General features: G+C 38.0%; 41 protein-coding genes, 2 pseudogenes, 1 riboswitch and 1 other annotated feature. Of the genes and pseudogenes, 11 read left to right on the forward strand and 32 right to left on the reverse strand.

Going from position 1 to position 49,811, the window contains the following annotated elements; translation table 11 throughout:
- Nucleotides 1–277: 277 nt before the first annotated feature.
- The 9 genes from galU to RG571_RS05280 form a co-directional block, all read right to left on the reverse strand.
- Complete coding sequence (gene galU, locus RG571_RS05240; RefSeq protein ID WP_002287122.1) at nucleotides 278–1,159, reverse strand: UTP--glucose-1-phosphate uridylyltransferase GalU; 882 nt, start codon at nucleotides 1,157–1,159, stop codon at nucleotides 278–280.
- Between the two features lie 42 nt (nucleotides 1,160–1,201).
- Entirely contained in the window at nucleotides 1,202–2,221 is a 1,020-nt protein-coding gene (locus RG571_RS05245) for an NAD(P)H-dependent glycerol-3-phosphate dehydrogenase (protein ID WP_002287121.1), read from the reverse strand.
- A 632-nt stretch (nucleotides 2,222–2,853) separates the two neighbouring features.
- Nucleotides 2,854–3,858, reverse strand: a complete 1,005-nt coding sequence (locus RG571_RS05250; protein WP_002287119.1) for an SIS domain-containing protein — start codon at nucleotides 3,856–3,858, stop codon at nucleotides 2,854–2,856.
- A gap of 12 nt (nucleotides 3,859–3,870) precedes the next feature.
- A complete protein-coding gene (locus RG571_RS05255) occupies nucleotides 3,871–4,920 on the reverse strand; it encodes an SIS domain-containing protein (protein ID WP_002339756.1) in 1,050 nt (349 codons plus the stop codon).
- A gap of 16 nt (nucleotides 4,921–4,936) precedes the next feature.
- Entirely contained in the window at nucleotides 4,937–5,758 is an 822-nt protein-coding gene (locus RG571_RS05260) for a PTS system mannose/fructose/sorbose family transporter subunit IID (protein WP_002339755.1), read from the reverse strand.
- Nucleotides 5,745–6,524, reverse strand: coding sequence for a PTS sugar transporter subunit IIC (locus RG571_RS05265; protein ID WP_002299096.1), 780 nt, complete (start codon nucleotides 6,522–6,524; stop codon nucleotides 5,745–5,747). The genes RG571_RS05260 and RG571_RS05265 overlap by 14 nt, the downstream gene beginning before the upstream one ends.
- A 16-nt stretch (nucleotides 6,525–6,540) precedes the next feature.
- Nucleotides 6,541–7,011: a PTS sugar transporter subunit IIB gene (locus RG571_RS05270; RefSeq protein ID WP_002287114.1), complete on the reverse strand. Its 471-nt coding sequence runs from the start codon at nucleotides 7,009–7,011 to the stop codon at nucleotides 6,541–6,543.
- Nucleotides 7,012–7,022: 11 nt separating this feature from the next.
- Nucleotides 7,023–7,442 carry a PTS sugar transporter subunit IIA gene (locus tag RG571_RS05275; protein ID WP_002319018.1) on the reverse strand — a complete coding sequence of 140 codons (420 nt, stop codon included), beginning with the start codon at nucleotides 7,440–7,442 and terminating at the stop codon, nucleotides 7,023–7,025.
- Between the two features lie 80 nt (nucleotides 7,443–7,522).
- On the reverse strand, nucleotides 7,523–10,300 hold the full coding sequence (locus tag RG571_RS05280; RefSeq protein ID WP_179189817.1) for a sigma 54-interacting transcriptional regulator: 2,778 nt from the start codon (nucleotides 10,298–10,300) through the stop codon (nucleotides 7,523–7,525).
- A gap of 190 nt (nucleotides 10,301–10,490) precedes the next feature.
- Here RG571_RS05280 and RG571_RS05285 point away from each other — a divergent pair, with 190 nt between their 5' ends.
- From RG571_RS05285 to RG571_RS05295, 3 genes are all read left to right on the forward strand, one after another.
- Nucleotides 10,491–10,715 (forward strand): hypothetical protein, encoded by a 225-nt coding sequence (locus RG571_RS05285; RefSeq protein WP_002294014.1) that lies wholly within the window; start codon nucleotides 10,491–10,493, stop codon nucleotides 10,713–10,715.
- Between the two features lie 778 nt (nucleotides 10,716–11,493).
- A complete protein-coding gene (locus tag RG571_RS05290; RefSeq protein WP_002319016.1) occupies nucleotides 11,494–13,209 on the forward strand; it encodes an ABC transporter ATP-binding protein in 1,716 nt (571 codons plus the stop codon).
- Nucleotides 13,210–13,211: 2 nt separating this feature from the next.
- The gene (locus RG571_RS05295; RefSeq protein ID WP_010723747.1) at nucleotides 13,212–14,975 is read left to right on the forward strand and encodes an ABC transporter ATP-binding protein; all 1,764 of its coding nucleotides are present in this window, start codon (nucleotides 13,212–13,214) and stop codon (nucleotides 14,973–14,975) included.
- Nucleotides 14,976–15,014: 39 nt separating this feature from the next.
- Here the strand turns inward: RG571_RS05295 and RG571_RS05300 are convergent, their stop codons facing one another.
- Together RG571_RS05300 and mgsA are read right to left on the reverse strand one after the other, a co-directional pair.
- A complete protein-coding gene (locus RG571_RS05300; RefSeq protein WP_002289509.1) occupies nucleotides 15,015–15,551 on the reverse strand; it encodes a folate family ECF transporter S component in 537 nt (178 codons plus the stop codon).
- A gap of 37 nt (nucleotides 15,552–15,588) precedes the next feature.
- Nucleotides 15,589–15,687: riboswitch (THF riboswitch) on the reverse strand.
- Between the two features lie 186 nt (nucleotides 15,688–15,873).
- Complete coding sequence (mgsA, locus tag RG571_RS05305) at nucleotides 15,874–16,296, reverse strand: methylglyoxal synthase (protein ID WP_002319014.1); 423 nt, start codon at nucleotides 16,294–16,296, stop codon at nucleotides 15,874–15,876.
- Between the two features lie 208 nt (nucleotides 16,297–16,504).
- On the opposite strand from mgsA, the gene RG571_RS05310 reads away from it, so the two are divergent.
- Entirely contained in the window at nucleotides 16,505–17,614 is a 1,110-nt protein-coding gene (locus tag RG571_RS05310; RefSeq protein WP_002289507.1) for an ABC transporter ATP-binding protein, read from the forward strand.
- A 122-nt stretch (nucleotides 17,615–17,736) separates the two neighbouring features.
- Here the strand turns inward: RG571_RS05310 and RG571_RS05315 are convergent, their stop codons facing one another.
- The 5 genes from RG571_RS05315 to RG571_RS05335 form a co-directional block, all read right to left on the reverse strand.
- Entirely contained in the window at nucleotides 17,737–18,366 is a 630-nt protein-coding gene (locus tag RG571_RS05315) for a hypothetical protein (protein WP_002319013.1), read from the reverse strand.
- 450 nt (nucleotides 18,367–18,816) lie between these two features.
- Nucleotides 18,817–19,701, reverse strand: coding sequence for a 16S rRNA (adenine(1518)-N(6)/adenine(1519)-N(6))-dimethyltransferase RsmA (gene rsmA / locus RG571_RS05320; protein WP_002339752.1), 885 nt, complete (start codon nucleotides 19,699–19,701; stop codon nucleotides 18,817–18,819).
- Nucleotides 19,694–20,263, reverse strand: coding sequence for a ribonuclease M5 (gene rnmV, locus RG571_RS05325; RefSeq protein WP_002339751.1), 570 nt, complete (start codon nucleotides 20,261–20,263; stop codon nucleotides 19,694–19,696). Before rnmV ends, rsmA begins: the two co-directional genes overlap by 8 nt.
- Complete coding sequence (locus RG571_RS05330; protein ID WP_308947783.1) at nucleotides 20,256–21,032, reverse strand: TatD family hydrolase; 777 nt, start codon at nucleotides 21,030–21,032, stop codon at nucleotides 20,256–20,258. The genes rnmV and RG571_RS05330 overlap by 8 nt, the downstream gene beginning before the upstream one ends.
- A 154-nt stretch (nucleotides 21,033–21,186) precedes the next feature.
- A complete protein-coding gene (locus RG571_RS05335) occupies nucleotides 21,187–22,509 on the reverse strand; it encodes an APC family permease (RefSeq protein WP_131774282.1) in 1,323 nt (440 codons plus the stop codon).
- A gap of 174 nt (nucleotides 22,510–22,683) precedes the next feature.
- Between RG571_RS05335 and RG571_RS05340 the strand changes: the two genes are divergently transcribed.
- Nucleotides 22,684–23,271, forward strand: coding sequence for a hypothetical protein (locus RG571_RS05340; protein WP_002307249.1), 588 nt, complete (start codon nucleotides 22,684–22,686; stop codon nucleotides 23,269–23,271).
- A 483-nt stretch (nucleotides 23,272–23,754) separates the two neighbouring features.
- On the opposite strand, the gene metG is transcribed toward RG571_RS05340, so the two are convergent.
- A complete protein-coding gene (metG, locus tag RG571_RS05345; protein WP_002289325.1) occupies nucleotides 23,755–25,764 on the reverse strand; it encodes a methionine--tRNA ligase in 2,010 nt (669 codons plus the stop codon).
- Nucleotides 25,765–26,031: 267 nt separating this feature from the next.
- Between metG and RG571_RS05350 the strand changes: the two genes are divergently transcribed.
- Both RG571_RS05350 and RG571_RS05355 read left to right on the forward strand, forming a co-directional pair.
- Entirely contained in the window at nucleotides 26,032–26,310 is a 279-nt protein-coding gene (locus RG571_RS05350; RefSeq protein WP_002289337.1) for a hypothetical protein, read from the forward strand.
- Nucleotides 26,311–26,406: 96 nt separating this feature from the next.
- The gene (locus RG571_RS05355) at nucleotides 26,407–27,228 is read left to right on the forward strand and encodes an NUDIX hydrolase (protein WP_002293995.1); all 822 of its coding nucleotides are present in this window, start codon (nucleotides 26,407–26,409) and stop codon (nucleotides 27,226–27,228) included.
- A 284-nt stretch (nucleotides 27,229–27,512) separates the two neighbouring features.
- Here the strand turns inward: RG571_RS05355 and RG571_RS05360 are convergent, their stop codons facing one another.
- From RG571_RS05360 to opp3b, 5 genes are read right to left on the reverse strand one after another with little or no spacing between them, the layout of a single operon-like run.
- Nucleotides 27,513–28,523, reverse strand: a complete 1,011-nt coding sequence (locus tag RG571_RS05360; RefSeq protein WP_002319647.1) for an RNA-guided endonuclease TnpB family protein — start codon at nucleotides 28,521–28,523, stop codon at nucleotides 27,513–27,515.
- Between the two features lie 11 nt (nucleotides 28,524–28,534).
- Nucleotides 28,535–29,488 (reverse strand): ABC transporter ATP-binding protein, encoded by a 954-nt coding sequence (locus tag RG571_RS05365; RefSeq protein ID WP_002289330.1) that lies wholly within the window; start codon nucleotides 29,486–29,488, stop codon nucleotides 28,535–28,537.
- Entirely contained in the window at nucleotides 29,478–30,548 is a 1,071-nt protein-coding gene (locus tag RG571_RS05370) for an ABC transporter ATP-binding protein (RefSeq protein ID WP_002289332.1), read from the reverse strand. Before RG571_RS05370 ends, RG571_RS05365 begins: the two co-directional genes overlap by 11 nt.
- A 5-nt stretch (nucleotides 30,549–30,553) precedes the next feature.
- Nucleotides 30,554–31,597, reverse strand: a complete 1,044-nt coding sequence (locus tag RG571_RS05375; RefSeq protein WP_002293994.1) for an ABC transporter permease — start codon at nucleotides 31,595–31,597, stop codon at nucleotides 30,554–30,556.
- Complete coding sequence (gene opp3b, locus RG571_RS05380; protein WP_002293573.1) at nucleotides 31,598–32,539, reverse strand: oligopeptide ABC transporter permease; 942 nt, start codon at nucleotides 32,537–32,539, stop codon at nucleotides 31,598–31,600. It lies immediately after the preceding gene.
- Nucleotides 32,540–32,622: 83 nt separating this feature from the next.
- Here opp3b and RG571_RS05385 point away from each other — a divergent pair, with 83 nt between their 5' ends.
- On the forward strand, nucleotides 32,623–32,970 hold the full coding sequence (locus RG571_RS05385; RefSeq protein ID WP_002293992.1) for a DUF3899 domain-containing protein: 348 nt from the start codon (nucleotides 32,623–32,625) through the stop codon (nucleotides 32,968–32,970).
- A 69-nt stretch (nucleotides 32,971–33,039) separates the two neighbouring features.
- On the opposite strand, the gene RG571_RS05390 is transcribed toward RG571_RS05385, so the two are convergent.
- Nucleotides 33,040–34,704: a peptide ABC transporter substrate-binding protein gene (locus RG571_RS05390; RefSeq protein WP_002339749.1), complete on the reverse strand. Its 1,665-nt coding sequence runs from the start codon at nucleotides 34,702–34,704 to the stop codon at nucleotides 33,040–33,042.
- Nucleotides 34,705–34,882: 178 nt separating this feature from the next.
- Between RG571_RS05390 and RG571_RS05395 the strand changes: the two are divergent.
- Nucleotides 34,883–34,957, forward strand: a pseudogene (locus RG571_RS05395) (ribonuclease P); the annotation flags it as partial.
- A 294-nt stretch (nucleotides 34,958–35,251) separates the two neighbouring features.
- Here RG571_RS05395 and aac(6') read toward each other — a convergent pair.
- Nucleotides 35,252–35,800 carry an aminoglycoside N-acetyltransferase AAC(6')-Ii gene (gene aac(6') / locus RG571_RS05400; protein ID WP_002293989.1) on the reverse strand — a complete coding sequence of 183 codons (549 nt, stop codon included), beginning with the start codon at nucleotides 35,798–35,800 and terminating at the stop codon, nucleotides 35,252–35,254.
- Between the two features lie 552 nt (nucleotides 35,801–36,352).
- Between aac(6') and RG571_RS05405 the strand changes: the two genes are divergently transcribed.
- Nucleotides 36,353–37,456 carry an iron-containing alcohol dehydrogenase family protein gene (locus RG571_RS05405; protein WP_002339745.1) on the forward strand — a complete coding sequence of 368 codons (1,104 nt, stop codon included), beginning with the start codon at nucleotides 36,353–36,355 and terminating at the stop codon, nucleotides 37,454–37,456.
- Here RG571_RS05405 and RG571_RS05410 read toward each other — a convergent pair.
- The 7 genes from RG571_RS05410 to RG571_RS05440 form a co-directional block, all read right to left on the reverse strand.
- Nucleotides 37,453–37,659 carry a hypothetical protein gene (locus RG571_RS05410; RefSeq protein WP_002307236.1) on the reverse strand — a complete coding sequence of 69 codons (207 nt, stop codon included), beginning with the start codon at nucleotides 37,657–37,659 and terminating at the stop codon, nucleotides 37,453–37,455. The genes RG571_RS05405 and RG571_RS05410 overlap by 4 nt on opposite strands.
- On the reverse strand, nucleotides 37,649–38,716 hold the full coding sequence (rlmN, locus tag RG571_RS05415; protein WP_002293986.1) for a 23S rRNA (adenine(2503)-C(2))-methyltransferase RlmN: 1,068 nt from the start codon (nucleotides 38,714–38,716) through the stop codon (nucleotides 37,649–37,651). The genes RG571_RS05410 and rlmN overlap by 11 nt, the downstream gene beginning before the upstream one ends.
- Before the next feature lie 229 nt (nucleotides 38,717–38,945).
- A complete protein-coding gene (locus RG571_RS05420; protein ID WP_002377145.1) occupies nucleotides 38,946–41,393 on the reverse strand; it encodes a DNA translocase FtsK in 2,448 nt (815 codons plus the stop codon).
- Nucleotides 41,394–41,581: 188 nt separating this feature from the next.
- Nucleotides 41,582–43,018: a glycoside hydrolase family 1 protein gene (locus RG571_RS05425; protein WP_002289243.1), complete on the reverse strand. Its 1,437-nt coding sequence runs from the start codon at nucleotides 43,016–43,018 to the stop codon at nucleotides 41,582–41,584.
- Nucleotides 43,019–43,459: 441 nt separating this feature from the next.
- Nucleotides 43,460–44,275: an amino acid ABC transporter substrate-binding protein gene (locus RG571_RS05430; RefSeq protein ID WP_002318672.1), complete on the reverse strand. Its 816-nt coding sequence runs from the start codon at nucleotides 44,273–44,275 to the stop codon at nucleotides 43,460–43,462.
- A gap of 17 nt (nucleotides 44,276–44,292) precedes the next feature.
- Complete coding sequence (locus RG571_RS05435; protein WP_002339743.1) at nucleotides 44,293–44,928, reverse strand: amino acid ABC transporter ATP-binding protein; 636 nt, start codon at nucleotides 44,926–44,928, stop codon at nucleotides 44,293–44,295.
- Nucleotides 44,929–44,946: 18 nt separating this feature from the next.
- Nucleotides 44,947–45,588 carry an amino acid ABC transporter permease gene (locus RG571_RS05440; RefSeq protein WP_002289240.1) on the reverse strand — a complete coding sequence of 214 codons (642 nt, stop codon included), beginning with the start codon at nucleotides 45,586–45,588 and terminating at the stop codon, nucleotides 44,947–44,949.
- A gap of 44 nt (nucleotides 45,589–45,632) precedes the next feature.
- Nucleotides 45,633–45,978 (reverse strand) — a binding site (T-box leader).
- 89 nt (nucleotides 45,979–46,067) lie between these two features.
- On the opposite strand from RG571_RS05440, the gene RG571_RS05445 reads away from it, so the two are divergent.
- A complete protein-coding gene (locus tag RG571_RS05445; RefSeq protein WP_002318671.1) occupies nucleotides 46,068–46,553 on the forward strand; it encodes a prolyl-tRNA synthetase associated domain-containing protein in 486 nt (161 codons plus the stop codon).
- A gap of 271 nt (nucleotides 46,554–46,824) precedes the next feature.
- Here RG571_RS05445 and RG571_RS05450 read toward each other — a convergent pair.
- Nucleotides 46,825–49,552, reverse strand: a pseudogene (locus RG571_RS05450) (Cna B-type domain-containing protein).
- Between the last annotated feature and the right edge of the window lie 259 nt (nucleotides 49,553–49,811).

Genomic DNA, 49,811 nt, shown 5'->3' on the forward strand with positions numbered 1-49,811 from the left:
TAATTAAAAAATTCGCCTTTTTATTCTACTATGAATCTTCTGGCTTGGCTTTCATTTCTCTTATGTAATCATTTTCTTTTATACAACTTAAAAAAAAATTAAACCATTAGCAGAATATTTTCTGAATCTATTCACGAAAGTCTTTTTCTATCTTTCGTTTTCCACGACTCAACTGATCTAGAGTCAAAAAACTAAAACGACAGTTGCGCAAATGACGCACAAGCTGCCGCTTTAATAACAAATAGCCTTTCATTCTCAGCAGGCCACTTATTTCCAGTTAACTTTCTGTTCTTAGCTTTTTACTCAACTGGATAATATATGCACTTAATGAAGTCCCAATTTCCGAATGTTGAAGTCCATATTCAATATTTGTCTTCATATATCCTAACTTATCGCCTACGTCGTATCTTTTTCCTTTAAACTCTCTCGCATAGACCGCCTCTGTCTGGTTAAGAGTCTGAAGTGCATCCGTTAGCTGTATCTCGTTTCCTGCTCCTGGTTCTTGAGTTTCTAATATCTCAAATATTTTAGGAGTCAGTAGATAACGTCCGATAATGGCTAAATTACTTGGTGCTTTTCCCATTTCAGGTTTTTCTACAAACCCTTTTACTCTGCAACGACCCTTTTCGCTATCTGTTTTAGGATCAATAATTCCGTATTTAGATGTTTCATTTTCTGGTACACGCATGACGGCAACAGCGGAAGCTTGTGTTTCTTCATAATCCATCATCAATTGTTGAGTCAATGGGATATCATCTTTCATCAAATCATCCCCCAGCATGACGACAAACGGTTCATTTCCTATAAATGCTTTTGCTTGAAGCACGGCATCCCCCAGTCCTCTTGGATGAGATTGACGGATGAAGTGAAGATTGACTTGAGTCGTTTCTTCAACTAAAGCGAGTAATTCTGTTTTTTCCTTTTCCCGCAAATTGTTTTCCAATTCGATATTTGCATCAAAGTGATCTTCAATGGGTCTTTTTTCTTTTCCCGTTACGATCAAGATATCTTCGATTCCCGAATCCAATGCTTCTTCCACAATAAACTGGATCGTTGGTTTATCCACGATTGGAAGCATTTCTTTTGCCATGGCTTTTGTTGCCGGCAAAAAACGTGTTCCTAGCCCAGCGGCAGGAATGACTGCTTTTTTGACCTTCACTTACTGTTCCTCCTAAACGACGATTAACTATTGCTCATCTATTTAACGAAGAGAAAATTCATTCTCCATTTTTCCGTCACGTAACATGATTTCTTTTGCTGCTTTTTTGATATCTTCTCCATTATACAAAACATTATAGATTGTTTGAGTAATTGGCATCTCAACACCTAGCTGTTGAGCTAGCTCTACTGCTGCTTTTGTCGTTGCCACACCCTCAACGACCATTCCCATGTTTTCTAGAACTTCTTCCAGCTTATGTCCCTGTCCTAACAAGTTACCGGCACGCCAATTGCGAGAATGAACACTTGTACAAGTAACGATCAAGTCCCCCACACCACTCAAACCGATAAATGTCAGAGGATTGGCACCCATCGCGACACCAAGACGGCTGATTTCTGCCAATCCTCGAGTCATGATTGCTGCTTTTGCATCATCTCCGAATCCTAATCCATGGATAGCGCCGGCACCAATTGCAATGATATTTTTCAATGCTGCACCAGTTTCTACGCCAATCACATCATTATTTGTATAAATCCTGAAATAATCATTCATGAACAGTTTTTGTACATAGGCTGCTGCTTTTTGATCAATACTTGCAGCTGTAATTGTTGTGATATCATGTACTGCCACTTCCTCAGCATGGCTAGGACCAGATAATACAACAATTGCCTGTCTTTTTTCTTCTGGAATTTCTTCAGCCAAAACTTCTGAGATTCGTTTATGCGTATCTTGTTCTAGTCCTTTACTTGCATGTATAATGATTGGCTTAGTATTCATTTTACCAATAAGTTCCTGTGCGACTGAACGAATCGCTTTTGTTGGAACAACAAATAAAATAGCATCTGCGTTATCCACTGCTTCTGCCAATTCTTTATATCCGATAATCGATTCTGGGATCGTCAAATCAGGTAAAAAATGCTGATTTGTATGATACTTATTGATTTCATCAATCTGTTCAGGTACATTTCCCCAAATACGGACATCATGCCCGTTTTCTGCCAATGTTTGTGCTAAAGCAGTGCCCCAAGATCCAGGACCAAGAACTGCGATTTTTTGTTTCATGGATATTCCTCCAAATAAATAATTGATAATTTCCATTATAGTATACATTTCTTAAAGTTGGGACTAATTTCCATTGTTTTTAAGTGTTTGTTTACTTCTTTTATCGTTTTTACTTGAAATAATCAATGATATGTTACAATAGTCTACATTTTATTTTTACACTCGTTATGCTTTGCTTGTTCCTAAGAGGAAGCAGTTTTGACAATGTTACTACCAGCATTACTATTAGGAGGTTAGGAAACTTCTCCTAGTGAGTATTGATTTAAAATACATAAGAGACAGATTGAACATTTCTAAATCTGTCAGGTCCTGCAACGGACAGATTGTCTCTGTTTACGGTTGACATAGGAACTTTTGTTTTAGTCAACATTCTGGATACAAAACGCTATGTAAACTGGCGCAACTCGTTGTACTTGGACTTTTACTACGGATCCATGCAACAACAAAATAGTACTATTGCATAACAAAAAATGGTTGGCACCCACATGTCCCATTAAACAGATTATAAGTTGAACTGTAGATAATGCAAAAAATGTGTTTTATAACGTAATTGATGCCAATATTTTAAAAAAATAAAGGGAGCAGTTATCGCTGCTCTCTTTATTTTTTATATTCTTTTTATCCAGTCTATCCTAATAATCAAACTGACGATAGTAGCGGCGTATCTCTAATGGATGGCAGTTCAACTGCTCCACATGAGCATCGATGCGTTGTGTCACTACATGCATCAATAAGAAAGACAAAACACGTCCGCGATATTTTTCACTGATACCTTCTACTGGATAGTCTTTTGTGTCTATCAATGTATAATTGCTGCAAATTTTTGGCAAAAGTTTAGCCACACGTTCAGATAACACTCTCTGTTCATCTTCGCCTAAAAATAATGTGACTGGGGTTGTTTCTTCTACGATCTCTAACGTCCCGTGAAGAAACTCGGCAGCATGGATAGATTTCGATGGAAGCCAGCTTTGTTCTTCCCAGTAACACATGGCATATGAATAAACAGCTCCCCATTGATTCCCTGCTCCAATAAAATAATGCATACTATCACGTCGATGTTTTTCTGCAAATGATAAGCCAAATGCATCTGCTTTTTTCTCTGCTTCCACTAACCCTGTTGGTAAATAACGTTCGAGCTGTTCATAGTATTCTGAATAAGCTTCGAATTCTCCATTCAAATACATCAATCGATCTGCTGCCATAAAAAATTTGATTTGTTCTGTTCCAGGAGCTGGATAAGTGACCACAAAATCGCATAGCTGAGACAACTTACTGTTCGCTTTATCGATAAATCCAATCAGTGTCGCTCCTACTTTCTTGATTTGTTCTACTGCTTTCACTACTTCTTGAGTTGTACCGGTAACAGAGGACAAAATAACGATAGAATCTTTTGTTAATCTTTTGTTTCCAGTAGTGTAATATTCTGCAGCATGCTGTACAAAGACAGGCAAGTTGCTTTTCCCATTCATATAAGTGACAGCTTGCATCGAGGAAGCATACGTTCCACCGATTCCTAGATAATAGACAGCGTCAAATTTTTCCGCATAAAGTTTATCGATGATTTCTTCTACTTGCGGACGTAAAGCTAGTGCGCCTTTTATTGCTTTGATTTGTTCTTCTTCATTGAATTTCAGCATGATTTCCACCTCTTATAATTTACTTTTCAAGACTGTATCAAAGTCTTCAAAAATCTTTTTGTTCAAGTCAATACCTTTAGCTACTGCGGTTTTATAAGCGAATAGTTGAAACGGAACGACAAGCGCTAATACAGACAGATATTCATCACATTCTATTGCTAATCCAAGTGTTTTCTCGTTTCTTGCTTTTTTTGTGGTAATGGTGAGAGTCTCTCCAACGTACCGACTCATATATCTTTGCAACTTTTGCGAACGTTCCTTATTTACACTTTCCCCTTCAATAAAGAATAGCAAATGCGAAGCATCTGCCTCCAGGTATGGGCCGTGCATATAAGCTTCTAACTCAAATCCTTGTGACGGAACGCGGATTGTTTCAGTCAATTTCGTCTCTGCTTCTTTAGCTGTTCCCCAGTTTGGACCATATCCAATGGTGACGAAACGCTGTGCTAAACGAAATAAACTTTGATATCCATCAAAAAATTCTTCCGTTTTTTGAATAATCGCTGGTAAATGGTTGATTATTTTGCGCAAATGTTGCATGTAGTCTTGTTCTATTTTTTTGCTGATTTTATTTTTACTTATTCCAATTCCTATCCCTAAGAGTAGTAACTGTAAAACAGTCGCAGAATAGCCTTTTGTAACGAAGCCTACTGATTCTACCCCGGCACCTAAATCAATAATTTGTGCAGCTTCTAAAGCAAGTGGACTTTGCACGTCATTTGTGATAGCAACAACAGGTAACCCTTGTTTTTGTATCATTTTTACTGCTTCAACAGTAGAAGCACTTTTCCCGCTTTGTGACACAGCAATCACAGTATCGATTGAAGGAGAAAGTTTTCCATAATGGGAAAAATAAAAAGGTTCTTGAATATCGACAGTAAGATCACCATAAGATTCCAATGCTGGCTTCGCTGCTAAACAAGCGTTATAAGATGAACCCGTTGCTAAGATCAGTAAATTCACTGTTTTTTTCATATGTTCTCTTGTCGAAAAATCATTCTTTTTCAAGATCGTACTTAGTACTTCCTTTTCTTCATAGATATAATCTTGCATCGTAAACATTTTCTCTGCTCCTTTTTTAAAAAATCCCTATCCACGAACCAAAAATTCCAAAGAAAGCTAGTCCGATCAAGATCGTTAATGGTTTCACTTCTTTCTTCAATAGATAAAACACTATGCCAAATGCTCCAAGACATAAGATATTTGGAACGATATCATCAAAAATACTTTGAACAGTCACAGCATTTTCTCCTGAACCGATTTTTAAAGGAATATTGATGGTGATCATCGTGGCAGTCATTGCTCCAACGACCATCAGTCCAATAATAGACGCGCCTAATGTCAAACTTTCCATCATACCGTTTGCCTGGATCTTTTTCAAAAAACCCGTTCCTAAGCGATATCCCCAACCTGTTGCTAGATAGCGAAACAGAATGTGCGGAATATTGAAAATCAAAATGAACAAGATAGGGCCTAAAATATTTTCTTGCATGGCTAAAGAGGTACCCACACCTGTGGCAATCAATCGCAAAGTTCCCCAAAAGAAAGAATCTCCTAACCCTGCAAGAGGCCCCATCAAAGATGTTTTGATACTATCGATCGCAGTCACATCAAATTCAGGATCATCCTTATTTTCTTCCTCCATTGCAGCCGTGATTCCTAAAATCAGTGTAACGATATGTGGGGTCGTGTTAAAAAACTCTAGATGCCGTTTCAAAGCTGCTGCCATTTCTTCTTTCGACTGATATAACTTTTTCAAAATCGGAATCATTGCATAAACATAAGCCATATTCATCTGACGTTCATAATTCCAAGAAAACTCCATTTGAAAAGAACGCCAAAATACGTGATTTAGCTCTTTTTTCGTTATTTTGCTGTTTTTGATCTCAGAATTCTTCATCTTCTTCTACCTCCCCTGCAGTTGTTTGAAGTGGTAGTTGACGGACATTCATAATATTGACTACCACAACTGCTAAAATCGCACCAAAAATAGCTACTCCGGTCACAGGAATCTCTAAGTAAGAAGCTATAGCAAAACCTAAGAAAAAATATGGTGCAACTTGTTTGTTGATCAGCAAACGAGCAAGCATCGCAAAACCAAGAGCTGGAATCAACCCTGTAGCTACTGACAACCCCTTTTGAACGAAGTCAGGAATCATATTTAATAGATTTCCGATCGTATTGCTTCCCACCATATAAGAAACCATTACCACAACACCAAGCATCAAGGAAAGACCGATACCGGCAAGCAAGTGCATATGCTCGACTCCTTTATAATTTCCTTCTTCTGCATAACTGTCTGCTTTATGGTTCATAATTGGAATCAAAAGCCCTAAGTAAATATTTTTCAATATCAATGTCAACGTAGCAATCGGCAAACCTAGTAAAAGCGCGGTTTCTGTACCGGCTCCAGCTGTAATAGCAAAAGCCGTCCCTAAAATCCCACCGGTCACAACATCAGGTGGAATCGAAGCACCTACTGAGAACGATCCGATAAATGCTAACTCTAAAGTTGCGCCCATAATGATCCCAGTTTTTACATCACCTAACACGATTCCTGTAAACAGCCCCGTCACAATCGGACGAGAAAGCAACGATGTCCCTAGTGCATATTCTGATTGTGCGACAAATGCAACAATTCCTAATAAGACTGCTTGTACAATCATTGAGGTTCTTCCTTTCTTACAAAACTTCTCTTACATCCACTTTTTTATCTGCTGGTACTTGACGGATTTCTACTTCTATTTGTTTGTCAATTAATCGTTTCAAGCGTTCCTCCTCTTCTGGTAAAATATTTACCGCTTTTCCGATGCTGCGAGTACCAGGTTTTGCCTTGATCCCTCCTAAGTTGATGGTTTTGATTTCTGGATACGCTTCTGCCAGCTTATATGCATCCTCGATCGATTCCACTACGATGAATAACTTATATTTATCTGTCACCCCGCTTTTCAACGCGGCAATCGAGTCATCAATTGATTTGATCACTAGTTTGACTCCTTGTGGCTTGGCTAATTTGATCGTTGTCTTTCGTATCTCATTCGTAGGTACATCATCATTAGCAATCAAAATACAGTCTGCACCTATTGTTTGTGTCCATGAAAAAGCTACTTGTCCGTGTAATAACCGATGGTCGACTCTTGTCAATACAATCATTTTTCTTCCTCCTAAAATTCGTCTTCTTCTATTTTCTGATTGAGCCGCTCGTTACAAAACTGGATCATTTTTTTTGAATCAGTTAGCACCTGCTGGATCAAAACAGTTGTCTCTACTTCAGCGTCCAACTGAGATACTAGCTCAATCAAGAGTGGCAAATTCAATCCGGCAACGAGATAGACATGATCCTGATTGATATATTGTAAGAATTCGTTGTTGACACTTCCGCCAAAAAGATCCGTCAGAACAATGATTTCTTTATCTTTGTACCTCATAAAAAGCTGCCTTACTGTTTCCGCTAAATCAAAATTCTCATCAGTATAGCAATCCAATACAGTAATAGAATGATTTTTCCCATAGATCAGCTCTAATGAATCTAATATCCCTGAAGCAAATTTTCCATGGGAAGCTAAGATAATTTCTCTATCCACTTTTTCATCTCCTCTTTTCACTTACACATACTAAAAAAGCAAGTTGCATGCCAAAATTAGTGGCAACAACTTGCTTATGTTCAAAATTCTTCTTCTATCGAGAGAAACTCTGTATCTTCACTCAAAATATCATAGATATAGGCAATCTCAGAATTGGGGATCATGACACTATAATGCTCTTCAATGACACTAAACGCAGATTTAATAGCAGATAACCCTTCTTTTTGACACTGCTTCCATTTCTCTAATCCTTGATAGGTTTCGATTGGCATTTGTCGGATCAATCGTTCAATGAGACAGCTCACATGGACATACAACGCTAATTTTTTGGGATTGCTGATGCTTCGATTCAACTGCACCTCTAATTCTCTCATAAAATGATCGATTTCTCCCATCACCTTCTCTGTATCTAGAATAGTCACGGAATCCAGTACTTTTTCCAATGAAAAATTACGAATGATGCGCTGATTGAATATTTCCTTCTCTGAAGCATTCATAGTAGTGTCCAACCATTCAGCTAGTACAGACATCTTTTCCCCCGAGATGAGGTCTTCTAATGAAAGATATTCGATATTGGTGATATCAGGATCTGTGGTGCCAATCATTCCTACGACTTCGTATATGGAAAATAATGGGTCACTGTTTTTCTTATCTTTTAATTGCTGATATTCATATGGGATGATTTTCAACTGACAAGCCGTAGGTAAGCTTTTTTCTAGCAGTTCACTTAAGTGGACCGCCGTACCGATTCCAGTGAAGCAAGTAGTAATGAGTGCTTTGGGTTTGTTTTCCTCTGGATAGAGCAGTCGCCATTCTGGCTGGATCTGTCGAACAGTCTCTTCTGCTATCTCTTCTAATGATACATTTTTTTGCAGGCATTCCCCTACTGTGATTGCTAAAGGTGTCGTCACATTATTCAAAATCAAAAGCGGTACGGATAACTGTTTTTTAAAAAACTGATGGATTTCTTTCAGAGATCCCATGTCTACTAATATGATCAATCCATTTGAAACATCGCTGTTTTCGCAATAATCAAGGATTTCTGAAGCAATCTGCTGTGGTGTGACATCTAGTGGCATATCAAATGATTCAAATAGATCCTCTTGTAATAAACGATTTACTACATTTGCCATACTGCTAGCAGTTGCATAACCGTGAGCAGCAATCATCGCTTTTGGCAGTCGTTTTTCTTTTGACCATTTCGCTTTTTTTAGATAGATCGTCAGTAAAATCCGATCCATACTTGTGTCTTCAATATCTAATTTGATCTTACTTAATTCCAGAATTCGTTGGACATAGTGATAACTAGATGGATAAGACTGAGAAACTTGTTGTTCTAATTCTTTGATTAGTTGGATAATATCATGTTCTTCCGGTAACCATTTGATAGTGCTTCGCTGATAGAGATAGTAACTCAAGGCATAGACACTGTTTCCATCGAATTTGATTTGATAGGCAGTTTCCATTTGTCGAAAGGTCTCTCGGATAGATTGTGTCCAATAAACCAGCAGCTCGTGTTTTTCTTGTCTACTGGTCTCAAACAGCAAAAAATCAAATAATTGAATCACTTCTTGCTTTAATTTTCCTTCGCAAGAATATAGCAGACAGTTATTTTTCTTGAAATCAAGTAGGATTTGCTCAAAACTTTTAACGATTCGCTGCTGTTCGGGCTGTTGCTTCTCCATTAATTGCTCTAAGGTCTGGTCTTGCGTAATATAGATTCCTTGCTGTGCTGTATTTTTAGTAATAGGCTGCGCAAGTAGTTCTTTTTGCAAATGATGGATCGTGACATGGATTTCAGGCTGTTCACGCTGTTCAGCATATGCTTTTGCTGCTGAAACTTTGACGATATTTTTCAGCTCTCCTATGTTTCCGGATAATTTCTGACTTGTTAAAAGTGACAAAGCTGGTCCACTGACTGACAAAGGGCTCCCCATTTTTCTTTGTTCTTCGAGAAAAAAAGAGTAAATCAGTTCTAGCCGTTCATTACGACTACGCTGATTAAGTGCAGGTAGTTCGATTCGGATAGGTATTCTTCGAATGAAAGTTGTTAAGAAATGACTAGTAATCTCTTCAGTCGTAGCAAAAAAGAGACGTGTTTTGATCCGGCGTGACAAATTAGGTTCTCCCATACGATAAATCACACCTTGATCAAGATAGGTGAACAGTTTTTCCTGACCTTCTGGTGTTAAGCGATGTACCTCGTCTAAAAACAAGATCCCACCATCTGCTGCTTCAAAAGCCCCTTTTTTATTTTCTTCTGCACCAGTGTACGCTCCCTTAACATGTCCAAACAAATTGCTAGTCAAAAGTTCAGGATTATCTGCATATTGTGCACAATTAAAAGTGATGAATGGTGCAGAATCTTCTAGCAGATCATGAAGCAGACAATACTGATAGACCAAATTAACTAAATAACTTTTACCTGTGCCACTTTCGCCTGTAATCAAAAGTGGTAATCCGCCATCTGGATAGTAAAGAGCTGTTTTGATTTGTTCGATACTTTCTTTCAAACTGGCGTCGTATCCGATCATAAAAGAGAATAAGTCTTTTGGTTGCGCGAAAAAAGGCTGTTCCTCTTTGAGATCATCGATAGAAAAATAAAAATTCGTGCGTAACTTAAAAAATTGTTTTTCAAAAGCTTCTTTGTGGAAATAAATCACTGGTCGAGAATTGATTTTGACTAGTAGTTGCTCATCATTTAACTGGTTCAAATAATGACTGACTGTGTTTCTTTTTACCCCAAAATGATCAGCTAACCTTTGTGCTGTAAAGACCTCGTTCATATGTTCTAAATCGAAAAAGGCTGTCTGGTTCTCTAAGTAACATAAAATTTCCTTCTTCAACAACTTATTCACCCCTCCTCCATCATAGAAAACGGATTCATTTTGTCAATAAAATCTTTAATAAAGAATTGAAAAATATATCTTATTATAGACAGCAGCCTACTTATCCCTTATAATTTTTATTCTAAAAAACGTACAGTTCCTTCCAGTTTTTATACTGGAATTTCAACATATGAAAGAATAAGGAGGCTATGACTATTCAATGAAATCGGATAAATATAAAAACAGGAAACATACTTCCTGGAAAACTTTTCGAGAAATCATCGGATCTTATCTCGCTGTAGTTGTATTTTTGCCTTTGCTTTATATGGCTATGACAGAACAAACTCGTTTTATTGGCGTAGATACGCAATATATAGCCGAAACAGGATTTTTATTCATCTTTATCTTGATTTTTGCGTTCTATAAATCCTTCCATACAAAATAAGATTCACAGATTTCAACTTTCCTGTCTGTTTTTAGCTATTGCAAATCCTTATATGTGGTATAACAACAATTTATTGGCATAATGAGGAAAAACGAGTTATGATGCTTTCAGAGAGTAAAGAGGTACTGTTGTCACCATCCTTTTTATTGATTACGTACACCACTCTTAGTTTTTTCCCATTGATTACGAAAACAAGGTAGAAACATTGATGTTCCTACCTTGTTTTCTTTTTTTATTTTCAGATCAAAATCTCAAGTAGCTTTTGACTTGATGTCGGGAGGTTGTCTTCGTTCCATCAAACCTGATAGAATCTGCGCCAAACCATAGTTTTCTCCACTATTATTTATTCCTCTAAGATAGTACCCACAATAAACGAATAAATATTTTTCTCATTTTCATACTCCTTCTTTGAAAATCAATTAGATTTCTCTCAACCCACTTTTTTACAAAAATTACGTAGCAAAAAAGATTGCAAGAACAAATTAAAAAAAAAGTAAATAGAGTTTCGTCTATAAACATTTACTTGATATATTTTTTATGCAGAATTCATTTATAGAAAAATTAAGTAAAATAGACGTTCCTATGAATGAAGAGACTGGCATGTTTTCTCATTTTCTTTTTTTTAAAAAAAATAGTCTATTCAATTTCTAAAGCTTCTTCATAATAAAACTTTCATTTATGAAAAGGCTTGTTCTCTTTTCATTCTAAATTTCCTAAGCTACAATGTGGTAGTACTTGTTTTTTCAATTGTGGACAAATAAATAATAGGAGGAATCATATGATTCAGTTATTACGTTATGCAAAAGACTATCGTAAGCAAATCATTTTGGGCCCGTTCTTCAAATTTCTTGAAGCTGTCTTCGAACTTGTCCTGCCTTTAATGATGGCTTCCTTGATCGATAATGGACTAAAAATGAATGACCGAGGAAAAATCATTGAAATGGGCTTATGGATGGTCGCTATGTCTGTGATTGGTCTGATTTGTGCTATCATTTGCCAATACTATGCTTCAGTAGCTTCACAAGGATTTGGTACAGAGTTACGTAATCAGCTAATCAAAAAAATCAATACTTTCTCTCACAACGAGTTGAATCATTTTGGAACAGATACCTTGATCACCCGAATGACAAACGACATCAATCAGCTTCAGCTAGCTTTAGCAATGGTCATTCGTTTATTGATCAGAGCACCGTTTTTAAGTATCGGGTCAGTGGTCATGGCTTTTGTGATCGACTGGGAAGTAGGTCTGTTTTTCTTAGCATTATTGCCTATTTTCTCAATCATTTTATTTTTTATCATCAAAAAAACCGTTCCTCTCTACCAAAAAGTGCAAGAAAAACTAGATCAGCTCAATGAACACGTTAGTCAGAATCTTAGCGGTGTTCGTGTCATCCGCGCATTTGCGCAGACAAAAAAAGAAACAGAGAAGTTCGATAAAAGCACAAATGATCTAGCGAACAATTATTTACGTGTTTCCAATATCTCTGCCCTATTATCACCTGCTACAACCTTGATCATGAATATCGGGATCATCTGTTTGCTGACAGTTGGCGGGATCAAAGTAAATATTGGTAGCTTGCAACAAGGACAAGTTCTTGCTTTGATCAATTATATGAATCAAATGCTTTTGGCACTGATCGTTGTTTCAAACCTCGTCGTGATCTTCACACGTGCCGAAGCTTCAGGAAATCGGGTGAAAGAGGTGCTAGACACAGAAAATTCGATTCTTGAAGCTGAGGTCAGTACTACTCCCGATTTTTCTTCTGAAGCAATTATCGCTTTTGACCATGTTGACTTCCGTTATACTCCTGATTCTGGTCTTTCTCTCCAAAATATTACATTTCAGCTGAAGCGAAATACAGTCCTTGGAATCATTGGTCCAACCGGAAGCGGGAAAACGACTTTGACACAATTGATTCCGCGTTTCTATGATGTCAGTTCCGGTACAGTCATAATGGACGGAATGGATGTTCGTTCTTGGCAGCTGGATCATCTCCGTCAGCAAATTGCTCTTGTTCCCCAAACTTCTGTACTATTTACCGGGACTATTCGTGAAAACCTTCAATGGGGTAAGAAAGACGCCACAGAAAAAGAATGTTGGGAAGCTCTGAAAATCGCTCAGGCAGAAGAATTTGTCCGTCAGCTTCCAAATGGTTTAGATACAAAAGTCATGGAAAATGGGAAAAATTTCTCTGGCGGACAAAAACAGCGACTGACGATTGCAAGAGCTTTGATTGCCAAGCCAGCATTACTGATTTTAGATGACTCTTTAAGTGCGTTGGATTATCAAACAGACTTGGATTTGCGTAAGGCGCTACAGACTTATCTTGGCAGTACAGTGATTATTATCTCCCAACGTGTCCGCTCTATTCAAGAAGCACATCATATCTTAGTGATGGATCAAGGTAAGATTGCTGCTCAGGGTACCCATGAAGAATTACTTGCTCAATCAGCAGAATATCAGGAAATCGTCGCATCACAGGAGGAAGAATAGTTATGAAAGTAAAAAAATTATCCTTGCAGACGCTCCGCCGATTCATTCCTTACCTTACTGCCTATGCAAAAGACATTTGGCTAGCTGTGCTACTAGGAATCATCAATGGGATTGCAACAGTTGTGATGACGTTACAAATTGGTCAAAGTATCGATCAAATGATTGGAGAAGGACAGGTCCGCTTCAATCGACTGTTCCATTTACTTATTCTATTCGGTGGTATCGTTTTAATCAACGTAGTCAGTCAATGGCTCATCCAAGTGTTAAGCAATCGGTTAGCTTACTTATCCGTTGCAAAATTAAGAAAAGATGCATTTGCTCATCTGAATCGATTGCCACTTCGTTATTATGATCAAAACTCCCACGGAAATATCGTCAGTCGATTTACAAATGATATGGACAATATTTCCATTGCAATTTCTGCGGCCTTCAATCAATTATTTTCTGGAGTGGCAATCATCATTCTTTCGTTTATTTTTATGATGCGTCTAAGTCCACTTCTGACATTGGTCGTTCTTTGTTCTACACCAATTATTTTCCTTGTGAGTTGGATCGTTGCTCGTGCTTCACAAACAAATTTCGATAGACAGCAAAGGATTATTGGGGATATCTCGGGCTTTGTGACCGAACGAATCGGTAACCAGAAAATCGTGAAAGCTTTTCAGCAAGAAGAAGCTAGTCAACAGCAATTTGAACTGCTAAATGCTGATCTATATGAAAAAGGACAACGGGCACAATTTTCTTCTTCCTTGACAAACCCGTCTTCTCGTTTTGTAGATCACCTTGCTTATTTATCGATTGGTTTAGTTGGCGGCCTATTGGCATTGAAGAGTGGTTCGTCAATCACTGTTGGTGTGATTTCCAGCTTTACGATCTACTCAAGTCAGTTTTCTAAACCATTTATCGAACTTTCTGGAATCACGACACAACTGCAAACCGCTTTTTCTGGTCTAGAACGAGCATTTGATTTGATCGATCAGCCAGAAGAAAAGCCTGATTTGCCAGATGCCTATGCCTTGGAACCCAAACATATCAAAGGAAAAGTCTCTTTTGATCATGTTTCTTTTTCTTATGACCCCAAACAGCGTTTGATCGAAGATTTCAATTTTACTGCTTATCCAGGTCAAACCATTGCTATAGTAGGAAAAACAGGGGCCGGAAAATCCACACTTGTTAATTTGCTGATGCGTTTTTATGACACAACAAAAGGAACAATTACAGTCGATGACCATGACATCCGCTCTATCCAACGTGATACATTACGTAAAAGTTTTGGAATGGTGTTACAAGATACTTGGCTATTTGACAGTACATTGCGAGAAAATCTTCGTTTTGGGAATCCGGAAGCAAGTGACGCAGAAATCAATGATGCCCTAAAAGCCTCTTACATGTATGAATTTGTAGAACGTTTGCCGGAAAAATTAGATACTAAGATTGGCGGTCAAGGGTTAAAGATATCAGATGGACAACGCCAACTGTTGACGATTGCTCGAACGATGATCAGTAATCCCCCTATGTTGATCTTAGATGAAGCTACCAGCTCAGTCGATACATTGACAGAGAAAAAAATCCAACAAGCCTTCTTAGCAATGATGGAAGGAAAAACCAGTTTTGTGATTGCCCATCGCCTGTCCACAATCAAAAATGCGGACCAGATATTAGTGATGGATCAGGGAGCTATTGTCGAAATGGGCACCCATGATGAGCTGCTTCAAAAAGATGGTTATTACCGACGGCTCTATCAAGCACAATTCACAGCACAATAAAAACAAGCAGTCTTCTGGGATGGGAAGACTGCTTGTTTTTTATTTAGCGTGGATCGCTAAACTTCTTAAAATTTTTTTGTAAGGAATACTACGTCCTACGTAATAAATGGCAATTGATTGAATCGGTAACCATATTACTGTTTTTAACAGGCGGGGCGCCCAAACGACCCAACTGAACAATGGCACATGGTACATCAACGCAAGCCATAATGGTGTCAAAAATAAGTTGATGATCAGCGTGACACTAAGCGTAGCCAGAATGGCATTTTTCCAAGTGATCTCTTTTCGATAGAAAAAGAATCCGTAGATTGCTCCTTCAATAAATGCATTCAATGTAAATCCAATAAAGAATGCAGATTTCGAGAAGAGGGCCATTCCTACTAAATCAGCTAAAACTGCGCCTATCCCTGACCAAAAAGGACCAAAAAGAATGCCCATGATCACTTGTGGAATAAATGTGACACTGATTTTAATAAATGGGGTCTCGATTGCTACCAGTCGGGACAAAGTGACCATCAATGCAATCAATAAGCCCATAATAGCAATCATACGTGCGTCTAACCGGTGTTTCTTCATTTTTAGCATCTCCTTTAAGAGCTGCTACATCGTATCATGCAGCGAATGCGAAAATAAAACCGCGAACATTACGTCCTTCGTCCAAGAGGCAACATCCCATCCTCTTAGCACTTAACGCTTTATTTTCTACTCTGTATTATTTTTGGGATCTTTTCCCACAGAAACTATAGCATATTTTCACATTTACTGCAAATACGAAAAACTAATATTATTGTTTATATTATCCAATACGTTCGTATTATATCGCATATTATCAGTTTGTTTAGCTTTTATAGCTACATATAGGCGAACATTAAACGTTATTTTTCCATACGCTTATCCATCAAAATGAAAGTGGACGCTTGTCTATTTCATGGACGATTCTTCGAAAATCTAGGAAGCCGGCTTCCAGTCCTCTTAGTAGCACCTCAGCTGTTCCGATATTCGTAGCTAACGGAATCTCATAGACATCAGATAAACGGATAAGTGCTGTTACATCTGGTTCATGGGGCTGTGCAGCCAGCGGGTCTCGAAGAAAAATCACCAAATCTAACTGATCCTCCGAAATCATGGCTCCAATTTGCTGATCCCCGCCTAACGGTCCGGATTTAAACCGATGGATCGGCAAGCCGGTTGCTTCCGTGATCCTCTGCCCAGTCGTCCCGGTAGCAAAAAGTTCATGTTTTTCCAATATTGTTTTATACGCTGTTGCTAATTTCACCATCATAGTTTTTTTTCGGTCATGAGCGATCAAAGCGATTTTCATAATAGACACTCCTTTTGATATTGTTAACATACTTATTTACTCCAGTGTATCAGTTTTTATTTCTTATGGATATTTATTAAAGCTTAAAACTAGCACATTGACAAAAAAAAGAAAAAATTCTTGTTCAACATGACATTGCGGTTAGTTAACGCTTTCATTTATACTTTAAATAGTTAATAAAACTAAAAAAGAAAGTGTGGAACGTATTATGGTAGAAATGGCTCTGAAAAACGTATATAAAAAATATGACAATGCAGAAAATTATTCTGTAACTGATTTTAATCTATCAATCAAAGACCGTGAATTTATCGTTTTTGTTGGTCCTTCCGGCTGTGGAAAGTCAACTACTTTGCGAATGATCGCGGGACTGGAAGATATCTCTGAAGGAGAACTAAATATCGGCGGAAAAGTCATGAATGACGTGGCACCTAAAGACCGTGATATTGCCATGGTTTTCCAAAACTACGCATTGTATCCTCATATGACTGTTTTTGATAATATGGCTTTTGGCTTGAAATTACGTAAATATGATAAAGCAGACATCAAAAAACGTGTGGACAATGCAGCAGAGATCTTAGGTCTGACAGAATACTTGAAACGAAAACCAGCTGCTTTATCTGGTGGACAACGCCAACGTGTGGCATTGGGACGGGCAATCGTTCGGGATGCAAAAGTCTTCTTAATGGATGAGCCATTATCAAATTTAGATGCTAAATTACGTGTAGCCATGCGTGCTGAGATTGCCAAACTTCACCAGCGTCTTGAAACAACGACCATCTATGTTACTCACGATCAGACAGAAGCGATGACTATGGCTGACCGAATCGTTATCATGAAAGACGGATTTATCCAACAAATCGGTACACCGAAAGAAGTTTATGATACACCCGTCAATATGTTCGTTGCCGGCTTTATTGGATCTCCTGCCATGAACTTCTTTAATGTGACATTGAAAAATGGTGTTATCACAGATGGACATGGGCTTAAGCTTCGTATTCCTGAAGGGAAAAACAAAGTATTAGTTGAAAAAGGTTATGAAGGAAAAGAAGTTATCTTCGGTATTCGTCCAGAAGACATCCACAGTGAACAAGTAGCCCTTGAAGCTTCACCTGAAGCCGTAGTCAAATCAGAAGTTGTCGTTTCCGAATTACTTGGAGCTGAAACGATGCTTTACACAAAAACTGGTTCTACTGAGTTCATCTCAAAAGTAGATGCAAGAGATTTCCATAAACCAGGCGAAATAGTCGACCTTGCCTTCAACATCAGCAAGGGCCACTTCTTTGATAAAGAAACAGAACAAGTCATCAAACTTCCATAAATTGCCCCCTGTTAGAGCTGTGCCAGAAGATGTTGGTGCAGCTCTTTTTAGGACAAAAAACTCTCATCTTAGAGGATTTATTATCCATTACTAGATGAGAGTTTTTTTTTGAGAGATCATGTCTAATATGTCGTTTTCTTCGCGTACCCTTGAATCGACTCTTTCCGATTTTCTTTTTTTGCTGCCGTAAATACGGGGATATCAAAATATTTGCTGAGTGTTCCTGCTATAAAATAAGCAATATTATAATCAACTAAACTGTGGATGAGCCCACCAATCCCCATCAAGATGAATACTGTATAAAAATATCCTTGAGAATAATATGTTTCAGGCATATTACCAATAAAGTAAAAGATGCTGACTACTAGCATTTCTGCTAAAGAATGAACCACACCGATCACAAAATTGAACCCTTGGAAACGCCAATTAGCAAAAGTAAACTGTCCATTTTTTAAAACGATACTCGGATGCTTTTGCAAGTACCAAGCCCCAATCAACGCAAACACAAGATGTGACAATGCTCGCAATGCGATGATAACCGGCGTTGTTAAAAAGAAACCAAATGTCGTACCTAGCGCAACAGCCACTGCAACTCCTGGTGTAAAAAACATCGCAATAAATAATGGCACATGAGACGCCAAAGTAAAGGAAGCTGGTGGAATCATGATTTTAGGCATGACCATTGGGATAATGACCCCCATCCCAATCAATAAAGCAGAAATCGTTAGTTTTCGAACTGAATTTTTTCTCATTTTTTCTCTCTCCTAATATGTCTTGACACATAAATGTCGACTTAGTATAACTCACTTACTAATAACTGTCAAGACACATATTCTTTTCTAAATCCATACAAAATGAGTGTGAGTATCAAGTATAAGAATTTTTTGATCAAGAAACAAAAATAGGAGATGTGACAAAATTTGTGTCACATCTCCTTGTTCAGCATAATAGTGGTCAAAAGCTTGCATCAAGTAATAAGACCAACTAACTCAAAAACATGAGAAGCTGTTTTTTGAAATTGTTCCTTGTGACTTAGAGTTAAACGGCAGGCCCACAACCTCTTTCTTAAACGGTGTTCAAAAGCTTGCATCTGCGGTAATAAGCCCAAACAAACGAAAAACATGAGGAACTATTTTTGTTTGGCTGTTCTTATTACTTGATGCAGGACAGCTTTTTCACAACTTCTGTCATAACCTCTTTTTTTACTGCATATTTTCTGACATCGCATTGCTTAATGCGGCGAATTCTTGTAATGACAAAGTCTCCCCACGACGTTTTGGATCGATTCCAGCTGTTTCCAAGCTTTTTGCTAACCATGCTTTTGTCTGGTCATCTTTGCCATAAGAATGCTGCAAGTTATTCCAAAGCGTTTTTCTTCTTTGCTGAAATGCCGCTTTTGTCAATCGGAAAAATGCTTTTTCATCTGTCACTTCGACTGCCGGTATATCTCTTCTTGTCAGTTTCAAAATCGCTGAATCTACATTTGGCTGAGGGACAAATACTGTTTTTGGTACGATGAATGCTAAACTGGCTTCCATATAATATTGAACAGCAATCGATAATGAACCATAAGCTTTCGTTCCTGGTTCAGCAGAGATACGATCAGCTACTTCTTTTTGCATCATGACGACTAGTTCATCCACAACCAAATTTGATTCAAGAAAATGCATCATGATCGGTGTCGTAATATAGTAAGGTAAATTCGCTACGACTTTTAACGGAAGCTCCTCATGAAATGTTTCTCTAACAGCTGTTGACAAATCGGTCTTTAAAATATCTTGATGTACAATAGTCACATTGTCATAGGGTTGCATCGTATCAGCCAATACAGGGATCAAACGATCATCGATCTCAAATGCTACGACTTGTTTTGCATGCTTGGCTAATTGTTCCGTCAATGCACCGATTCCTGGTCCAACTTCGATCACGTTCGTATGTTCATCTATTTGCGCAGTTTCTACGATTTTCCTTAAAATATTTGGTTCAGTCAGAAAATTTTGTCCTAAACTTTTTTTAAATGAAAAACCATGTTTCAATAAAATCTCTTTTGTTCTAGAGGGTGTCGCAATTTCACGATATTCACTCATGTTGTTCCTCCACTATTTTCATTGCTTGGGCGAGTTCTTTCGGCGTAATACGAAACATCTTCAAACGTTTTTCCAATTGTTTGCCGTTCGTGTAACCGATGCGCAACTCGTCACCTAGTTTTTCTCGTTTTTCTTTTGCTTGTGCCCCAGCTATTAAACCATAGTCTAAAAGGTCTTGTCTAGTGATTTCAGAAACAGCCGTTTGGGAAATGTTTGGCGTCACGACCTTTTTCAATGCTTCTAAAATAGCAGCATCACTTGCATGCTCGACACCAAGGCTTCCCTTTTTCTTTGGTTTAGCTTGTGTGCGCGGCAAAAAAGCATGTTTTGCCTGAGGAACAGCTTCCATAATGATTTTTCTTATTTTTTCTCCTGAAAAATCAGGATCGGTAAAAACGATCACCCCACGAGTCTCTTGGGCATGTTCAATTTGCATCAGGATCTCTTCATTGATTGCAGACCCTATTGTTTCTATCGTATCTGCATCAACTACTTCCCGCAGCCTTCTTGTATCGTCTTTTCCTTCAACGACTATAATCTCTTGGATCTTCATCTTATCCATGTTCGCTTAGACCAAATAATCGGTGCGCATTTGTCCATGTTTGGGCAGCCACTTCTTCTGTCGGAAGATTCCTAAGTTCAGCAATCTTTTCTACTGTATAACGAGTATAGCCTGGTTCATTCCGCTTTCCTCTAAAAGGAACTGGTGCCAGATAAGGGGCATCTGTTTCCACAAGTAATCGTTCGATTGGTACATTTGCTGCAGCCTCTTGGACGTCTAATGCTTTTTTGAAAGTGACGACACCGCTAAATGAAATATGCATCCCTAAGTCAAGAAATCGTTTTGCCCATTCATAATCACCACTGAAACTATGCATGATTCCACCGATATCTCGAACATCTTCTTCTTTTAGAATTTGATACGTGTCTTCAAGTGCTTCTCTAGTATGAATACTGATTGGTAGGTTCATTTCTTTTGCGATAGCAATCTGTCTACGAAATACTTTATCTTGGACTTCTTTCGGGTCTTCCATCCAATGATAATCCAAGCCAATTTCCCCTAATGCTACAACCTTTGGTAAAGTCAATTGTTCTTGTAATTTATTTTCGATTTCTTTCGTATAACTGCCAGCCTCTGTCGGATGCCAGACGATAATACTGTATATATTTGGATAGTCATGGCTTAATTGCAAAGACTTTTCAATCGTTGGCGTATCGAAGCCCACGACCGCCATTTTCGTTACCCCCATTTCTTGTGCTCGCTGAATCGTTTCTGGAATATCTTCATTGAACTGTTCAGCATTTAAATGGGTATGAGAATCAAATATCATGTTTATCTCTCCTTTTCATTCTTACTTTAGCACATAAGCACTACTTGCAGAAGTAGCAAAAATCAAAATAGAAGAACTTGTTTTATTGAAATAGAAAAAGCACGAAGATCTAGAGGACCTAGTTCGTACTTTTTCTGTCTGTTGTTGAAATATTTTACTCTTCTGAGCGTTTTTTCTTTTTTTGATAATAGACTGGGATACCTATCAAGGTAACACCTATACCGATCAATGCTAATTTCGTTTGCGTCATCATCGTCATACCTAAAATGAAAATAGCGCCGAGAATCGCAATAATCGGAACGATTGGATAAAGTGGTACTTTATATGGACGTGGCAATTCCGGCGCTTTTTTTCTTAAAATAAAGACACCGATAAAAATCAGTAAACTGAATAGCCACATCACAAAAATCAACATGTCTGTTAAAAAGTCGAAAGAACCAAGGCTCATCATAATACAAGCTACTGCTAACTGGAAAATCGCAGGAACATAAGGAACCGTAAACTTATTTGAAAGCTTTGTCAGCTGTTTACTGAAAGGTAGCTCGTCTTCTAAAGCCATCGCATAAGGCACACGGATCCCAGTTAGTGTATAACCGTTCAATGCACCGTATACCGAGATCAAGATCCCAATAGTGACCAGCTTTCCACCGATTCCCCCAAAAATTACGTCTGATGCTTCAGAAGCTGCATTCAAATTACCGGCAAGATGATCAATCGGCAAAGTTTTCAAAAAAACAAAATTGATCAATAAATAAACGACTGTTACAAAACTCAAACCAAGAATAATTGCTTTAGGCAAATCTTTTTCCGGCCGTTTCATTTCCCCTGCCATTGCACCGACACCTAACCAGCCGTCATAAGCAAACAACGTTGCTAACAACGCACTGCTCAATCCTTCGACAAAAGTAACATCTTTTCCAGCTTCGATTGGAAATAACTGGACAGTTCCTTGTCCTGGGGTCAATAATCCCCATATGACAATCACAGCAATTGGTATTAATTTAACAATCAACGTCACTGATTGTACAGAAGCACCGACTTTTGTCCCTAACAAATTCAACCCTGTCACAGAAACAGCGGTGATCACTGCAATCAACAAAAGATAATCGGTAGATAATTGTAATAAGTTCGTCAATTGTGTCGCAAAGATAATCGATAATGCAGCAATATTAGCAGGAAAGTAAATCAAGCTTTGCGCCCATCCTAATAAAAAGCTGGGCAATTTTCCATACGCAGCTTCAATATATTTTACAGCTCCACCAGTTTCCGGGATTGCTGTAGCTAATTCAGCCACTGTCAATCCAGCACAGATCGTTAAGAAACCACCCAAAAGCCAAGCTAGCAATGTCAAACTTGTAGACTGAGTACTAGCAGTAACAGCAGCAGTTTTGAAGAAGACGCCTGCACCGATCACGGTTCCCATAACGGTAGCTAATGCGCCAAACAGATTGATTTCTCGTTTTAGTTTGCCTTTCATTCCCATCCTCTTTCTTCTTTGAAATTTGGTATAATTTTCAGTATAACTGAGAATATTTTAATTTACCATTCTTTTTTCTCCACTTTCAGTGAAAAACTCCCTCTTAAGACGGATGTATTTCTTTTTTATTTTTCGTATACTAAACCTACCTTTTCCACGAAGGAGGAACAGTTTATGGATTTTAAGCGTTCTTATCCGAAATTAGCAGATTATTTATCCAACCGGGTCGATTTTTCCCGTAAAGAACAACAGCAGTCCCGTTGGCATTGGTTCACATTAATTTTATTTGGATTAATGACTGTTGCAACGTTATCACAAAAACTAATATTGCTGACTGTGTTCATCGCAATCGTTGCATTGATCAAAGGTCCTGTGATGATCTTGTGGGGGATGTTGTATTCCTTTTTGGTTGGGCTTTTTCCGCCTATCGGTATTTTGCTTTCAGCGATTTTCTTTTTATTGAATATCGGAACATTTACAAAGAACTGGCGGATGACCTTAGTTGGGATCTATTTTTATTTCTATCCTTTTGGAGTGATGGCACTTAGTGAAGTCATGCATTGGGATAATCATTGGTTTATAGCTGGCTCCTTGCTTTTAGGGTTGATCTTGTTACACGTGATGTTGACAAAGCTCTATCAACATTATGGTATCGGACGTACGATTTTCTGGTATGTCTTTTCGATCCCATTTGCACTGCTTACTGCTCTCTTACCAAGCCGTTTGAAGACAAAAATAAAAGGTTACCATAAAATCAAGTGATAGGATTTTTACAAAATAAAGAAAACAATCATCAAAGTCAAAACCGATGATTGTTTTTTTATCTATATTTTCAATCACACATATAAGAACACAAACTAATTGAACATAAAGTGATAGAACTTAGAATTAACACATCAACGCTACTGTTAGATATAAATATAGATGTAACAAAGTCATTGCATTCAAACTTTATGAATGTAAGGATAATAAAAAAGAGTACCAGATGAATCAATTAAAATCTGCCCGACCCTTTATCATTATGCTTTTTTTCTGTTTTTACGATTCCTATCCTATTAGTATTATTCTAAATTAACAAAAATCAGCGAAGCTCGTACTTCTTTTTCTAGGATTTATTTTGGATAGTTCTCTGTTTCTGTATTATATGATTGGCTTCGAGTAATAAGAAGGAATTTACGAAAATTGCTTCTCAAATTTCGGAAAAAGGGGGTATGACACAACTAGTGTCATACCCCCTTTGAATTTCTATGCGATTTCTGAGCCATTTGGCATGGATTTTGGTGCTTCGATCACTTGTAAAGAGCCATCTGGTGCTTCTGCAGAAAGGATCATTCCTTGACTGATTTGTCCACGCATCTTTCGTGGTTTCAGATTTGCTACAATGACGACTTTTTTCCCGATCAATTCGCTTGGATCAGGATAAAATTCAGCGATTCCTGACAAGATTTGACGGTCTTGGCTGTCTCCAGCATCTAGTCGGAATTGCAGCAACTTATCTGCCCCTTCTACTTTTTGACAGTTGATGACTTCTGCTACTTTTAGTTCTACTTTTTCAAATACATCAAATTTGATTTGTTTTTCTTTCGTTGAAACAAGTTCTGTTTCTTCTGGATCCCATTTGACTGTATCTTCGTTTGTTTGAGTACCTTCAGACATTTTTTCTTGAATAAAAGCAACTTCTTCTTCCATATCTAAACGTGGGAAGATTGGTGTACCTTTTGCAACTACTTTTGTTCCTGAAGGAAATTCGCCAAAGTGTAATCCTTCAAGATTCATTGTTTCAGAGTCCAATCCTAGTTGATTGAAGATCTTCTCTGGCGTTTCTGTCATGATTGGCTGAAGTAATATCGCTGCGATACGCAAAGATTCAGCTAAATGGATCATGACACTATTCAATTCAGCTTTCTTTTCTTCGTCTTTTGCTAATACCCATGGTTCTGTTTCATCAATGTATTTATTTGCACGAGAAATCAGCACCCAGATTTCAGCCAACGCTGTATTGAATTCCATTTTTTCCATTGCATCATGGTAACGTCCGACAACGTTAGCAGCCGTCGTAGACAGTTCACTGTCAAATGGAGTGACAAGTGAGGCATAGTCAGGAACGAGTCCATCACAATATTTGTTGATCATAGCAATCGTTCGATTCAATAAGTTCCCTAGATCATTTGCCAGATCATAATTGACACGGGAAACAAAATCTTCTGGCGTAAAGACACCATCTGACCCAAACGGAACAGCACGAAGCAAATAATAACGAAGTGCATCTAAACCATAACGTTCCACAAGCATTTCAGGATAAACGACATTTCCTTTTGATTTAGACATTTTTCCGTCTTTCATCAATAGCCAGCCATGCCCAAATACTTTTTTAGGTAGAGGCAAATCAAGAGCCATCAACATGATTGGCCAATAGATCGTATGGAAGCGAACGATTTCTTTACCGACCATCTGAACATCTGCAGGCCAGTATTTTTCGAATAGACTTTCATCTTCGGAGCCATATCCTAGTGCAGTAATATAATTGGATAATGCATCGATCCATACATACACCACATGTTTCGGATCACTCTTGACTGGTACCCCCCAAGTAAAGGTTGTTCTTGAAACTGCAAGATCTTCTAATCCTGGTTTGATAAAGTTGTTGATCATTTCGTTTTTACGAGATTCTGGCTGGATGAATTCGGGATGTTCTTCATAGTATTCCAACAGACGGTCTGCGTATTTGCTCATGCGGAAGAAGTATGATTCTTCTTTTACCAATTCTACTTCGTGTCCACTTGGCGCTTTACCACCGATCACATTACCTTCGTCATCTTTGTACACTTCTGCAAGTTGTGTTTCTGTAAAGAATTCTTCGTCAGAAACAGAGTACCAGCCTTCATATTCACCTAAGTAAATATCTCCCTGTTCTAATAAACGATCAAATATTTTTTGAACAGCTGCTTTATGGTAATCATCTGTCGTTCGAATGAATTTATCATAACTGATATCAAGCGTTTTCCATAATTTCTTGACATCAGCCGCCATTTTATCTACATATTCTTGCGGTTTTACACCTAGTTCTTCTGCTTTTGTTTCGATTTTTTGACCATGTTCATCCACTCCAGTAAGATAAAACACATCAAAGCCCATCAACCGTTTATAACGAGCAATTGCGTCACATGCAATCGTAGTATACGAGTTGCCGATATGAAGTTTGCCGCTTGGATAATAGATTGGCGTAGTGATATAAAAAGTTTCCTTTTCTGCCACGGGGCTCTTCCTCCTTTATCGCATGATGCGAATTCGTTTCCTTGCTAGTATACCATAAAAAAAGCATGCTGTTAGCTTTTTTTCAAAATGAAAAAGACTGGATAAACGACTTCTATCTACGTTCAATCTATCCTTTAAAAGGATGAATAGGTTGAATAAATGCAGGTTTTTGTTTTGTTTCATATCTAGTAAAAAACGGCTTTTTATTTCTCCTCTCACACATGGTATAATAAAGACTATCTATCTTAGTAAGGGACTGGAACAATCATGCAGAAGAAACATCTTTTTTTTACACTTAGTATTGCTTTTCTTTCATTAGCACATTTAATATTCAGCTATTTTTATATTCGTATGTATGGTTATTTTAACCTCCATGGGCATTTGAACAGTTTTATGACAGCAGCTTGGATTTTGCGTTTTATCATTGACGTATATATCGTTATTTGTGGCTTCTTTGCCATTCGTGAAGAGCGGTATAAAGTATTGCCGTTTTATCTGCTTTTCTTTTTATTCAATCTCATACTTCCATTTATTTTTCATATTTAAATGATAACCTAGATTTTCCAAGTAAATCCTTGGTTTTTTTTCAGAGTCTGCTACAATAAGGTAAAAAGTACTTTTACTGTCAATGGAGGTGGTCAGATGAACCGTTTTGCTTCTAAAGAAGAAGAAAAATTATATTATGAACATGAAGCTAGTGAAGAAGAATTTCTTAACTGGTATCAAAAACAGGAACGTCCAGAATATGACAAGCCCTCTTTGACTGTCGATATCGTACTGATGTGCTATAACAAAGAAGAAGATCAGCTGAAAGTTTTGTTGATCCAAAGAAAAGGGCATCCTTATCGAAATTCATGGGCATTGCCTGGTGGCTTTGTCCAAAAGGATGAGTCAACTGGAGAAAGCGTCTTAAGAGAAACAAAGGAAGAAACTGGTGTGGTTATTTCAAAAGAAAATATTGAGCAACTGCATACATTCAGTACGCCTAATCGAGATCCGCGAGGCTGGGTCGTCACAGTCAGCTACTTAGCCTTTATTGGAGAAGAACCGCTAATCGCCGGAGATGATGCCAAGGAAGTACGCTGGTTCACACTAGAACGTCATAGTAACAAGATCCATTTATCTAGCGGAGAAGTGGCTATCTCGCTTGATTTAGTCACTGGAGAGTCTTCTGGCAAAGATACTTTGGCTTTTGACCATAGTCAAATCATCTTGAAAGCATTCAACCGTGTAGTCAATAAAATGGAACACGAGCCGCAAGTTCTACAAGTTTTAGGTAAAGATTTCACGATTACGGAAGCTCGAAAAGTATTTGCTAAATTCTTAGGGATCGATTATAAAACGATCGATCATTCCAATTTTAAGAAAGCTATGCTCCAATATTTCGATGAGATCGGTGAACGTCCTGTAGGAATCGGCCGTCCTTCAAAAATCTATCAGCTCAAGCCGGGGCACCATGAATAAGGTTGTGAACAAAAGATTCAGACCTAATCATTCAAGAAAAAACGCAAAAACAACTCTTTGCGAGTTACGTTTTTTGTTTCAGAATTTTGATGTATTCGTAAACTTTCTGAATAAAAAATTAACAATAGCAGAAAAAGCTCGTACGAACTTTTTCTGCTATTGTTTTATTGGTTTGTCATAATTAGTGAGCTTTTCTTCAAAAGAAAAATTCCTAGAAACAAAAGTCATTAAGACTTTTTATTAACAAGGCGAACCCTAACGCTCCTATCAGTTTCATTCATTTTTTATCCCTTGATAACCGAATGTCTGCCCATTTCTTCTACTACTTGGCTCTTTCTTACGGAATTGCTTTCTTCTGCTCCGTCGGTATTGATCAAAAGAAATTTTTTATTATACCATTGGGACTTATAACGCAATTTTGTTATTAATTTATGCCAGTCATGAATAGAAAAATCAGCATGTGCTTCTTCTTTTGGAAAAGATTCTACAAATAAGTAGTCATATTGTTTGACCAATTTCCCAGATAATTGTTCAAGATAATCTTCTCGCTGGTTCTTTTGTTTCAGATAAAGATCCATTACTTTTCTCTTTTGTTTCTGATAATTGCTTGCCTGATCTAACCTGATCTTTCTATGGTGAGCGGAGCGGACTTTCACATTCAATTTCCGCTGTGCATGTTGCAGCTTTTCTTCTGTCTGGTGAAATTTTGGTAAAGTTACTTCTAGAGGACGAGATGTTTGGATCAATGTCTTCGGATGATAGGCGATCCCGATCCATTTAGCTAAAGATTCTTTTTTTACTGACGAAACATCACAAAGTAGTGCGACATAAAATTCTTCATTATATCGAGCAGAAATCGTAGCGGAGCGAATCGATCCTTCAACTGGCCGATGCTGATTTATTTTGATTAGTTCTTTTTGTTTTGGTAACTTTAAGTAGCCATTTTCCAGATAGATCGTACGGGTTTGGTTGTTGGTCGTATAAGATTGCCACATACTTTTTTTCGTTTTAAGCTTTGGGAAGCTGGCACGTCCCTTGAAATAATTGCGAAAAGCCCGATCCAAATTAAGCTGTGCATTTGCTAAAGCAAGACTGTCTACTTCTTTTAAGAATGGGTATTCTTTTTTTAATGTAGCGGGTGTAAGCGAAAAATTGGCTACTCCTGTTTGTTGCCAACTTTTCTGCCGCTTTTTCAGCAAATGGTTATAGGTAAATCGAGCACATCCAAAAGTACGAATCAATTGCTGTTTTTGTTCTTCTGTCGGATACATACGGAATTTAAAAGCTTTTAGCATCTATGTCCCTCCTAGTTAGCAACCAGAAGAGATTCCTTTTGTCGTTTTAGTTTTTTTGCGTAATATGGGACTTCCTGCTCAGTTGCATAGACAAAATGTTCTGGTGCGATTTCACGAAGTTGACGTACTTGTCCGTCATCTGGTTCAGGTTGATATTTGATTCTTCTGCGTTTTCTCTCATGGTCTGGATCTGGTAGAGGAATAGCAGATAACAAACTTTCTGTATAAGGATGGACACCGTGATTATAGATTTCATCACTTGTTCCCATCTCTAATAACAAGCCGTTATGCATTACACCGATTCGGTCACTAATATGTTTAACCATCGACAAATCATGTGCAATAAATAGATAGGTCAATTGATGTTCTTTTTGGAGATCTTGCAACAAATTGACCACTTGGGCTTGGATCGACACATCTAGTGCAGAAATTGGTTCATCACAAATGATAAAACGCGGTTTTACTGCCAATGCTCGTGCAATACCAATACGCTGGCGTTGCCCACCTGAAAATTCATGAGGATAACGAGTACCGTGGCTTGGATTCAATCCAACAGTTCTCAATAGATCATCGACTTTTTTTGCACGCTCTTCAGATGATTTAGCTAGTCCATTAACATCAATTCCTTCGGCGATAATATCTCTGACTTTCATCCGAGGATTCAACGAAGCATATGGATCTTGGAAAATCATCTGAACATCATGCCGGAATTTCGTCAAACCTTTTTTATCTTTGATCTTCGTTATATCTTGACCGTCGAATAATATCTCACCATCAGTAGGTTCATTCAAGCGAATGATCGTACGGCCAGTAGTGGATTTTCCGCTTCCAGATTCTCCAACTAAACCGAATGTTTCTCCTTCATAGATGTGAAAGCTGATGTCATTTACAGCATGTACTTCATTCTTTTTTCCTACATTGAAATACTGTTTCAATCCTTTAACTTCAAGTAGTTTATTTGGCATCAGCAATTCCTCCTTGACCGTAAGTATGTTTTTGTTTCTCTTTAAAGATAGCCCAGCGACGTTGGATTTCTTCTGGCGGTGTCACTTTGGGTGCCTGCGGAGCAAGTAGCCAAGTTGCTGCCTTGTGTGTTTTTGATAGTTCAAAAAATGGTGGTTCTTGTTCTGCATCGATTTTCATCGCGAATTCATTTCTTGGATAGAATGCGTCTCCTTTTGGCGGGTTCAATAAATCCGGTGGAGAACCAGGAATAGCATACAATCGATCGTTCGCACTATCTAATGTCGGCATTGAACCAAGCAGTCCCCAAGTATAGGGATGTTGCGGGTTGTAGAAAATTTCTTCCGATGTTCCAACTTCAACGATTCTTCCTCCATACATGACAGCGACACGATCAGCGACATTCGCTACTACACCAAGGTCATGAGTGATAAAGATAATTGATGTATCGATTTTTGTCTGAATTTCTTTCAGCAGCTCCAAAATCTGTGCTTGAATAGTCACATCAAGCGCTGTTGTAGGTTCATCAGCAATCAGGATTTCCGGATAACATACCAGTGCAATCGCGATCACGATCCGTTGACGCTGACCTCCTGAGAACTGATGTGGATAACTGTTGATACGTTTCTCAGCTTCGGGTATTCCAACTAATTTAAGCAATTCTAATGCAGCTTTTTGTCCCTCTTTTTTTGAAACTTTATTATGCTTTCTAAGGGACTCAGCGACTTGCTTCCCAATGGGCATCGTCGGATCTAAAGAGGTCATTGGATCTTGGAAAATCATCGCTATTTCTTTACCACGGATTTTTTGCATCTCTCTTTCTGATTTTCCAACGATATCGTTACCTTTAAAGAGGATTTGACCAGCATCTATATTGGCGTTGCTTGACAGCAAGCGCATGATGCTTCTGGTCGTCACTGATTTTCCACTTCCAGATTCCCCAACGATCGCCAATGTTTCTCCTTTATTCAAATGAAAATTGACACCGCGAATCGCTCGTACCTTTCCAGCATACGTATCAAAAGAGATTTCTAAGTCTTTCACTTCTAAAATTTTCGTCATCGTCTTCACTCTTTCATTTTAGGATCAAAGGCATCACGCAATCCATCAGCAAGTAAGTTAAAGCCAATCATGATAACCGATAAAGTTACTGCCGGAATCCATAATAGATAAGGCAGATACAGGAATGTCTTGTACCCTTCGCTCAACATCGTTCCTAATGAAGCTGACGGAGGCGTAAGACCTAAACCGATAAAGCTTAAAAAGGCTTCGAAGAAAATAGCAGATGGAATACTAAACATCATTTGAATAATAATGACACTAGAGATATTCGGCAAAATATGTTTGAATGCAATTTTCATTCTTGATTCACCTAATGTCAATCCAGCTAAAACATATTCTTGATCTTTTAATTTCATTGTTTGTGCACGAACGATACGTGCCATTGGTATCCAGTTTGTGATGGCCATAGCAGCCACGATTGAAAAAATTCCTGGTTCAAAAACGACCAACATCAAAATCATGACAACGAGGTTTGGAATTCCTGATAAGATTTCCAAAAAACGTTGCATCACGTTATCGACACGTCCGCCTAACAAACCAGAAACCAACCCGTAAGCTACACCAATCGTTACATCTAGTAATGCAGCAATAAATGCGATCAGCAACGAGATTCTCGTTCCCATAAATAAGCGGCTTAATACATCACGTCCCAAACCATCTGTTCCTAAAAAGAAATTTACGTTTGAAGGGACGTTTGCTTGAGCATATTTATCAACAAGTTCACCACCGACCATTGCTTTTCCATTCAATCCATCGATATTGATTCCCGGAATACGAGGAGGCAAATTGATATAAGCCACGTTTTGGGCAGTTGGATCATGAGGAGAAACAAAGATTGTGATCACAGAGATCAAAATGATGACCAATAGTAAAACCATTGAAATAACGGCAGCTTTGTTTTTCTTTAAACGGCGCCATGAATCTTGGATAAAATTCAAAGAAGGTGCAGTAATCTGTTCACGTTCTTCTTCGGTATTTTTTTGTAATGGAAGAAACTCATCCGCAGGGATATCTGCGACTGTTTCATAACGCTTTGGTATCATTTCCATTTATCCTCGGCTCCCTTCTGAAACACGAATTCTTGGATCAACTAGACCGTACAACAGATCCACGATCAAAATAACAAAGATCAGCATAAATGAGTAAAGGATCGTTACAGCCATGATCGTAGGATAATCATTTGTTGTGATTGACTTAACGAATTGTTCCCCGATACCAGGAATAGCAAAGATATTTTCTACCACCAGTGATCCGGTCATCAATGCTACAGCTAACGGTCCTAATAAAGTCATCAATGGAATCAAACTATTTCGAAGACCATGTTTAAAGGCGATTTCCCAACGGCTCAATCCTTTTGCTTTTGCTAATTCCACATAATCACTATGCAGTACTTCCACCATTTCCGTACGGATAAACCGAGCAGAGTCAGCAAGCGGCGACATGGCCAACGCAATTGTTGGTAAGATTGTGTACACAAAGCCATCCCATTTTGCGATTGGCAAAACTTGTAATTTGATTGCAAAGATATATTGTAATAAAACAGCAAATACAAAGTTTGGAATGGAACGACCTAATATCGCTACGAGTGTAGAAGATGTATCTGCCCATGTATTTTGCTTCATGGCAGAGATCGTTCCTAAAATCGTTCCTAGGACTGTTCCAAAGATAATTGCCTGTAAACCTAACTGCAAGGATGGTCCGATTCTTCCAGCTAACAAATGTGCGACTGGCTGGTTTTTAAATTGGAAGGAAATTCCAAAATCTCCTTGAAGCAAATTAGAAAGATAAATCCCATATTGTACGATAACTGGTTTATCCAAACCGACTTGTTTATTTAGCATCTCAATTGTTTCAGGACTCAAACGTTCCTGATTGGTATATGGCGTGCCCGGCAGCAATTGCATCAAGAAAAAGGTGATTGTTGCAATTAACCAAAGCGTGATGATCATGAAAAAGACACGTTTTAATACATATTTGATATAACTATTCACTAATGTTTCCCCCTAGCTTTTGACTTCTGACAGATGTTTCGCTACATTATTAGATAATGAACCAAAAATAAAGGAGCAATCAAATGAAAAAAAAATCTATCCCCTACGCAGTAGCTTTTCTACTGATTCTGGTTATTTTAATAAAAAATCTCATCAACCATTCCTTTACACTCATTCAATTATCTAATGATCTATTCTTATGGTCATTGCCGTTTCTGATTATCGGCGGTTTTTTATGGGTCTTTTCTTCGGGTTTCTTCGATCATTTTCAGCGATCGGTCCATCTTGCACGAACAAGGAACCGAAAGAAAAAACCAGAATTTTCCTCGCTCTCGTCTGCCAGCTACGGTATGTACAGCTTTTGGCTGATCATTGCCGGAATACTAATTGCTCTTTCTGCTATTTTCATGCTTTTTTCTTTGTTAGGATAAGTGAATATGAGAACGAGGTTGCGACATTTGCCGCAGCCTCGTTTTTTCTCATGCTCACGGTATTAACGATTATTCTTCAACGTATGTCCATTTGTAATCCCATGAAGCGCCTGCCGCATGGTGAACGATACCTTTGATTTTTTCATTCACTAGGTGACCTTCTGCTTTTTGGTACACCGGAACGACACCCATATCATCAGAGATGATCTTGATTGCTTTTTGGAAATCATCCCAACGGGCTTGTTCATCGCCAGCGTCTGTTGATGAAGCTGCTTTAACTGCTTCGTCATATTCTGCATTGCTCCAGCGACCACGGTTGTATGAATTACCTGTGACAAACAAATCAGTAAAGCTGCTTGGGTCTGCATAGTCAGCAGCCCATCCGCCTAGTACTGCGTCAAAATCACCCGAAGTTGAGCGGTCAAGACGTACAGAGAATGGAACAGGTGTTGGTTTGACTGTTACGCCATCCAAGTTTTCTTGGATTGAGTTTTGAACATATTCGATTACTTTTTTCGATGAATCATCATCAGAAGCCATCAAATCAAATTCTAAAGAATCAACGCCCAATTCTTTTTTCGCTTTTTCCCAATATTCTTTTGCTTTATCTTTGTCATAAGAAACTAATTTTCCAGCTTCTTTTGCAAAGTCTTCGTTCGTTGTTGGACTTTTTACCATATCTGATGGGATCAATCCTGTAGAGACAACTGATCCGTCACCTAGTACTTGTTTTACTAAAGCTTCACGATCGATAGAATAAGAAATAGCTTTTCTTAGGTTCACATTGTTGAATGGTGAATTCTTTTCACGTTGATTGAATTCGATATAGCTTGTCCGCGCTTCTTTAACAGAAGTATAAGCTGGATCGTTTGCGTTTTGCTGTGCTAACTCACCAGACAAGATCACGTCATCTGCTTGGCCATCTTTGAATAAGTTCAATGCAGTAGAAGATTCTTTTACTACACTGACTTTGATTTCAGAAAGTTTTACTGTATCTTTGTCCCAGTAATGGTCATTTTTCTTATAAGTCCATTCTGTATCTGTTCCTGGTCCATCAAAATCTTCTAATGTGAATGGTCCATTATAAACAGCTTTATCACTTGCAGATGCATAGGCATCCCCATTTTCTTCCACTACGGATTGTTTTTGTGGGAAAAATGATGGGAAAGCAAGCAGATATTGGAAATATGGTGTTTGTTTCGTCAATTTGATTTCTAATTCATAGTCACCAACTGCTTTGATCCCTAGTTCTGATTTATCTTTCTTTCCAGCTGTGATGTCTTCTGCATTTTCAACTGGCGCATACAGGTAAGCATATTCAGAAGCTGTAGCTGGGTCTACTGTTCGTTGCCAGCCATAAACGTAATCCGCTGCTGTAACAGGATCACCATTTGACCATTTTGCGTCTTCTCGTAATTTGATTTTGTAAGTTAATCCGTCTTCACTGACTTCTGCCAACTCTCTAGCTCCTGCCGGCTGTGGTTTGCTGTCTTCATCAAGACGGTAAATTCCTTCATAAACGTTATTCAATGCTGTAAAACTGATTGTATCTGTTGCAACTGATAAGTCAGCTGTAGGCATTTCTTGAGGCACGACTAAGTTAAATACGCCTCCTCCATCTGCTGAACCGCTTTTTGCTGAACTACTGTTGCTTGTGGCTGAACTGCCGCCATAACATCCAGCAAGTACAAGGCCGCATACCGCAACCAAACCAAATGTAAATTTCTTTTTCATTTTACGTACCCCTTTATTGGAATTTTCAGAATAATTAATATTTTCTGAAGTTGTTTAAGAGTTTAATGAATAATTATTAAAAAATCAATACTTTTTTTTGTCTTTTTCATAAAATAATGATTTTTTCGTGAGGTTTCAAGGAATTTTTCAGAAAAAATAGCTTTGTACAAGGTTTTCCATGGTCTTCCAAAAGCCATTAAATAATTTTCGTTATATTGTCTATTATTGCCATACAAAGATAAAAAAGAATAAATAAAAAGAAACTGTGACAAAAGTCTTGTCACAGTCCCTTATTCCGAATAAACGGTGTTCAAAAGCTTGCATCTGCGGTAATAAGCCCAACCAAACGAAAAATAGGAGGAGCTATTTTTGTTTGGCTGTTCTTATTACTTGATGCAGGACAGCTTTTTCACAACCTCTGGTACACGGTGTTCCAAAAGTAGCTTCTTCGGAAATAAGTTGGAATTTCACAAAAATTCAAGAAGTAATTTTCGTAAATTCCTTCTTATTTCTTGAAGCTGATTACTTCTGTCACAACCTCTTTTTATTATTGAGAATCTGGTCGAGGAATAATCGTTTTTGCCATCCAAATATCCGGTTTGTCCCAGCCATTTGCATTTGGTAAGACACCTACGATTTTATAACCTAATTTTTCATAGAATTCATACGGATGTTCACGAAGGTTCTGGATGGAAGCCACTTTATCAAATGTATGCTCATACAGGTCCGTTTGACTTAACGTTGTTCCATGGTCTAAATCATCCGTACCTAAATAAATCGTGATTCCTCCTCTGGAAGCTACTTCTTTTTCTAAGTAATTGACTAATCGAGTACCTATTTGGTTCTTTCGTCGGGAGCTTTCTACAACTAATGGATGCAATTCCCAACCTGTGATACCGTATTGAGGGATTGCACCAATAAATCCTACTAACTCATCTTGGTCTACCGCTGCTACCGCGATTCGTTCTGGATTCATCATTTCTTCTACTTCTTCTGCCGAGCTGTCTCCATATTCTTCCGGCCAAGTCAGTCTCAGTAAATCAGAAAGCTGATCTTTCAATACTGGATTATTACGGTCAAATTCACTGATTATCATACGTCTTCCCCCTTGTTCTTGCTTATTCTAACAGTCCTTTTGAAAAAACGAAATGTTCTCGCTCAAAAATCTTTAGCTACCAATCAGTATCTCTATTCTTTCATTATTTATCTTACTTATAAAATAAAAAAATTATACAGAAACACTTTATTCAAAATAGGAAAGATCAGGAAAGCCATCAATTGGAGGAAAAAACTCTGTTTGTTCATCATGATATAGATTATCTTTTGCTTTAAAAAAAACCAATTATGAATTGACAAATAAAACCTGTTTTCATATAATAATCTTAATTTTTAGAATTTTTAGATAATTACAAAAAAGCAAAGGGAATCGGTAGAAATACTAAGAGGAACAAAAATACATTATTGTCGTTTTCAATGTTTTTGTACTTGTTCGTTTTTAGGATACTTATTGATGATTTCAAGGTGTTCATGCCACCTTATTCATCACTTATCCTCTCTTAGGTTCACCTCTACTCCATCTACAGCCGCAGTCAGATCGATCACTCTTTAAAATTTTAACCCGTTTCAACGAAGAAAGAAGGAAATGAATATGAATCAAAGTGTTTTCTTACCAAATTATACCATTGGAACAGATGCGTATGAAAAAGCAAATGGAATCGTCAAAGAATATGGGACAAAAGTAGTGCTGATTGGAGGGAAGACTGCACTTTCAAAGGCAGAAAACAAAATAAAAGTAGCTTTGACACAGGAAATAGAGGTTGTCGCCAGTCTCTGGTACGGGGGTAATTCAACTTATGGAAATATTGAACAGTTGATCCAGCATGAAAGTGTCCAAAAAGCAGATGTCCTGTTTGCAGTCGGTGGTGGCCGTGCTTGCGATACTGTAAAAGTCATTGGTGAAAAACTAGCTAAACCAGTCTTCACCTTTCCCACTATTGGTTCGAACTGTTCGCCCGTCACTGCGGTATGTGTCATCTATAACGAAGAAGGCGTAATGGACGGACTCTTCTTTCCTTCAAAACCACCTGTACACACCTTCATTGATACAGCAATTATTGCCGAAGCACCTGATAAATACTTATGGGCAGGTATTGGCGATGCTTTATCCAAAGAAGTCGAATCTACTTTTTCTGCTCGTGGCGATGATCTAGGCTACACGGATAGATTAGGAATCCAAATCGGAAAAATGTGCATTGATCGTCTCTTGACTTATGGTACGCAAGCATTGAAAGATAGTGCCGACGATCGTCCCTCATATGCAATTGAACAAGTCGTTTCGGATATCATTGTTACTACCGGATTGGTTTCTGTTTTAGTTAACAATAACTATAATTCTGCTATGGCACACTCATTCTATTACGGTACGACTGTTCTAGAAAAAATGGAGGGATACCTTCACGGAGCATCTGTCAGTTATGGTGTACTGACCTTATTGATGATGGATCAGCAGTTCGATTTGTTTGATAAAATCTATGTGTTTATGAAAAAGAACCAACTTCCAGTATCGTTAACCGACATGAATCTCAATGTCACGACCGATTTAGAAGCAATCTTAGATAAAGCCATGGCAACAAATGATATTAAACATGTGCCTTATGAAATCACCCGAGAAAAATTTAAACAGGCCATTCTTGACGTAGAAACTTATCATGCTACACAAGAAAGCCAGCAAGGATATAAGAAAATCAGTTAAATAATTGCTAAAACCCCCATCAAGCAGGCTGTCATCAAATTGAGGACATTTCTTTGCTTGATGAGGGTTTTTCTTGTCAAAAAAAGCTTTATAGCTTTCGCTATAGAATCTTTTCTCTTATTTAAGTTGAACAGTTCCTTAATTAAGAAAACTGCTCCTTTTATGGTAATTGAAAAAACGAGTAGGCTACGATTATTTGGCAACTGTTTTTTTCATTTGCTTGCTTCGCAATTGTCCGCAAGCTGCATCAATATCTGTACCATGTTCTTTACGTATCACACAGTTTACGCCGTTTTTCTTCAATACATCATAAAATCTCAATACATCAGCTTTTGGACTGCGAGAATATTGATCATGTTCACTGACTGGATTATATGGAATCAAGTTGACATATGCTAATTTTTTCTTATCTTTTAATAGATCTGCTAATTGTTGTGCATGCTCTGGTCTATCATTTACTTGATTCAACATGATATATTCAAACGTGATTCGACGGTTTGTTTTCTCTAAATACTCATCCACAGCTTCCATCAATTTCTCAATTGGGAAACTTCGGTTGATCCGCATGATCGATGTTCGCACCTCATTATTCGGCGCGTGCAAGGAAATAGCCAGATTGACTTGCAAGCCGTTATTAGCGAATTCCTTGATTTTGTGTGCTAATCCACTAGTGGAAACTGTAATGTGCCGAGCACCAATTGCCAATCCTTTGGCATCATTGATGATATGCAAAAAGTCCATTACATTGTCGTAATTATCAAATGGCTCACCGATCCCCATTACAACGACATGTGAAACGCGTTCGCCAAGATTGCGCTCATCAAAATAATGTTGGACCATCATGATCTGCGCAACAATTTCTCCAGCAGTCAGATCACGGTTCTTTTTGAGCAGCCCGCTTGCACAAAATGTACAGCCGATATTACATCCTACTTGTGTCGTCACACAAACTGACAAGCCATATTCTTGTCTCATCAGTACAGTCTCAATCATGTTTTTATCAGGGAGTTCAAACAAATATTTTACTGTACCGTCCGAAGCTTCTTGGACGACCATCTGTTTTAGAGGATTGATGATAAAATGCTCCGATAATTTTTCGATCAATTGTTTCGATAGATTCGTCATTTCTGTGAAATTACTTACACGTTTTTGATACAACCATTCCCAAACTTGGGCAGCTCGGAATTTTTTCTCGCCGTTTTCTATAAACCAATTGATTAATTCTTCATTCGTCAAGCCATAAATGGACTGTTTTTCCAAAGTATTTTCCCTCTTTTTCTCAAAGTTTCGCTACATACTATACATGATTCATTTCCTTAATGCAATACTTCACAAATAAATCGAATAGAACTTTAATCTCACAAAAACTAAAAAGACAAGACATCATACCGTATTAGAAAAGATGGAAAAAAACCATTTTTTCTTTTGGTATCATCATGCCTTGTCTTTTTATTGGTTATTCGTTTTTCAACCCTTCATCACACAAGTTTTACATGTCATTATCGTCCGGCAACGTTTCTGATGTTTCTTCCTGCTCAATGAATACTTTCCGAGGCTTGCTTCCTTCTGACGGGCCAACAACTCCATGAGCTTCCAGTTCATCTACTAAACGTGCTGCTCGGTTGTAACCGATCCGAAATCTTCTTTGGAGAAGGGAAATACTTGCCGTTTGCATTTCAATGACAAGTGCTTTTGCTTCTTCAAACAGCTCATCTTGTGGCTGTTCTGGAGCACCTGTCGTTTCAACTTCATCTGTCGGCATCATTTTCTCTTCATAATGAGCTTCTTGCTGATCTGTAACAAATTGAACGACCCGTTCTACTTCGTGGTCAGAAATGAATGCTCCTTGCACACGGATCGGTTTATTCTCACCCATTGGCAAGAATAGCATATCTCCTCGCCCTAAGAGCTTTTCTGCCCCATTAGAATCAATGATCGTCCGAGAATCTGTACCGCTTGATACCGCAAATGCCATTCTGGAAGGTACATTTGCTTTGATGATTCCTGTGATAACATCCACACTTGGACGTTGAGTAGCTAGGATCATATGAATCCCCGCTGCCCGAGCCATTTGCGCTAAACGAATAATCGCATCTTCAACTTCATTGCTGGCTACCATCATCAAATCAGCTAATTCATCTACGATCACTACGATGAATGGTAAGGTTGGATGTTTCGTTCCGTTTTCCAAGTTTTTCTGTTGAACAAATTCATTGTAACCAGAAATATTTCTTACTCCGGTTGCCGCGAATTTTTCATATCGTTCTTCCATTTCTTGTACTACTTTTTGTAAGGCTTGCGCTGCTTTTCTAGGGTTCGTCACGACCGGCGTCAACAGATGAGGTATGCCGTTGTACATATTCAATTCAACCATTTTCGGATCGATCATCATCAGTTTTACTTCATGGGGCTTAGCACGCATTAATATACTTGTGATGATCCCATTAATTGCTACTGACTTCCCACTACCAGTCGAACCAGCCACGAGTAAGTGAGGCATCTTCGAAAGATCAGCCGTTTGTACCCGTCCAGAAACATCACGTCCTAAAGGTACTTCTAGTAATTTATCTGGGTGGTTTGGTTGTGCTTCGATGATTTCTCTAAAGGAAACCATACTGATCTTTCCATTTGGTACTTCAATACCAATCAGTGATTTACCTGGAATCGGTGCTTCCATCCGGACATCTTTCGCCGCTAAAGCAAGCGCGATATCATCTGTTAAGTTCACAATTTTACTTACTTTTACCCCTACAGCCGGCTGGACTTCGAATTTTGTGACGGATGGTCCTAAGCTGGCTTTGACGACCTTGGCATCGACACCGAAACTTTGGAAAGTTTGTTCTAATACGCCGATATTTTTTTCAATTTTTTTATACTCATCACTTTGATCCACAGTTGGTATAGAATCAAGCAAATCAACTGTCGGTAATTCATAGTCTTGGTTTTCCTGTTCTGCTTCAATCTCAAATTCTAATGAGGTACCGTCATCCTCTGGCAACTCATCTGAAAAACCTTCTGCTGTATTGGTCTGTTTTGGTGTATCTGGTACTGGTTTCTCTAGATTCGCAGGATGGATATTTTCTTGAAAACTGTCGATTGGAACAAAACTTAGCTGCTCCGGCTCTGTATTTTCTGGTTCCTGCCATTCATCAGCAGTATTTTCCCTTTGCTGGCTCACCGCTTTTTTCTTCTCATATTCTGCAGCTTCTTTTTCTGCAGCTTCTTTTGCAGCTAAGCGCCTTGCTTCTTTCGCTTCTGCGCGCTGTTTCATTCTCTCTTCCTTTGCCGCTTGCTTTCGAGCTTGCTTGGCAGGATCACCTTCCAATAATCCCTGTACTCGTTCTCCAATTGATTGGATACTATTTAACAGCTGATAGCCTTCCAGATTACTGAACAGGAATGCTCCTCCTGCCAGTAATAGCACTGCTGCTAAATAACTTCCAGGCTGTGCAATCAAGAAGTAAGTAAAATGATAAAGGATTGCTCCAATCATCCCACCACCAACGTTATTGTCTACTTGACTTTGTTTTATATCACTGGCTAACAAATCCCATGTCGTCCCCATGATATTTGGTTCCCCAGTATGGAGTTTGCCAAATAAATGGGCATGTAACAATAATAAGATACCGAAATAAAAGAGTATGCCGCCAAACCAGCGTCGGTTTTTACCAATTGAAAACTCTGTATTCTTAATGACAATCCAAAATCCTAAGACGGCTAATAAAAGACAGAGGATTTGGTAAGTATTTCCTGCAATGATCCGAAAGCCGTTTGCAATCAATATTCCTAAAAAACCTAATTTTAAAAAGCCGAAGACAGCAAATAAAATCAAGGTAAACCCAACACCAATCGTCAGCATTTGTTCCTGCTGCTGTTTTTGCTTTTTCGTTTTTTTCGTCTTTTTCCTTTTTTTAGTAGGCCGTTTCTTTTGTGCCATTTATTATCCCTCATTTCATCAAGTTTCATTATACAAAAAAAAGCAAGGGAACTAAAGTTTTGTTTGAAAGAACTGACGCTTTCTTTCATTTTTCAGCTTGTTTTACAGTTTTTCTTAATTTCTAAACGATTTTATCAAAAAAAGGCACGGCCATATCCAGCCGTACCTTCTTGTTTTAAGTATGTGAACTAAAGGTTCTCTCCATTTTCTTCAATCAGTTTTTGGTACCAGTAATAACTGTCTTTCTTATATCGTTCCAAAGATCCTTCTTGTGTTTCATCTTGATCAACATATACAAATCCATATCGCTTTTGATAACCGTTCAGCCAGCTAAGCAAATCTGTATAAGACCAGGTGCAATAGCCTAGGACTTCTGCTCCATCCGAAATTGCTTCTTTGATGGCTTTGACGTGGCTTTGTAAGTAATTGATTCGATAGTCGTCATGGATTTGTTTATCTTCTGTCAACTTGTCATACTCTCCTAAGCCATTTTCCGTAATCAGTACCGGCATGCGGTAACGGCTTGTGATACGACGCAGTCCGATCCTTAATCCTTCTGGGTCAATCTCCCAGTCCCAATTTGTTCGTTCGACAAATGGATTCTCAACTTTTTTATACATTCCAGGAACTCCAGTTTCTTCTGATGAACCTTTTTTTCCTGTCGTATTCATTTTTCCTGCACCAACTCCGTTTAATGGATTGAATGCATTCGTCGCCGTTTGATAGTAATTGATCCCAAGAAAATCTGGTTTAGCAGATTCTAGCAATTCTGCATCGCCAGCTTCAATCGTTGGTGCCCATCCTTTTTCTTCTAAGAACCTCATGGCAGCAATCGGATATTTTCCCCACATATAGACATCCATCCAATAATTGGCCATCAGGTCTTCAGCATTTTCAGCAGCCAGAACATTTTCAGGATTACTGTCAATTGGATAATTTGGCGTATACGCAAAGCTTGGTCCGATTTTCCCAGGCATTTCTAACTCGTGAAATTTATTGATGACAGATGCATTTGCTAAATTAGCAATATGGTTAACTTCATACATTCGTTTCGGGTCTGTCACACCTGGCGGATGTGCTGCTAACAAATAACCTAATGAAGTGAAGATATTTTGTTCATTCAAACTAATCCAGTAATGGACTTTCCCGCGGAATGCCTCAAATAATGTTTCTGCATAATGAGTGAAATCTTCAATGATCTGACGTGATTCCCAACCATTATATTCATCTTGCAATGCTTGTGGAAGATCCCAATGATATAAAGTCAACATAGGTTCGATATCGTTTTCAATCAATTCGTCGATCAATCTCTCATAAAAAGCGAGCCCAGCTTGATTGACTTCTCCTCGTCCATTAGGAAAAATCCGTGTCCAAGCTACAGAGAAGCGGTAAGCTTTCAGACCTTGTTCTTTCATTAAAGCAATATCTTCTTTATAACGATGATAGTGGTCTACTGCCAAATCACCGTTCGTTCCTTTAAATGTCTTTCCTGGAATCCGAACAAATCGATCCCAGACTGATTCTCCTTTCCCATCTTCTTGCCAAGCTCCTTCTACTTGATACGCTGCAGAAGCAGAGCCCCACAGAAAATCTTTTGGAAATGAGGTAAGTTCTTTGTGTTCCATTCATCTCTTCCTTTCCTATAACCTTCAATCGTTCCTCTTTTAGAATAACACGAAACCCCTTCCACAACAAAATAAAATTATGTAAAGGAGGTTGTGACAGAAGTGGTCAGCTTCAAGAAACAAGAAGTAATGTACGAAAATTGCTTCTCAAAGTTTTGTAAAATTTCGGCTTATTTTTCGAAGAAGCTACTTCTGGAACACCGTGTATAAGAGGTTGTGAAAAAGTCGCTTAGTTTCGAGTAGTAAGAAAAATTTTGTGAAAATGGCTTTCTACATTTTTGCATAAATTTGGCTTAATACCGAGAAACTGGCTTTTGAACACCGTTTACCAAGAGGTTGTGAGCCTGCCATTCAGCTCCGAGTCACAAGGAGTTGGCAGGAGAACACTGTTTATTCGGAAAAAGGGACTGTGACACGTCTTTTGTCACAGTCCCCTATTTGTTAATTTCTCGGCGTAACATCTTCGCCAAACCATTTATCGGATATTTTTTGGAATTCACCTGTTTTCTCTAGTTGATCTAGGGCTTCATTGATTTTTTTCACTAATGTACTATCTGACTTGCGTGCACCAACTGCAAAATCCTCACTTTCATAAGAACCTTTTGTTATGTTGAAGTCTTCTAGTTCGTTTCTTTGTTTCAAATAATAGTCTGCGTATACTTTATCCATCAGCAGACCATCGACCCGTCTGCTTTTCAGATCGATCAATGCTTCATTAAAACTATCATACAAAACAGCATCTTGGTTTTTGACTATCTCTTTTAATACTTCTGGTTGTTTCGTAAATACATCATAACCAGATGACCCATTTTGCGCACCTAATCTCTTATTATTCATTTGTCCAAAGTTTGTGATTCCTGATTCTTTAGGTGTGATCAGCACTTGATCGTTTTCCATATAAGGTTTTGTAAATTGCACTTTCTTTTCTCTTGCCGGCGTTTTGGAATAGCCGTTCCATATCAAATCGATCGTTCCATTGTTCAGTTCAAATTCCTTCATTGACCAGTCAATGGGCTGAAAGTCTACCGTAATCCCATATTGTTCAAAGACTGCTTTGGCTAAATCAATATCAAATCCTGTGAGCTTCCCGTCTTTATCTCTAAATCCCATAGGAACAAATGTATCGTCTAAACCTATAACGATTTTTTTCTCTTCGTTGATAGTCGCCCAATTATCTGCTGAAGTTTTTTTGTTCGAACAGCCTGCAAAAAGAAGAAGACCTGCGATCAAAGCGAATAGAAAACTGTTTTTTTTCATCTCTATCTTCTCCTTTCTTAATGAATTGGGGAAACTTTTAGTAATTGATCACCGACATTTTCTGCAAATACTAAATCATGGGTGACAATAATTTGGGTTACCCCATCTTCTTTCAATGATAGGATCAAACGCTCGACTTGCTGGCGTAATTCAGGATCTAAAGCACTTGTTGGTTCATCATAAGCCAATACCCGTGGATTCATAGCCAATGCTCTGGCAATCGCTACCCGCTGTTTTTGTCCGCCAGAAAGCTGATAAGGATAGTTATTCAATAAATCACCAATCCCTAATGAAGCCGCTAATTCTTCTGCTTTTTTGGTGTATTCTTCTTTTGTCTGTTTCAATACCATTTTTGGTGCTAAGGTAATGTTTTCAAAAATATTCAGATGTGGAAATAGCTGGAAGTCTTGGAATACGACTCCTACAACTTGTTCTTTCATTTTAAGCTCGAATGGGTTGAACGGTACACCGTCTAAATAAAATTCTCCGCTGTCAGAACTTTCTAAGCCAGCCAAGATACGTAAAAGCGTGGTTTTACCGCCACCGGAAGGACCTACGATAGCTAATGTTTTCCCATCTGGAATGATCAGATTCAAATCTTTGATTATTTTTTTTTCACCAAATGCTTTGTTCACTTTCTTCAATTCAATCATATTTCTTCCTCCTATCAGTTAGCGGTAATAATTTAATTTTCCTTCAACTTGTTTCATTACGATTGTTAGAATACCAGTCAATGTAAGATAGATGATTGCCACGCCTAGCAAAGGCAGTAAAGTCGCGTCGCGTTCCATCGCGATTTTCCCAGCACGCATTACGTCACCTAAACCTAATATATAGATCAAGGAAGAATCTTTGACCAAGTTGATAACTTCATTCCCTACAGAAGGTAAAACAATCTTTGTCACTTGTGGGATGACGATTTTCGTCACCGTTTGAAAGGGACTTAATTGCAAAACTTGCGCTGCTTCATATTGACCTTGAGGAATCGATTGTATCCCTCCACGAAAGATCTCTGCAAAATAAGCTGCATAGTTTAAGATAAAGGCAATGAGTGCTGCTTCGAAACGATCAAAAACGATCCCAATCGTCGGCAACCCATAAAAAATAAAAATCAGTTGCAACAACAGCGGTGTTCCCCGCATAACCCATACATATGTTTGAAGCAAGTAGCGTAGCGGCTTAAAATGCAAAGACAATCCTAATGCTAAAACAATCCCTAATGGTAATGAGCCAATCAAGGTAAATAAAAATAATTTCAATGTTGTGAGTGCTCCTACTAATAATTGCGGCATAACTTCAATCAAATACTCCATCTTCTTTTCCTCCTTTAAAATAAAAAAATCCTCTTGGCAAATGCCAAGAGGACGTATTATACGTGGTTCCACCTCTGTTTATTTTTTCCTTGCAGAAAAAACCTCACACAGTCGTTGCCGTTCAGATGAAAACAAAAAGTCCTTTGATCCGAAGATCAAAGGACGTTAATCACGTGGTTCCACCTTTTTTTACCGGCTCCTCACGGAAAAGCCAGCCTTATCTGGTCATCTAGCAACGACCGCAGCTGTAACGGGCTCCCCGGATTTTCCTACTATACGCTTCAGAAAATCGACTCCAAGATGTGTTTCACGGTTAACTGCTGCCTCTTTCCACCAACCAGAGACTCTCTAAAAACACCTAACGGCTACTCTTCTTTTCGATGTCATTTGTTTTAACTTTACGTGTAATTTACATGATTATTTTTCATTTGTCAACTCTTTTTTATGATACACTAATAAAAAAAGGAGGGTGATGCGCGATGAGTCGTGCAACCGAACAAGAAGCTTATGAACTACTAAAAAAACTGGGTATCTCTTTTCAAAAAGTCGATCATCCTGCGATTACGTCAGTCAAAAATGTCCTTTTTTCCCTACCTGGTCCGCAAGTAAAAAATCTATTATTGAAATCAAGAAAAGGAAAACAAATCTATCTTGTCATCTTGCCTGATGAAAAGCATGCCGATTTAAAAGAACTAGCTGAACAATTAAAAGAAAACCGCTTATCTTTTGTTTCTGAAGAACAGCTTCCTGACCTCCTAGGCGTTCCAGCAGGTACAGTGACTCCATTAGCATTGATGCACGACAAAGAGAAAAAAATCCAAGTCGTGATCGATGCTGCTATTGATCGTCAAGATACCGTAGGCTTTCATCCAAATATCAATACCACTACGTTGATCATGGATTTTTCCGACTTTGAAAAGATACTTGTTTACTTAGAACATCTGCCAGTTTATGAAAATTTGTAATGATAGAGTAGTTTTCTTATTTCCCAATTCAAGCGTCTTTTTCTTTATTTAGCACAAAATATATCAGAAATTCTTTTGGCCAATCAAACAATGTAACAACTAGTATGAACGCTGAAAACTAATACGAGTATTCTTCCATAGTTAGCCAAATCCATATTTATTGATTCTACGAAAAAAGAAGCATATATAAAAATGCTTCTTTTTTCGATTATAAATCGGAATTTTATTCTTTTGATTTCAGTCATATTTAACAAAAAATATTATATTCTAACTAAACTTTTTTATATTTTTGTAAGAATATCCCAGCACAGATAGTTACTATCAATAAACCAATGATTACAGCAAAACTAGATTTTTTACTACTTGTTTTAGGAAGAATGCTTTTTGATTTATTTGTTATCTGTTTAGGTACAGCTCTCTTACTAATATAATTGGTTCTTTGTTCGCTGGATTCTCCTGTATGAGCAAATATTTGCAATTTTTGAGAGAATAGATTTCTAATTTTCTCTCTCTCTGTCTTCTCTGGAAAATTTTTCCACGGTGTTATATGGCTACCTGGTATAGATATATTTGTTTTTTCCGGTGTATAACTGTTTTTGATGTTATACCCGTCAATCGTCGTACTGTATTCGGGCACGTTGTCTTCCGTTACAGTATAGATGATTTCTTGCCCGTCTCTGTATTTTGGCAGATTTGTGAAACGATAGCGCCAATCATCTTTTTCACTTACTTCTTTGTGTTGGATCGGTTGACCGTCGGCTAATAGATTTACTGTGATCGTCGTCGGTCGTTTGCCGTCTTGGTTCTCATTGTCTTCCCATGTTTTTTGTCCAGAAACCTCTTTGGTTTCTGGTACATGGGTATTGGTAATAACGATGTTTCCATCCTTTGTTTGTTTAACTTCACTGGTATAGCCAGCTACTTTGGTCAACTCTTCCACTCGATAAGTGATAGCTTGACCTTTCGCCTTTTCTGCCAATTCGTTCCACGTGGTCGTCCAGTGATTCTCCTCGCTCAGTTCTACTGCTTCGCCTACTTTTTGGTTATTAGCATACAGCTGGACTTGGATACTTTGAGGTCGTAACCCATCTTGGTTATTTCCATCATCCCATACTTTAGTAGCGCTTAAACTAGTTTTACCCGGTGTATAACTGTTTTTGATGTTATACCCTTCAATTGTCGTACTGTATTCGGGCACGTTGTCTTCCGTTACAGTATAGATGATTTCTTGCCCGTCTCTGTATTTTGGCAGATTCGTGAAACGATAGCGCCAATCATCTTTTTCACTTACTTCTTTGTGTTGGATCGGTTGACCGTCGGCTAATAGATTTACTGTGATCGTCGTCGGTCGTTTGCCGTCTTGGTTCTCATTGTCTTCCCATGTTTTTTGTCCTGAGACTGAAATGACTTCTTTATTCTCATTTGTAACGACTAGCCCGTTTTCAATTTTTTGATAACCTGAAGGGACATAATCATTTCCGTTTTGATCTACTTCTTGCACTTTAAACGTATATTCGTTTCCACTATCATCATACTGTTGGATATCTTCCCAAGTCACTGAAGTTATTCCATTGTCTAATCGTTTTGTTTCTGCATCAGGAACTGGTTCCCAATTGTTTGTACTTGCTCTGAATAATTAAAAAATAAATACTCGGTCTTGGAGTGGTTCCACCGTTCCAAATTTTAGTTGCTGTGATGTTCGTAACCTTTTTCTTGTTATAAATAGGTAAACTGACTCCCTCTGTATCATTTTCGTTTATGGAGAATTTGAGTTCATTTGAACTTAGTGGATCAAAATCAATCCAATTGGGTGCTTCTTTTTCTTTTACAACATAGTCTCCTACTTGCAGGCCTTTGATACTAGCTTCTCCCTGTTCATTCGAAGTCAACAGGATACTAGACTGTCCTTGAATAGGCTGTTCATCTGCTCGTCTTAATTCGAAAGTCACATTTGGGATACCAATCTCTGTGTCATTAATATATTTGAAAATCTTCAATTCGCCTCTAACTGTACCGTTGACTCCACCAGAAGCTGAAATATTTTTAACTGTATGATTGAAACTTTCTCCATCAACAGCAGGTTTATTAAATTCTTTAAACCAAGCTTCCGAATGATTCTCAAAATTTATTTGTTCTGGGTTTTCTATGATCGTCTTATAACTCACCATTATTTTCCTAAGATTGACAAAGTTTTTTGGTATAGTTATTTCAATGTAATTATCAGTTACTGAAAAATTAAATGTAGCGCCGGGGAAATCTTGTAAAAATTGTTGGATTCCCTCTTCTCCTCTATAAACCTTCTGTTCACCTAAGTGTATTTGATTAATTTCAAACGTACTTGGATCTAATCTTTGTCCACTTTGGATTTCATCACTGATTTTAACTGGTTGTTCAACATAAGTGCCGTTATTGTTAATATTCAAAAACCATCGAATGTGCTTAGTATCTTCAGGTAGCATGTCTCCTGTTTTATAATAAAAAACGCTAGAAGAAGAACCAGAAGCTGGCTTTGTCACATTACAGTAGCTGTTTTATCACCGCTCGTCACGGTGAATGGTCCCGTATTTTCTTCACCGGTATCGGTTACGTTTCTGGCCTGTATCTCAAATTGCCCCCAACCTTCTACTGAGTCTAGGTTTTTAATATTTTCATTAAACACAACCTGCGCAGAATCTTTTCTGACCGTTAAAGTTCCAACATTTTTATTTTCAAACATTAGTGGGATTTCTTTTTGGAATCCTTCACCGCGAATATTTCCTTCACTTGACCAATTGATCCAAAGATAATCACCTGGCTGGATATTTTGTTTTTTTTTCGTCAAACGAGAATTTTATTTTTATGTTTCCTCCATCTGTAATATTTGTTGGATCCACGGTCAACGAAGTGACATTACTGCTGATATCTCTACCTGCATCCGCATAGACATGAACAGGAATCAGTGATGTTATATTAGTAATAATAAATAACAATGATAAAATAATATTTCTACACTTTTTCATTTTTTCTATCTCCCCTATTTTAACTAAAAATAATCCATACTATATTAGTACTCAAAAACCCTTGTTCTCAAATCCTCCCTCACTCATTTCATTTCCAACCTTTCAACCATCAAATAGATAGTTATTTTACAAACATTTAGAAAAAATAAATATGCCAAAAAAACTTTTATATAAAGTTTTTCCTAATAATAATTATTTTTTCACATATGTTCACTTTATTTTACTTATTGCTTTCATTTTTTCAAGCTATATTTCCAAT

Source organism: Enterococcus sp. FR204, from assembly GCF_031143325.1.
Classification (GTDB): Bacteria; Bacillota; Bacilli; order Lactobacillales; family Enterococcaceae; genus Enterococcus_B; species Enterococcus_B faecium.

Bases quoted from the DNA above. Each gene is read 5' to 3' on its own strand.
- RG571_RS05245 (WP_002287121.1), bottom strand. From the start codon at position 2,221: ATGAAACAAAAAATCGCAGTTCTTGGTCCTGGATCTTGGGGCACTGCT.
- RG571_RS05250 (WP_002287119.1), bottom strand. From the start codon at position 3,858: ATGCTGAAATTCAATGAAGAAGAACAAATCAAAGCAATAAAAGGCGCA.
- RG571_RS05255 (WP_002339756.1), bottom strand. From the start codon at position 4,920: ATGTTTACGATGCAAGATTATATCTATGAAGAAAAGGAAGTACTAAGT.
- RG571_RS05260 (WP_002339755.1), bottom strand. From the start codon at position 5,758: ATGAAGAATTCTGAGATCAAAAACAGCAAAATAACGAAAAAAGAGCTA.
- RG571_RS05265 (WP_002299096.1), bottom strand. From the start codon at position 6,524: ATGATTGTACAAGCAGTCTTATTAGGAATTGTTGCATTTGTCGCACAA.
- RG571_RS05270 (WP_002287114.1), bottom strand. From the start codon at position 7,011: ATGATTGTATTGACAAGAGTCGACCATCGGTTATTACACGGACAAGTA.
- RG571_RS05285 (WP_002294014.1), top strand. From the start codon at position 10,491: ATGAAATCGGATAAATATAAAAACAGGAAACATACTTCCTGGAAAACT.
- RG571_RS05290 (WP_002319016.1), top strand. From the start codon at position 11,494: ATGATTCAGTTATTACGTTATGCAAAAGACTATCGTAAGCAAATCATT.
- RG571_RS05295 (WP_010723747.1), top strand. From the start codon at position 13,212: ATGAAAGTAAAAAAATTATCCTTGCAGACGCTCCGCCGATTCATTCCT.
- RG571_RS05300 (WP_002289509.1), bottom strand. From the start codon at position 15,551: ATGAAGAAACACCGGTTAGACGCACGTATGATTGCTATTATGGGCTTA.
- mgsA (WP_002319014.1), bottom strand. From the start codon at position 16,296: ATGAAAATCGCTTTGATCGCTCATGACCGAAAAAAAACTATGATGGTG.
- RG571_RS05310 (WP_002289507.1), top strand. From the start codon at position 16,505: ATGGTAGAAATGGCTCTGAAAAACGTATATAAAAAATATGACAATGCA.
- RG571_RS05315 (WP_002319013.1), bottom strand. From the start codon at position 18,366: ATGAGAAAAAATTCAGTTCGAAAACTAACGATTTCTGCTTTATTGATT.
- rsmA (WP_002339752.1), bottom strand. From the start codon at position 19,701: ATGAGTGAATATCGTGAAATTGCGACACCCTCTAGAACAAAAGAGATT.
- rnmV (WP_002339751.1), bottom strand. From the start codon at position 20,263: ATGGATAAGATGAAGATCCAAGAGATTATAGTCGTTGAAGGAAAAGAC.
- RG571_RS05330 (WP_308947783.1), bottom strand. From the start codon at position 21,032: ATGATATTTGATTCTCATACCCATTTAAATGCTGAACAGTTCAATGAA.
- RG571_RS05335 (WP_131774282.1), bottom strand. From the start codon at position 22,509: ATGAAAGGCAAACTAAAACGAGAAATCAATCTGTTTGGCGCATTAGCT.
- RG571_RS05340 (WP_002307249.1), top strand. From the start codon at position 22,684: ATGGATTTTAAGCGTTCTTATCCGAAATTAGCAGATTATTTATCCAAC.
- RG571_RS05350 (WP_002289337.1), top strand. From the start codon at position 26,032: ATGCAGAAGAAACATCTTTTTTTTACACTTAGTATTGCTTTTCTTTCA.
- RG571_RS05355 (WP_002293995.1), top strand. From the start codon at position 26,407: ATGAACCGTTTTGCTTCTAAAGAAGAAGAAAAATTATATTATGAACAT.
- RG571_RS05360 (WP_002319647.1), bottom strand. From the start codon at position 28,523: ATGCTAAAAGCTTTTAAATTCCGTATGTATCCGACAGAAGAACAAAAA.
- RG571_RS05365 (WP_002289330.1), bottom strand. From the start codon at position 29,488: ATGCCAAATAAACTACTTGAAGTTAAAGGATTGAAACAGTATTTCAAT.
- RG571_RS05370 (WP_002289332.1), bottom strand. From the start codon at position 30,548: ATGACGAAAATTTTAGAAGTGAAAGACTTAGAAATCTCTTTTGATACG.
- RG571_RS05375 (WP_002293994.1), bottom strand. From the start codon at position 31,597: ATGGAAATGATACCAAAGCGTTATGAAACAGTCGCAGATATCCCTGCG.
- RG571_RS05385 (WP_002293992.1), top strand. From the start codon at position 32,623: ATGAAAAAAAAATCTATCCCCTACGCAGTAGCTTTTCTACTGATTCTG.
- RG571_RS05390 (WP_002339749.1), bottom strand. From the start codon at position 34,704: ATGAAAAAGAAATTTACATTTGGTTTGGTTGCGGTATGCGGCCTTGTA.
- RG571_RS05405 (WP_002339745.1), top strand. From the start codon at position 36,353: ATGAATCAAAGTGTTTTCTTACCAAATTATACCATTGGAACAGATGCG.
- RG571_RS05420 (WP_002377145.1), bottom strand. From the start codon at position 41,393: ATGGCACAAAAGAAACGGCCTACTAAAAAAAGGAAAAAGACGAAAAAA.
- RG571_RS05425 (WP_002289243.1), bottom strand. From the start codon at position 43,018: ATGGAACACAAAGAACTTACCTCATTTCCAAAAGATTTTCTGTGGGGC.
- RG571_RS05430 (WP_002318672.1), bottom strand. From the start codon at position 44,275: ATGAAAAAAAACAGTTTTCTATTCGCTTTGATCGCAGGTCTTCTTCTT.
- RG571_RS05435 (WP_002339743.1), bottom strand. From the start codon at position 44,928: ATGATTGAATTGAAGAAAGTGAACAAAGCATTTGGTGAAAAAAAAATA.
- RG571_RS05440 (WP_002289240.1), bottom strand. From the start codon at position 45,588: ATGGAGTATTTGATTGAAGTTATGCCGCAATTATTAGTAGGAGCACTC.
- RG571_RS05445 (WP_002318671.1), top strand. From the start codon at position 46,068: ATGAGTCGTGCAACCGAACAAGAAGCTTATGAACTACTAAAAAAACTG.